At 35.5% G+C, this 40,445-nt stretch carries 50 protein-coding genes, 2 tRNA genes and 6 pseudogenes (2 of these 58 running past the window's edge); 8 read left to right on the top strand and 50 right to left on the bottom strand.

Going from position 1 to position 40,445, the window contains the following annotated elements; translation table 11 throughout:
• The 3 genes and pseudogenes from OTJ99_RS05095 to OTJ99_RS05085 all read right to left on the bottom strand — a co-directional run.
• Nucleotides 1-784 (bottom strand): annotated as a pseudogene (locus OTJ99_RS05095) (thiamine pyrophosphate-dependent enzyme) (it extends 1,424 nt beyond the left edge of the window).
• Entirely contained in the window at nt 781-1,800 is a 1,020-nt protein-coding gene (locus OTJ99_RS05090) for a 2-oxoacid:acceptor oxidoreductase family protein (protein WP_045164981.1), read from the bottom strand. The pseudogene OTJ99_RS05095 and the gene OTJ99_RS05090 overlap by 4 nt, the downstream one beginning before the upstream one ends.
• Nucleotides 1,801-1,830: 30 nt before the next feature.
• Nucleotides 1,831-3,015, bottom strand: a complete 1,185-nt coding sequence (locus tag OTJ99_RS05085) for a CCA tRNA nucleotidyltransferase (RefSeq protein WP_045164982.1) — start codon at nt 3,013-3,015, stop codon at nt 1,831-1,833.
• 132 nt (nt 3,016-3,147) lie between these two features.
• Between OTJ99_RS05085 and OTJ99_RS05080 the strand changes: the two genes are divergently transcribed.
• Entirely contained in the window at nt 3,148-3,948 is an 801-nt protein-coding gene (locus tag OTJ99_RS05080; protein WP_045164983.1) for a histidinol-phosphatase HisJ family protein, read from the top strand.
• A gap of 4 nt (nt 3,949-3,952) precedes the next feature.
• On the opposite strand, the gene mnmA is transcribed toward OTJ99_RS05080, so the two are convergent.
• The 9 genes and pseudogenes from mnmA to OTJ99_RS05035 form a co-directional block, all read right to left on the bottom strand.
• Nucleotides 3,953-5,038 (bottom strand): tRNA 2-thiouridine(34) synthase MnmA, encoded by a 1,086-nt coding sequence (mnmA, locus tag OTJ99_RS05075; RefSeq protein WP_045164984.1) that lies wholly within the window; start codon nt 5,036-5,038, stop codon nt 3,953-3,955.
• A gap of 24 nt (nt 5,039-5,062) precedes the next feature.
• Entirely contained in the window at nt 5,063-5,446 is a 384-nt protein-coding gene (gene nifU / locus OTJ99_RS05070) for a Fe-S cluster assembly scaffold protein NifU (protein WP_045164985.1), read from the bottom strand.
• Entirely contained in the window at nt 5,439-6,632 is a 1,194-nt protein-coding gene (nifS, locus tag OTJ99_RS05065) for a cysteine desulfurase NifS (protein ID WP_045164986.1), read from the bottom strand. Before nifS ends, nifU begins: the two co-directional genes overlap by 8 nt.
• Nucleotides 6,633-6,696: 64 nt before the next feature.
• A pseudogene (locus OTJ99_RS05060) lies at nt 6,697-7,139 on the bottom strand (RrF2 family transcriptional regulator).
• A 156-nt stretch (nt 7,140-7,295) separates the two neighbouring features.
• Nucleotides 7,296-7,778: pseudogene (locus OTJ99_RS05055) on the bottom strand (class I SAM-dependent methyltransferase); the annotation flags it as partial.
• 88 nt (nt 7,779-7,866) lie between these two features.
• Entirely contained in the window at nt 7,867-9,570 is a 1,704-nt protein-coding gene (locus OTJ99_RS05050) for an IS1634-like element ISCsa8 family transposase (protein ID WP_045164601.1), read from the bottom strand.
• Nucleotides 9,571-9,737: 167 nt separating this feature from the next.
• Nucleotides 9,738-9,917, bottom strand: a complete 180-nt coding sequence (locus OTJ99_RS05045; RefSeq protein ID WP_045164987.1) for a class I SAM-dependent methyltransferase — start codon at nt 9,915-9,917, stop codon at nt 9,738-9,740.
• Between the two features lie 38 nt (nt 9,918-9,955).
• Complete coding sequence (locus OTJ99_RS05040; RefSeq protein ID WP_269015429.1) at nt 9,956-10,114, bottom strand: hypothetical protein; 159 nt, start codon at nt 10,112-10,114, stop codon at nt 9,956-9,958.
• Nucleotides 10,115-10,792: 678 nt separating this feature from the next.
• On the bottom strand, nt 10,793-11,884 hold the full coding sequence (locus tag OTJ99_RS05035) for a thermonuclease family protein (protein WP_052671473.1): 1,092 nt from the start codon (nt 11,882-11,884) through the stop codon (nt 10,793-10,795).
• Between the two features lie 1,079 nt (nt 11,885-12,963).
• Between OTJ99_RS05035 and OTJ99_RS05030 the strand changes: the two genes are divergently transcribed.
• The 4 genes and pseudogenes from OTJ99_RS05030 (at nt 12,964) to OTJ99_RS13020 (ending at nt 17,960) form a co-directional block, all read left to right on the top strand.
• A complete protein-coding gene (locus tag OTJ99_RS05030) occupies nt 12,964-14,667 on the top strand; it encodes an IS1634 family transposase (protein ID WP_045164929.1) in 1,704 nt (567 codons plus the stop codon).
• Nucleotides 14,668-15,271: 604 nt separating this feature from the next.
• A pseudogene (locus tag OTJ99_RS05025) lies at nt 15,272-17,002 on the top strand (EAL domain-containing protein).
• 47 nt (nt 17,003-17,049) lie between these two features.
• On the top strand, nt 17,050-17,775 hold the full coding sequence (locus OTJ99_RS05020) for a GGDEF domain-containing protein (RefSeq protein WP_052671474.1): 726 nt from the start codon (nt 17,050-17,052) through the stop codon (nt 17,773-17,775).
• A complete protein-coding gene (locus tag OTJ99_RS13020; protein WP_108720938.1) occupies nt 17,775-17,960 on the top strand; it encodes a GGDEF domain-containing protein in 186 nt (61 codons plus the stop codon). Before OTJ99_RS05020 ends, OTJ99_RS13020 begins: the two co-directional genes overlap by 1 nt.
• Nucleotides 17,961-18,198: 238 nt before the next feature.
• On the opposite strand, the gene OTJ99_RS05015 is transcribed toward OTJ99_RS13020, so the two are convergent.
• On the bottom strand, nt 18,199-18,894 hold the full coding sequence (locus tag OTJ99_RS05015; protein ID WP_045164988.1) for an alkaline phosphatase family protein: 696 nt from the start codon (nt 18,892-18,894) through the stop codon (nt 18,199-18,201).
• A gap of 78 nt (nt 18,895-18,972) precedes the next feature.
• Between OTJ99_RS05015 and OTJ99_RS05005 the strand changes: the two are divergent.
• A pseudogene (locus OTJ99_RS05005) lies at nt 18,973-20,165 on the top strand (ISL3 family transposase).
• Nucleotides 20,166-20,400: 235 nt separating this feature from the next.
• Here the strand turns inward: OTJ99_RS05005 and OTJ99_RS05000 are convergent.
• The 35 genes from OTJ99_RS05000 to OTJ99_RS04830 all read right to left on the bottom strand — a co-directional run bounded on the left by OTJ99_RS05000 (nt 20,401) and on the right by OTJ99_RS04830 (nt 37,063).
• Nucleotides 20,401-20,476: transfer RNA gene (locus OTJ99_RS05000), tRNA-Glu, on the bottom strand.
• Between the two features lie 5 nt (nt 20,477-20,481).
• A tRNA-Gln gene (locus OTJ99_RS04995) sits at nt 20,482-20,555 on the bottom strand.
• Between the two features lie 135 nt (nt 20,556-20,690).
• The gene (gene rplQ / locus OTJ99_RS04990; protein WP_013429987.1) at nt 20,691-21,032 is read right to left on the bottom strand and encodes a 50S ribosomal protein L17; all 342 of its coding nucleotides are present in this window, start codon (nt 21,030-21,032) and stop codon (nt 20,691-20,693) included.
• A complete protein-coding gene (locus OTJ99_RS04985) occupies nt 21,029-22,003 on the bottom strand; it encodes a DNA-directed RNA polymerase subunit alpha (RefSeq protein WP_045164989.1) in 975 nt (324 codons plus the stop codon). Before OTJ99_RS04985 ends, rplQ begins: the two co-directional genes overlap by 4 nt.
• 55 nt (nt 22,004-22,058) lie before the next feature.
• Nucleotides 22,059-22,685: a 30S ribosomal protein S4 gene (rpsD, locus tag OTJ99_RS04980; protein WP_045164990.1), complete on the bottom strand. Its 627-nt coding sequence runs from the start codon at nt 22,683-22,685 to the stop codon at nt 22,059-22,061.
• Between the two features lie 26 nt (nt 22,686-22,711).
• Entirely contained in the window at nt 22,712-23,104 is a 393-nt protein-coding gene (gene rpsK / locus OTJ99_RS04975) for a 30S ribosomal protein S11 (protein ID WP_045164991.1), read from the bottom strand.
• Nucleotides 23,105-23,123: 19 nt separating this feature from the next.
• Nucleotides 23,124-23,498 (bottom strand): 30S ribosomal protein S13, encoded by a 375-nt coding sequence (rpsM, locus tag OTJ99_RS04970; RefSeq protein WP_045164992.1) that lies wholly within the window; start codon nt 23,496-23,498, stop codon nt 23,124-23,126.
• 23 nt (nt 23,499-23,521) lie between these two features.
• Nucleotides 23,522-23,635, bottom strand: coding sequence for a 50S ribosomal protein L36 (rpmJ, locus tag OTJ99_RS04965; RefSeq protein ID WP_011917767.1), 114 nt, complete (start codon nt 23,633-23,635; stop codon nt 23,522-23,524).
• Between the two features lie 29 nt (nt 23,636-23,664).
• Entirely contained in the window at nt 23,665-23,883 is a 219-nt protein-coding gene (gene infA / locus OTJ99_RS04960; protein WP_045164993.1) for a translation initiation factor IF-1, read from the bottom strand.
• 14 nt (nt 23,884-23,897) lie between these two features.
• Nucleotides 23,898-24,167, bottom strand: coding sequence for a KOW domain-containing RNA-binding protein (locus OTJ99_RS04955; protein WP_045164994.1), 270 nt, complete (start codon nt 24,165-24,167; stop codon nt 23,898-23,900).
• 12 nt (nt 24,168-24,179) lie between these two features.
• Nucleotides 24,180-24,923, bottom strand: coding sequence for a type I methionyl aminopeptidase (map, locus tag OTJ99_RS04950; protein ID WP_045164995.1), 744 nt, complete (start codon nt 24,921-24,923; stop codon nt 24,180-24,182).
• A 17-nt stretch (nt 24,924-24,940) separates the two neighbouring features.
• Entirely contained in the window at nt 24,941-25,588 is a 648-nt protein-coding gene (locus tag OTJ99_RS04945) for an adenylate kinase (RefSeq protein ID WP_045164996.1), read from the bottom strand.
• 33 nt (nt 25,589-25,621) lie between these two features.
• On the bottom strand, nt 25,622-26,929 hold the full coding sequence (gene secY / locus OTJ99_RS04940) for a preprotein translocase subunit SecY (RefSeq protein ID WP_045164997.1): 1,308 nt from the start codon (nt 26,927-26,929) through the stop codon (nt 25,622-25,624).
• A gap of 1 nt (nt 26,930) precedes the next feature.
• A complete protein-coding gene (gene rplO / locus OTJ99_RS04935) occupies nt 26,931-27,374 on the bottom strand; it encodes a 50S ribosomal protein L15 (RefSeq protein WP_045164998.1) in 444 nt (147 codons plus the stop codon).
• An 18-nt stretch (nt 27,375-27,392) separates the two neighbouring features.
• Nucleotides 27,393-27,899: a 30S ribosomal protein S5 gene (rpsE, locus tag OTJ99_RS04930; protein WP_045164999.1), complete on the bottom strand. Its 507-nt coding sequence runs from the start codon at nt 27,897-27,899 to the stop codon at nt 27,393-27,395.
• A gap of 20 nt (nt 27,900-27,919) precedes the next feature.
• Nucleotides 27,920-28,288, bottom strand: a complete 369-nt coding sequence (gene rplR / locus OTJ99_RS04925) for a 50S ribosomal protein L18 (RefSeq protein WP_045165000.1) — start codon at nt 28,286-28,288, stop codon at nt 27,920-27,922.
• 16 nt (nt 28,289-28,304) lie between these two features.
• Entirely contained in the window at nt 28,305-28,853 is a 549-nt protein-coding gene (rplF, locus tag OTJ99_RS04920) for a 50S ribosomal protein L6 (RefSeq protein WP_045165001.1), read from the bottom strand.
• Nucleotides 28,854-28,883: 30 nt separating this feature from the next.
• Nucleotides 28,884-29,282, bottom strand: coding sequence for a 30S ribosomal protein S8 (gene rpsH / locus OTJ99_RS04915; protein WP_045165002.1), 399 nt, complete (start codon nt 29,280-29,282; stop codon nt 28,884-28,886).
• 26 nt (nt 29,283-29,308) lie between these two features.
• Complete coding sequence (locus OTJ99_RS04910) at nt 29,309-29,494, bottom strand: type Z 30S ribosomal protein S14 (RefSeq protein ID WP_045165003.1); 186 nt, start codon at nt 29,492-29,494, stop codon at nt 29,309-29,311.
• A gap of 24 nt (nt 29,495-29,518) precedes the next feature.
• Complete coding sequence (rplE, locus tag OTJ99_RS04905) at nt 29,519-30,061, bottom strand: 50S ribosomal protein L5 (RefSeq protein ID WP_045165004.1); 543 nt, start codon at nt 30,059-30,061, stop codon at nt 29,519-29,521.
• A gap of 28 nt (nt 30,062-30,089) precedes the next feature.
• Nucleotides 30,090-30,422 (bottom strand): 50S ribosomal protein L24, encoded by a 333-nt coding sequence (gene rplX, locus OTJ99_RS04900; RefSeq protein WP_045165005.1) that lies wholly within the window; start codon nt 30,420-30,422, stop codon nt 30,090-30,092.
• 25 nt (nt 30,423-30,447) lie between these two features.
• The gene (rplN, locus tag OTJ99_RS04895; RefSeq protein WP_045165006.1) at nt 30,448-30,816 is read right to left on the bottom strand and encodes a 50S ribosomal protein L14; all 369 of its coding nucleotides are present in this window, start codon (nt 30,814-30,816) and stop codon (nt 30,448-30,450) included.
• A 40-nt stretch (nt 30,817-30,856) separates the two neighbouring features.
• The gene (gene rpsQ, locus OTJ99_RS04890) at nt 30,857-31,117 is read right to left on the bottom strand and encodes a 30S ribosomal protein S17 (RefSeq protein WP_045165007.1); all 261 of its coding nucleotides are present in this window, start codon (nt 31,115-31,117) and stop codon (nt 30,857-30,859) included.
• A 25-nt stretch (nt 31,118-31,142) separates the two neighbouring features.
• Nucleotides 31,143-31,361 carry a 50S ribosomal protein L29 gene (gene rpmC, locus OTJ99_RS04885; RefSeq protein ID WP_045165008.1) on the bottom strand — a complete coding sequence of 73 codons (219 nt, stop codon included), beginning with the start codon at nt 31,359-31,361 and terminating at the stop codon, nt 31,143-31,145.
• On the bottom strand, nt 31,348-31,791 hold the full coding sequence (rplP, locus tag OTJ99_RS04880) for a 50S ribosomal protein L16 (RefSeq protein WP_045165009.1): 444 nt from the start codon (nt 31,789-31,791) through the stop codon (nt 31,348-31,350). The genes rpmC and rplP overlap by 14 nt, the downstream gene beginning before the upstream one ends.
• Nucleotides 31,791-32,459 (bottom strand): 30S ribosomal protein S3, encoded by a 669-nt coding sequence (rpsC, locus tag OTJ99_RS04875; protein WP_045165010.1) that lies wholly within the window; start codon nt 32,457-32,459, stop codon nt 31,791-31,793. Before rpsC ends, rplP begins: the two co-directional genes overlap by 1 nt.
• 22 nt (nt 32,460-32,481) lie before the next feature.
• On the bottom strand, nt 32,482-32,850 hold the full coding sequence (rplV, locus tag OTJ99_RS04870) for a 50S ribosomal protein L22 (protein WP_045165011.1): 369 nt from the start codon (nt 32,848-32,850) through the stop codon (nt 32,482-32,484).
• 52 nt (nt 32,851-32,902) lie between these two features.
• Complete coding sequence (rpsS, locus tag OTJ99_RS04865) at nt 32,903-33,187, bottom strand: 30S ribosomal protein S19 (RefSeq protein WP_045165012.1); 285 nt, start codon at nt 33,185-33,187, stop codon at nt 32,903-32,905.
• 45 nt (nt 33,188-33,232) lie between these two features.
• Nucleotides 33,233-34,063, bottom strand: coding sequence for a 50S ribosomal protein L2 (rplB, locus tag OTJ99_RS04860; RefSeq protein WP_045165013.1), 831 nt, complete (start codon nt 34,061-34,063; stop codon nt 33,233-33,235).
• A 34-nt stretch (nt 34,064-34,097) separates the two neighbouring features.
• Nucleotides 34,098-34,388, bottom strand: a complete 291-nt coding sequence (gene rplW / locus OTJ99_RS04855) for a 50S ribosomal protein L23 (RefSeq protein ID WP_045165014.1) — start codon at nt 34,386-34,388, stop codon at nt 34,098-34,100.
• 1 nt (nt 34,389) lies between these two features.
• Complete coding sequence (gene rplD, locus OTJ99_RS04850) at nt 34,390-35,016, bottom strand: 50S ribosomal protein L4 (RefSeq protein ID WP_045165015.1); 627 nt, start codon at nt 35,014-35,016, stop codon at nt 34,390-34,392.
• A gap of 30 nt (nt 35,017-35,046) precedes the next feature.
• On the bottom strand, nt 35,047-35,679 hold the full coding sequence (gene rplC / locus OTJ99_RS04845; protein WP_045165016.1) for a 50S ribosomal protein L3: 633 nt from the start codon (nt 35,677-35,679) through the stop codon (nt 35,047-35,049).
• A 4-nt stretch (nt 35,680-35,683) separates the two neighbouring features.
• Complete coding sequence (gene rpsJ / locus OTJ99_RS04840; RefSeq protein WP_045165017.1) at nt 35,684-36,004, bottom strand: 30S ribosomal protein S10; 321 nt, start codon at nt 36,002-36,004, stop codon at nt 35,684-35,686.
• A gap of 331 nt (nt 36,005-36,335) precedes the next feature.
• The gene (locus OTJ99_RS04835) at nt 36,336-36,497 is read right to left on the bottom strand and encodes a hypothetical protein (RefSeq protein ID WP_200889464.1); all 162 of its coding nucleotides are present in this window, start codon (nt 36,495-36,497) and stop codon (nt 36,336-36,338) included.
• A gap of 59 nt (nt 36,498-36,556) precedes the next feature.
• Entirely contained in the window at nt 36,557-37,063 is a 507-nt protein-coding gene (locus OTJ99_RS04830) for a ferritin-like domain-containing protein (RefSeq protein ID WP_045165018.1), read from the bottom strand.
• 201 nt (nt 37,064-37,264) lie between these two features.
• Here OTJ99_RS04830 and OTJ99_RS04825 point away from each other — a divergent pair, with 201 nt between their 5' ends.
• Nucleotides 37,265-37,822, top strand: a complete 558-nt coding sequence (locus tag OTJ99_RS04825; RefSeq protein ID WP_235374616.1) for an HD-GYP domain-containing protein — start codon at nt 37,265-37,267, stop codon at nt 37,820-37,822.
• Between the two features lie 99 nt (nt 37,823-37,921).
• Nucleotides 37,922-38,443 (top strand): HD-GYP domain-containing protein, encoded by a 522-nt coding sequence (locus OTJ99_RS04820; protein ID WP_235374617.1) that lies wholly within the window; start codon nt 37,922-37,924, stop codon nt 38,441-38,443.
• 13 nt (nt 38,444-38,456) lie between these two features.
• On the opposite strand, the gene OTJ99_RS04815 is transcribed toward OTJ99_RS04820, so the two are convergent.
• Together OTJ99_RS04815 and OTJ99_RS12485 are read right to left on the bottom strand one after the other, a co-directional pair.
• Entirely contained in the window at nt 38,457-39,824 is a 1,368-nt protein-coding gene (locus OTJ99_RS04815; RefSeq protein ID WP_045165019.1) for a sensor histidine kinase, read from the bottom strand.
• A pseudogene (locus OTJ99_RS12485) lies at nt 39,808-40,445 on the bottom strand (response regulator transcription factor); it runs 69 nt beyond the window's last position. Before OTJ99_RS12485 ends, OTJ99_RS04815 begins: the two are co-directional and overlap by 17 nt.

Raw genomic sequence — 40,445 nt, 5'->3', positions numbered from 1 at the left:
AACCTTCAACCAAAGTATATTTTCTACCACTTATTTCATAAAATTCATCAAATACTTTAGGGATGACCTCATAAGCTTTGTCCATCGCCTTGCTAAGTTGATATTTGTTATTTATAAGGTCAGGTTCATTCATGTATGGACCAATTGTCACAGGATTTTCAGGGTCTGTTGCAACAATCCTGGGTGGTGGAGTTTTCCCTACAAACTCTTGAACATCTTCTTTGTTCTTAAAATAACTTACAACTCTTTTTTGATGATTTGTGAAAAATCCATCATACGCAACAATCACAGGCAAATTAACCTCAGGGTGTTCGCTAATCTTTACTGCCATGATATTCATGTCATAAACTCTTTGAGGGTCTTTTGCCAGCAAGATTATCCACCCGGTATTTAATGTAAACATCAAGTCGCTATGATCACCTTTTATATCTAAAGGTCCGGAAATTGACCTTGTGACTAAATTCAAAACCATTGGAAATCTTGTACCAGATTGAACAGGCAGCTGCTCTAATGCATACATAAGACCATTGGCACTTGTTGCATTAAAAACTCTTCCACCACCTAAACTTGCACCGTAGCAAATTCCTGCTGCCCCATGCTCGCCATCTGCTGCAATAAGCAAGATATCATGCTGACCATCTGCTCTCATCTGGTCAAGTTCTTCTGCAATTTGGGTTGATGGCGTTATAGGGTAATATCCCATGATATGATAATTTATTTGCGATGCGGCCAAAGCCGCCATTTCATTTCTGCTTTCAAAAATTGTTTCTTGAGGTTTTATCATGAATTTTCACCATCCTTATACCATCTCTCATATATATCAAAATCATGTTTGGCAGAGATTTTCTCAATGTCATGTTCTCTTTCAATTCCCTCAACAAGTGCTCCACTTGGACAGACATCCACACATCTCAAACATCCTTTGCAATATCTATAGTCTGGTCCTAAGTTGAACATTTTAGTTTTACCGTTTTCTGGAAATCTATCCCACACAAAGACATAATCAGGACATGTTGTTTCACAAAGACCACAATGGATACACTTTTCTTTTATAAAGATAGGAATTTTGCCTACTCTACTTGTAATGTTGTTTTTTGTAATGGTATTTGCATATTCAATAATAGTTCCACCAATTGGAGCGTTTTTATAGCCTATTGGACGTCTCTCTTCTTGATATTCCACATAAGGATATTTTCCATCATATTCAAAATATTTAGATTTTACTTCATTATAACCTGCTTCAAGTCCAGCAAGATTTGATGGTATTGTTTGAGGATATTTTTTCTCAAAAGCCTCTTTGACCAACTCCTTTACGCTGTCTAAACTTATAAATCCAAGCATTTTTACTATTGCACCCAGCATTACCATATTAATTCTTGTCTTTTGTTCAAGAGCTATTTTAATGGCATCAATAACTGCAACAGTGCCGCTTGCAAGTTTTAAAAAGTCACGAGCTGCATACACATCTTTACTTGTATTCAGAATGACTATACCGTCTTTTTGAAGCCCTTGAGTGACAGGATTTGTATTTACCATATTTTCATGAAATATAGCCACCAAATGAGGTTTTACAACTGGCGAATTGATTCTTATTTGCTTTTCCTTTGGCGCAAATCTAATATATGATTTTACAGGTGTGCCTTTTTTCTCAGAACCATAGCTCGCAAAATTTAGAGCATTAAGACCACTTCCAACAACTCCTGCCTCAGCTAAGATTTTACCCGCAACATTAGCCCCAAGTCCGCCGATACTTTCAAGTCGAATTTCGTAGTATCCAAGTTCGTTTGTGGTTGGTAGCATTGTTCATCTCCTCAATTAAATATTTGTTTATTAATTTTTACTCTGTTTAAAATATGAATTAACATGTTTTAAAATTTCATCTCTATTATTTTTCTCAGGATTGCGAAGAATATATTCATATATTATCTGTAATACGTTTCCTAATTCTTTGCCTTTTAACCCGAGCTTCAATAAATCATCGCCTTTTATCTTAACATCTTTTTTGCTAACAAGCTTATTTTGAGCCTTTAAAGTACTAAACAGTTCCATCATTGCTTTATCTTTCTTTAAAATTGAAAGTGTAGAAATTATTCCTTCTGGCATCTTCTCTTCCTCAAAATATACTTTTTTTACGAGGTACTCTGTTGCATATTCAAAATTTAGATAGTTACATAGCTTTGTTGCAAGAGTGATATTTTTTTTATCAAATCTGAGATCTCTCATTATATCTTCCACCTTTTTTGAATCTCGGAAACAAGCAAAAAATGCTGGAATTTTGAACTCAGAAGGAATCAAATCAAACTCTGTTGAATGCAGAAAGCTGTATATTTTTATATATTCTGGAATCACAGTCTCTCCAACACCACTTTCATAAAGCAGTTTTATACCATATAAAGAGTTTTTGCTGCTGAGAATCTTAGAAAGTTCAGCATTTATTCTCTCCTTAGAGATCTTTTTCAAAAGGTCTTTTAAGAGCACAACACCCTCAAATGTCTTCTTATCTACGCTAAAATTAAGCTGAGTTGCAAACCTTATACACCTCAGAATTCGAAGAGCATCTTCAAAAAATCTCTCGTGAGGATTTCCAACACAGCGAACAATTTTATTTTTCAAATCATCAAGTCCGTTGAAATAATCAATAAGGCCCTCATCTGGGTGATATGCCAGGGCGTTTATCGTAAAATCCCTTCTCTTTAGATCCTCATAAAGACTGTTTGTAAACTCCACTGTAGGCCATCTGTGATTTTGATATTCTTTTTCTATTCTAAAAGTTGTAACCTCAATCTTCACATTGTTTATTATGACTGTTACTGTTCCATGTTTTATCCCAGTTGGAATTGTCTTTTCAAAAAGTCTCATCACATCTTCTGGCTTTGCATCTGTTGCAATATCAAAATCCTGTGGAGTGATACCAAGCAAATAGTCTCTTAGGCATCCTCCCACTAAGTATGCTTTGAAATTGTGCTGATTTAGCCTTTTTATCACTTGCATTGGTTCATCCTTTAGCTTTATCATAAAATCACCCTTTTTTTTCGTTATTGTCATTGTCAATAAAATATCATACAATTTGATTATATGCAAAAACTATAGCCTGTTTCCAAATTTAATTGAAAGCCAAAAACTCTATCAAAAAGGAGATGACATAAAATGTTTGACTATCATATTCATTCAAACTTCTCATCCGACTCAAATATGAGCATGGAAGTTGCTATCAATAAAGCTTTAGAGCTTGGCCTCGATGAGATAGCTTTTACTGACCACATGGACCTTTTATATCCACCAGTTTCATATCCTATTTGGGATATAGATTACGAAGAATACATGAGAGAATTTTATTCTGTTAAGGAAAAATACAAAGGAAAAATTAAGATCAAATTAGGTGCTGAAGTTGGTTTGCAACCACATTCTATAGAAAAAAGTTTGGAGATCTTAAATAGCTATCAGTTTGATTTCATTATTGCATCAACCCATGTTGTAGATTTTCAAGACTTGGCAGATAGCGTTTTTTATATAGGCAAAACCAAAGAACAGGCTTTTTTGAGATATTTTGAAGAAACATTAAACCTCATAAAAATGTTCGATAAGTTTTGTGTCTATGGTCATCTTGACATTGTAAAGCGATATGGAAATTATGAAAATAAAGAATTGGACAGAAAAGAATATTGGGATCTTATAGACGAGATTTTAAAATTACTCATACAAAAGGGAAAAGGAATTGAAGTAAACACTTCAGGTTATAGATATGGCCTTCAGACGCCTCATCCTGAACCCAAGATCTTGAAAAGGTATTATGAGCTGGGTGGAGAAATTGTCACAATTGGGTCTGATGCTCATTCTCCAGATTTTATCGCTTACATGTTTAAACCAACCATTGAAATGCTAAAAGACATTGGCTTCAAATATTTGGCAAAATTTGAAAACTTAGAACCAGTATTTATAAAAATATAGGCCCTCATATGAGGGCTTTTTCTATTATACCACCGCCAACCACAATATCATTATTATAGAACACAACAGACTGGCCAGGTGTTATTGCACGCTGTTTTTCATAAAACTTAACAAGTACTTTATCATCTTCTATAGGTATAATTCTTGCTTTTGCCTCTTTAGCAGTATATCTTATCTTTGCTGTAACTTCTATTTCAGATTCTAATTTGTCAAATGGGATAAAATTCAAATCAGTTGCAATAAGTGCATCTGCAAATATCTTATCTTCATCCCCCAAAACAACCTTGTTTTCTTCTGGCTTTATAGCAACTACATACATTCTCTTGCCAGTTGAAATACCAAGTCCCTTTCTTTGTCCAATAGTGTAATTGTAATAAGCCTTGCTTTTTCCAAGGATGTTTCCTTCTGTGTCTACGTACACACCCTCTTCTTTAATCCCTGTTTCTTTTTCAATAAACTTGCCATAGTTATTGTCAGGAATAAAGCAAATTTCCTGGGAGTCAGGTTTTTTTGCAACAGGGAGCTTAAATTTTTCTGCAAGTTTGCGAACCTCATCCTTTGAAAATTTTCCCAAAGGGAAAAGAGTTTTAGATAATATCTCTTGCGTCATGTTATATAACACATATGTCTGGTCTTTTTCTTTTGCTTTAGACCTCTTCAAAAGGTATCTGTTTAAACTGCCGTCATATTCTATAACTGCATAATGACCAGTGGCAATATAGTCCATACCAATAGCAATCGCTTTTTTTAAAAAAAGTTCAAATTTAATCTTTCTATTACACATTATACAAGGGTTTGGAGTTCTACCTTTTATATATTCATCAATGAAATAATCAATTACTGTTTTCTTAAAATCATCTTTCATATTGAACACATAGTATGGAATATCAAGTATATTAGCGACTCTGCGAGCATCCTCCACTGCATAGAGCGAACAACAACTCTTTCCTGTAATTAGTTCCTCTCCACACTCGTTTTGCCAAATCTGCATAGTAGCACCGTATACCTCATATCCTTCTTCCTTTAAGATTGCGGCAGCAACAGAAGAGTCAACACCTCCACTCATTGCAACAAGGACTTTTTTCTTCAAAAAATCTCACCCTTTTATTTCAATTTAGTTTTGTGTTTGCTGCTTCTGCTTGCTCAAATAATCCTCTATTGCAGCCTTTATTGCCTCTTCAGCCAAAACAGAACAGTGAAGTTTATTTGGCGGAAGACCATCTAACGCTTCTGCTACAGCCTTGTTTGTAATTTGCAATGCTTCTTCAATAGTCTTTCCTTTTACCATTTCTGTTGCCATTGAACTTGTTGCAACAGCAGCACCACACCCAAATGTTTTAAACTTTGCATCAACTATAATACCATTTTCTATCTTAAGATACATCTTCATTATATCCCCACATTTTGGATTACCTACTTGAGCAACACCATTCGCATCCTCAATCTCACCAACATTTCGAGGATTCATAAAATGATCCAAAACCTTCTCACTATACATCTTTAATTACCCCCTTTTTTACCTTTTCATAAAGTGGACTCATTTCTCTGAGCCTCGACACAATTTCTGGCAGGACTTCTAAAAGATAATCTATATCTTCTTCTGTATTATCCTCACCTAAGGTTATTCTCAACGAACCATGCGCTACCTCATGCTCAAGCCCTATTGCCAACAGCACATGTGATGGGTCTAAAGACCCTGATGTGCAAGCAGAACCGCTTGATGCTGCAATCCCTTTCATGTCAAGCATCAAAAGCAAACTCTCTCCTTCAATAAACTCAAATGAGAAATTAGCATTGCTCGGAAGCCTGTTATATCTATCACCATTTAAACGAACATAATCAATCTTGCTCAGAACCCCGTCAATGAGCTTATCCCTCAGCTTTTGAAGCCTGCTTGCATACTCTGTAAGATTTGCAGTTGCAAGCTCAATCGCCTTGCCAAGCCCAACAATTCCAGCAACATTCTCTGTTCCTGCACGTCTGTTTCTTTCCTGTGCTCCTCCATGCGAAAATGGGTGAATTTTTGTCCCTTTTTTGATATAAAGAGCTCCAACTCCTTTTGGTCCATAGAATTTGTGAGCAGAAAGTGATAGTAAATCAACATCTAAATCTTTAACATCAACAGGAATTTGACCAATTGCTTGAACAGCATCTGTATGAACAATTATTCCTCTTTCTTTTGCTATTCTTGCTATCTCTTTAACTGGCTGAATTGTACCAATTTCATTGTTTGCGAGCATTACAGAAATCAATATAGTATCATCTCTTATTGCTTCTTTGACTTTTTGAGGATCCACAATACCATTTGGCTCAACAGGAACATATGTCACTTCAAACCCTAAACCCTCAAGATATTTTAGTGGGTGCAAAACTGCATGGTGCTCAATGGTTGTTGTTATAATATGCTTACCTTTATCTCTATTTGCAAAGGCTACACCCTTTAATGCCCAGTTATCTGACTCTGTTCCTCCAGAGGTGAAAAATATCTCTTGCACCTCTGCATTTAAAGCCTTAGCAACCCTTTCTCTTGCAAGCTCAATTACCTTCTTTGCTTCTCTGCCAAGTTTGTAGATGGTTGATGGATTGCCATATTGTTCTGTGAGATATGGCATCATCTCCTCTAAGACTTCTTTTTTTAGCGGGGTTGTTGCCGCATGGTCAAAATAGATAATTTTTTCCTGCATTTATATCATCTCCTATTATTTTTATCTTTATAGTGGGTTTTCTATGTCTATTATACCCTCTTTTTTAAATATAAAACATATAAGACTCATTTGCTGTCATCTTTTTATAATCATCAACCAAGTCTTGCAACGTTATTGAGTCTACAACATTTTCAATTGCTTCTTTTACCTTCTCCCAAACCTTTTTAGTAACACAAAAGTCTTTTCGTGGACAATCAACCTTCTGAGTATCATCAATGCATTCAGAAGGAGCGAGTGAACCTTCCAATGCCCTTAAAATATCTCCAATTGTGATTTTAGAAGGCTCCTGAGATAACATTGAGCACCTCTTATACTTTTCACAAGCCCGGCTTTTTTTAAAGTTGCAATTAGCTGCTCTAAATAATGTTCCGAGATTTCTTGACGTTCGGCAATGCTCTTGAGTGAAACAAGTCCTTCATCATAATGTAGTGCTAAATCAAACATTGCCCTTACTCCATATCTTCCTTTTGTCGACAACCTAAACATTTTTATCTCTCCAATTCCGACTTGTATACTCGGTTTTATATTATAATAACACTCTCAAGTTAGTTTTGTCAAGAATATAAAAAGTTGTCCCTTGTATAGTTGCAAAGACGTTTGTCATACCAAAATGACGTACAAACAAGTATTTCATTCATATGCCTATTTGCTTTTTTGTGCTATTACTAAAAACATAACCTCATTGTCAATCCAATATTTAGGCTTTAAGCTTGCTTCTTCTATCCATTTGATGATAACAAACAACTCGGGAAGAAAGTGTCTCTTTACTGGTTCAGGTAGGTTTTTGTGGAGATTGTTAATTTCTTGTCGTGATTGTGAGTGGCATATGACAAGTTTACCGTTTTCCTTCAACATTGTAGAAAGTTTTTGCACAGTTTTCTTTTTATCCTCAAAATGAGGAAAGACCGAGTAGCATATTATAGCGTCGAAGTATTCTTCAAACTCAAGATCCATAACATCACAGTGTAGAAATCTAACGTTCTTTTTGCCTTTGTACTTTTCCCTTGCTTTTTCAATCATCCTTTCAGAAATATCAACTCCAATAACTTCTCCTTCCTCTCCCACAAAGTTCAAGATATACTCAACCAAGACACCTGTGCCAGTACCAACATCCAAAACCTTCTCACCTTTTTCTTGACTTTGTCAGTTTGAAACTCAAAAAGCTTGGGGGGACTGGGATTGACAAAATATGGACCTCAATTTTGTCACTACATCATTTCCTTATACCAATAAATTCTAAGCCTTCCTCATATGTAATGAAATTTTTTGGCCCCTTTATCTTCATCACATTCAGTATATCTCCAGCTCCTCCTTCTGTCCTTTGCTTTATCAAATATCTCTTCCCTTTTATCTCTATTTCAATAAAATTCATTGAATCTATTGCTTTCATTATCCCTTCACTACTTATTCCTTTACCTTTTTTCCTCAAAATATATTCCAATGTCCTCTGTAATAAAAATGCCAAAAAACATATCACAAAATGTCCTTTTATTCTGCTTTCTGTAAAGTGATATATCGGTCGTACTTCTAAACAGCTTTTCATTACTCTGAAAGACTGTTCTATCTTCCATAAATCGTGATATGCTCCTAAAACTTCTTCTACATCCATATCCTTTTTGCTCGTTTGTATTGCATAGTAACCGTCAAACTTCTCATCTCGTTTTATCGCTTCCTCATCCAATACATATTCTTCTGACTTTGATTTCTTCTTCAAATATTTCCTCGCACCTTTTTTCTCTGAGGCTGTTATACTTCCTTTGTTCTCTAAAAGCTCTTTGGCTTTTGATACCAATCTCTCTCTGTCTTCTTTGTCTTTCTTAGCTCTCTTGCTTGAATAGGTTATTATCAGTCTCTCTTCTATTTTAAACTCTTTACACTCTTCATCCTTGATAACATTTGTTCTTTCCAATACCTTATATTTGAATTCATCTCCATAAATTTCTTCAGCATTCAAACAACTTTTTCCATCAAGCCTTTTATATCCTTCTTGCTTAAATACTTCATCTAAAATTTCTTTACTTGCATTCTTTAATCTGCTTGCTACTATATAATCGTATCCCGCTTCTTTTATCATCTTTAAATTTAATCTGCTGTTGAGCCCTTTGTCTGCTACTATCACTATCTTATCTATACTAAATTTTTCTTTCAGTTTCCTCAGTATCTTTACCATTGTTTTGCTATCTATTGTATTGCCAGGAAAAAGTTCATAACCTATCGGCCTGCCTTCTTTGTCTACCAAAAGCCCTAACACAACCTGTACTTCATTTATCTTGTTGTCTTTGCTAAAACCAAAATTTTTAAGTTCATCGGCTCTACAACTCTCAAAGTATATTGTCGTCACGTCATAAAAAACTACATCAACTACCATCTTAAATAAATCCCTATTTTTCTGATACAGATACGTCTCTAAATCTTCTTTTATACTGTCAAGAAAATCTAAACACCTGTACAACTGATTTAAATCTATATCCTCTTCAAATCCAAAATATTTATTTCTCTGATGATAAGTTCTTAGTTTGCTCATAGGTTCTATCAATCTCTGTATGGTCATTAAAAAACTTACTTTGTCTACATCAAATTTTATCTTTCTCCCTTTTGTTGCTCTCTCTTTTAAAAACTTATCTATTTCAAGTTCTTCCCATAACTTTCTGAATACAATGTATCCCCAATTTTTTATAACTGCATCCGATACATCCTCTTCAGATTCAATAGTAACAGCTTTTGTATTTCCAGTAGTTGTTTTTTCAACAATGTCGGATAGTTTTCTTACAATGTTTTTAAAAGCAGGATCACTTTTGAGAAGATCAAGTCTACCAAAATTAAATAACACTCTTTGTTTTACCTTGCCATTTTCACGATAGTTTTCGACTAATCTAACATACTGGTAACCGCCAGCATTAGTTATTTTGACAAACATATGGTAACTCCTCAAAGGTATTTTGAGTAATTGTACCACAAAATATTCAAAATGTCAAGTATTTATAGCATATTTCAGACTATAATTTGCCACTACAATTTTTAAAATTTTTTATTTTTCTATTCTCAAAACCCGCATAAATTAAGACTTTGTTATTTTTTGTTAGCTCAAAAACTCCTCCTAACTGACAAAGTCAAGAAGACACCTGTGCCAGTACCAACATCCAAAACCTTCTCACCTTTTTTAAGTGAGATTAATTGCATAATCTGGTTAATCTTTTGAGGGTCATGCCACACAATTTCATCCCATTTGTCTGCCAACAAGTTGAAATACTCTCTTGTGTCCATAAAAAGTGCACTCCTTTTTAAGATCTTATCCTGCTTTTTTATTTTTCAGCCCTTTTAGCTATTCCATAACGCTCAAGTGCCAACATTAAAAGTGGAATCACAATCAACTGAATTGCAATCCCTGGCAGACCTTTCGTAATACTCCCAGCAATAAATATAATAGGACCTGGCAGTTTTGCGGCAAAGAATGTTACCAAAAACCATACAACTATTCCTGCTACAACCCGCCCGAAAATCATACTTAAAATCAAAGTTACATATATGTTTAGTTTAAGCTTTCTGGAATATCATTGGAATTATAATCCCTAATGCGATAAAAAATCCACTTAAAGCAACTTGCCTTGTTTTAGTTGCCATTTTTATATTCCTTACTAAACTGAGTTTTTAAGTTTACAATAAAAATAAAAACCCACGAAGGGAATACTTCCCTTCGTGGGTTTGTTGCTTTATTTAGCTATATTTTTGATTATGCCTACTTCTAAATTTTTCCTTCCACCTTCGTGGTGGAATTAATTTTTTGATTATGATTTTAACACAAACTTGCTGCTTTGTAAATGACAATGCAAAAATTTAACTCGAATAGACATAAAGATATTTTCCACAGTTAAAATATATTTGAAGACAACGCAAAAGAATAAGTTATAGAAAGGAAAAGAAACCGTCTGCTTATTTTTTAACATAATGGAAAATAGTAAAAAGTTTTACAGCAGCAGTTCAAGAAAACTGAAAGAATGGAATGTTATGTTACCGTTGTAAAATATCTAAGTGGGTATGAAGTTTGCTATCTTTTGCTTTTCTAAAAGTACCAATCAACTGCCATTTGTAACTAATTTGCCTCGGCAGTATAAAGTTTTGATAACCTTTGTTACCGTTCTTTAAGGCTTACATACTTTACATGGTATATAACCAGCTTTTATAGCTTCTTTACGTGATTGGAAGTACACCCGATTGTAAGGTGAGATCTTCTGAGCCCATTTACACCATGGGTAATGAAATTTCTTTGAATTTGTGTTGCCTACATACTGTTGTGATTTAGTAGTGGTTGTTTGAAATAACTCTTGATAATACCAAAGTCCCTTACCTTTTTGTTGTGCCTCACGTTGAAATTTCAGGAAGTACTCAGTATATTTCACATCAGGTGGATAAGTAGCAACCTGAGCATACCCCTCAAGTACAAGAATGGCATTAAAAAGTTTTTGCCGGATTTCACTTTCATTTATTTGTGCGGGAGGACTTAACCAAATGTATCGCAATAATCTACCGTACTTATCTCTTTCGCTTATATCTTTTTCAAGATAAACGTACTTATTAGACAGACTTTCTTCAGTAAAGAGTGAAGCTTGAACACCGTAGGGTTCAAGCCTATCAGTACTTTCAGGAGCATTGACACCTATAAATCTTACTTTTTCTTCTTTGCCGCTTGGTAACCTAACCACTATTGTATCTCCGTCTATCACTTTTGTTACAAAAACTTTTGTAAAGTTTATAGGAAAAGGTTGAACGGGTTTACCACTTTCTTTTTTATATGTAGCCGTTGGAACAGTAGTATTGGCCAGTTGCTTGGTTCGATGAGATTCTGAGAAGGTATTTTCATTATAGACTGCTTTTGTAACTGGAGATTGAAGGCTAGAAAATAAGGCGCTTGTTTTTACGTTTGTATTTGGACTATTTACAGTTTGAGGCTGAGAATTAATTAACACCGACAAACTAACGAATAGAGCAAGAAAAGAGACAACAAATGTCTTTATTGTCTTAGCAAGATACTTGTTTATACGTGCATATTCTGAAAACTCAGACAACGATTGAATAACATAACCTAAAGCAAGAAGGAATATTCCAAAGGGTAAGTATCCAAACAAGAAGAAGAAACAAAGAAGGTAATAAATAGTTAATAAAACCTTTTTAACAGGAGTTAATTGTTTGGGATGAGGTAACAAATTATAAACCAGCCGAAGAACTTTCCGCATTTCATATCACCAAGAAACATAACTTTCCCAAGTTAATATCTCTTTTGCACTTAATTGTTTAATCGAAGTTCGACAGTATTTAATATACTACCAGATTCTACAAGTTTTGCTTATCAATCTGGGTAAAAACAATTGCATTTCATATATGGTGTTTTCAATAGATAATTATATAATGATTTTTTTTTATCCTCCACTGGAGTCACACCTCTTTATTTGAGAAAATACGCTAATATGTTTGTCTTATTTTAGTCTCTTGGGTTCTCCAGAAAATATTTTAAAACGCTTTTATCTATTAAGACATAATTTTGGAGTGTTAATCCTCTACTTTCGATATCTTGCCTCTCGCTTGCATGAGTCACATCATCCTTATACCCATATGCAAGAATATCTGTAATTTTGATAGCGTCGAGATATGCTTATCAGGGTGTGAAAAGTTTATCACGATAAAAATCCCAATGATAAAGTTAATAGTTTTTATATGGGATAAGTTGTAGCACCATGAGGGAATTTCAAAAATTTTTATTTTAACAACAAAGAAATGGTAATTTCCGTTTTCATAATATCGCTCGAACTTTATAAAAGAACTTATCAAACAAAGATAACTGAAAGGCTTTATGATAAAATATTGAGCCATTCCACAAAGATGTTAGTAAAAAGCCAATTTGTCACGTGATAAAGGTATTCTAATTGACAGAACTTTAAAATAGTGCTTATTGCTGAGTGCACAAATAAACATAGGTATATAACTTTCGTCTTTATACCCAGGTCCATCGCTTAAACCTTTTTCACATATGTTCTTTACATCACTGTATTTCAGCAAGCTAAAAACCAAAGAAAATATAAAAAGGTCTTTTTAGATTCTCATATACTATCAGACTTCTCTTGACTTTGTCAGTTAAGAGGTGTTTTTGAGCTAACAAAAAATAACAAAGTCTTAATTTATGCGGGTTTCAAGAAGAGAAAAATAAAAAATTTTAAAAAATGTAGGGACAAATTTTAGCTTAATATATACTGAATTTGCTTGACTTTTTAAATATTTTGTGGTACAATATAACAAACTATCTTCAAGGAGTTGCCATATGTTTGTCAAAATTACTAATGCTGGCGGTTATCAGTATGTTAGGTTAGTCGAAAATTACCGTGAAAATGGTAAAGTAAAGCAAAGAGTACTATTTAACTTTGGTAGACTTGATATTCTCAAAGATGACCCCGCTTTTAAAAACATTGTAAAAAAACTATCTGATATTGTCGCTGAAACAACTACTGAGAATGCAAAAGCTGTTACTATTGAATCTGAAGAAGATATTTCGGATGCAGTTGTAAAAAACTGGGGATACATTGTATACAGAAAGTTATGGCAGGAGCTTGAAATTGATAAGTTTTTAAAAGGGAAAGCAGCAAAAGAGAGAAAGATAAAATTTGATGTAGACAAAGTAAGTTTTTTAATGACCATACAGAGATTGATAGAGCCAATGAGCAAACTAAGAACTTATCATCAGAGAAGCAAATATTTTGGATTTGAAGAGGATATAGATTTGAATCAATTGTACAGGTGTTTAGATTTTCTTGACAGTGTAAAAGAAGATTTAGAGACATACCTGTATCAGAGAAATAAAGACTTATTTAAGATGGTAGTTGATGTAGTGTTTTATGATGTGACGACAATATACTTTGAGAGTTGTAGAGCGGATGAACTTAAAAATTTTGGGTTTAGCAAAGACAACAAGGTAAATGAAGTGCAAGTTGTATTAGGGCTTTTGGTGGACAAAGAAGGCAGACCGATAGGGTATGAACTTTTTCCTGGTAATACGATAGATAGCAAGACGATGGTAAAGATACTGAGGAAGCTGAAGGAAAAATTTAGTATAGATAAGATAATAATAGTAGCAGACAAAGGGCTTAACAGCAGAATAAATTTAAAGATGATAAAAGAAGCTGGGTACGACTATATAGTAGCAAGCAGATTAAAGAATGCAAGTAAAGAAATTTTAGATGAAGTTTTTAATGAAGAAGGATATAAAAGACTTGATGGCAAAAGATGTTTGAATGCTGAAGAAATTTATGGTGATGAATTCAAATATAAGGTATTGGAAAGAACAAATATTGTCAAGGATGAAGAGGGTAAAGAGTTCAAAATAGAAGAGAATTTGATAATAACGTATTCAAGCAAGAGAGCCAAGAAAGACAAAGAAGACAGAGAGAGATTGGTAAGAAAAGCCAAAGAGCTTTTAGAGAACAAAGGAAGCATAACAGCCTTAGAAAAGAAAGGTGCAAGGAAATATTTGAAGAAGAAATCAAAATCAGAAGAATATGTATTGGATGAGGAAACGATAAAACGAGATGAGAAATTTGACGGTTATTATGCAATTCAAACGAGCAAAAAGGATATGGATGTAGAAGAGGTTTTAGGAGCATATCACGATTTATGGAAGATAGAACAGTCATTCAGAGTAATGAAAAGCTGTTTAGAAGTGCGACCGATATATCACTTTACAGAAAGCAGAATAAAAGGACATTTTGTGATATGTTTTTTGGCATTTTTACTGCAAAGGACATTGGAATATATTTTGAGGAGAAAAGGTAAAGGAATAAGTAGTGAAAGGATAATGGAAGCAATATATTCAATGAACTTTTTTGAAATAGAGATAAAAGGGAAGAAATATTTGATAAAGCAAAGAATTGAGGGAGGAGCTGGAGATATACTGAATGTAATGAAGATAAAGGGTCCAAAAAACTTCATGACATATGAGGAAGGCTTAGAATTTATTGGTATTAGCAAATGATGTAGTGACAAAATTGAGGTCCATATTTTGTCAATCCCAGTCCTCCCAAGCTTTTTGAGCTTCAAACTGACAAAGTCAAGAAAATAGTGCTTATTGCTGAGTGCACAAATAAACATAGGTATATAACTTTCGTCTTTATACCCAGGTCCATCGCTTAAACCTTTTTCACATATGTTCTTTACATCACTGTATTTCAGCAAGCTAAAAACCAAAGAAAATATAAAAAGGTCTTTTTAGATTCTCATATACTATCAGACTTCTCTATTGAAAAGGATCTTAAAAAATGGGATAATATGTTATGTAATGAAAAAAGAAAAAAGGGAGGAAATTACAGGAATATAGCAAAAGAAGCAAGCTTGAGATATAACAAAAAAGAAAAATTTAGCGAAAGATGACAATACAAAATAAGGAATTCGTTAAAAGGAATACTGAAAGTAGATAGAAAAGCGTTAACGTTGGTTGATGAAACTGGTAGACAACGATGGGATGTTTCTAACCTTGAATAGAAGGTGTATTTGTTCTTATTGCCAGACACCTAGGAAATGTAAAACCTAATCCTGTTTAGTTCTTATACATATATTTTTTCGAAAGGAGAATGTGATCTATGCAAGATCGTTGTAACTACCTTGTACCATTACATATAGGTGATTTTAGAATTTTAGACCATTCACAAAATATTTTTAACAAAATTGTTCTGACTTCAAAAAGAGGTTTTTGGATATACGATTTAAAGAATTCTCAGCTTTACATTTCAAATGGCGAAGAAGCTTTTGTCATAAGAGATAGCCGTAATATTTCTAAGCAAAGTAAAAAAGTTTTAAATCAAGAAGATTATGATTATTTGGTTGAGACAATTAAAAAAACTATTAAAGCTAAAGATAAAGGATTCTCGCTAAAGGTAAACCTAAGAAATGGCAAATGGATTTTGATATCAACTGTGGTAATTTACGACAATGATATACCAAACAAGATCATAGGATTTTTTGAAGATGTGACTACTACAGTGGTGAGGAATATAGACGCTAATAGGTATATTGAATTTTTGGCTTATTACGTTGATGTCACAAAGCTGCCAAATAAATATCATATAAGCGAAATAATAGAAGAGAGAATTAGCAGGGCCAAAACGGTCAACTCAAATTTCTGGATAATGTTTATTGAGATAAGCGAATTAGGAATAATAAACGAACTATTTGGTCACACAGTTGGAGACAAATTTTTAGAAGCAGTTTCATTGGAAATAAAAAAGAAAATTCCTCATGAATGGATATTAGGACGATTTGGTGGTGACGAGTTTGTAATTGTTACAACATGTGCTAAAACAGAGTTTATAGTAAACAAGTCTTTAGAGCTGATAGATAGGTTTACAAAAGCTTGGAATGTAATGGGTAAAACATTTTTTGCAACTATCAATATAGGAATAGCAGGTTATCCTGAAGATAGACAAAATTCTTCAGAACTTTTGAAAAATGCTGAAGCTGCTTTGACCCAAGCTAAGAGAAATGCAAGAGAATCTGGAAAAGAACAGTATGAATTTTACAGTACTGAAATTACTGAAAGTATTTTACAGAGAGTTGAATTAGAAACTGAGATTTTAAAAGGTATTCAAAAAAGGCAATTCTTTTTAGTTTATCAGCCAAAGTTTTCTACAGATACTCATAAGGTTATGGGTTTGGAAGTCCTCCTTAGATGGAATTCTAACAGAGGTATTTTGACTCCCGATAAATTTTTAAGTGTTGCTGAAGAAAGTGGTTTGATTTACGAACTCAATAAGCTTATTATAGACACACTATGCAATGACCTACGCTTTCTTAAAGAAGAAGGATTGGATACAAAACCTATTGCAATAAATCTTTCTGGGAAAGAATTTGCGTTCTATAATATGGTTGCAAATTTAAAAGAGGCTCTTTAAAAATATAATTTAAGCCCAAGTGATATTGAAATTGAGATAACTGAAAAGATAATTCTTAATGATATTGAACTTTCTAAGTCAATATTTAGAAAATTAAATGATTTAGGTATAAAGATTTCTATCGATGATTTCGGAACAGGTTTTTCATTCCTTGAACTCCTGCTTAGTCTTCCAATAAATGCTTTAAAGATTGATAAAAAATTTATTGACAGGATTGATTTTTGGGGGAGTGAGTATGTAATTGTCAAAAACATTATACACATGGCGAAAGAACTCAACCTAAAAACAGTTGCAGAAGGAGTGGAAAGAAAAGAACAGTATGAGATATTAAAAGACTTGGGTTGTGACGAAGTGCAGGGATATTTATTTGCAAAACCTATGAAAATAGAAGAAATTGTGGCTTTTCTAAAAGGAATGCATTAGAACCTTTGGATCAAATACTAAACTCGTCCCTTAAAAGGGTGACTAAAATGCTTGAGGAAGAGTTATTGAAAATAGTTAACAGCCTGCCAAAATTCAAAAACTTATACGATATCATAAGAGTAGTTGACTCAGTAAGAAAAGTTTCTCTTGCAACTCTACATAATGAAAATTTCGATCTGAAAGAAGAAATGTGCTATGTTTTTTGTAAACAGCCTAAGCCATGTACACGATGTATTGCAATAAAAGCATATACTCAAAACGATAGCTTATTTGAAATAGTAAATTGGAAAGGCAAGCTATATCTTGTTATCGCATCTCCCTTTAAAGAAGTGAATTCAGATACTATCATCGTTGAGATAATAAAAGACATTACTCAGAAAGGATACATACTCAACGAAGGAAGCAATACCTCACCAACCATCAAAGCATATCTCGACGAAATAAGCACTCAAGTAATTGTTGATGAACTCACAGGTTTGTACAATAGAAGGTACATTGCAAAGATGTTGTTCTCTGATATAACTCGAAGTATAATGTTTGGCTATCCAATTTGCATTATCATGACTGACATTGATGGTTTTAAAGAAATAAATAACACGTATGGTCACTTGATAGGAGATAAAGTCCTAAAAGACTTTGCAAGTATTCTGAAGGGCTCCGTAAGAAAAGGAAGTGATTGGGTTGCAAGATACAGTGAAGATGAGTCTCTAATTGTAGCTAATAATACTAATGAAGAAGGCGGATACAAATTAGCTGAAAAACTGGACAATTAATTGAGAAAAAAGTTTTCAAATACGATGATATCAACATAAAGATAACAGCAAGCTTTGGAGTATATTGTGTAAAAAACACTGAAACTGACCCAAAAAAGCTTAACATCGAAACATTTATAAAACTTGTTGATAGTAAGCTGTATGAGGCTAAAAAGAATGGTAAGAATAATGTTGTTGTTTATTGAAGAATTGAAAGAAACTTAAAGTAAAATTTCAAAATGAGGTTAATTATATTGAAAAAAATACTTTCTGTAGAACTATACATTCTTTTACTACCTCTTATATTAACTGACTACTTACGTGGGTATTAATTTTTTGCTTTCCTGCACACTGGCCGGGGGCTACATCTTGCATGCCCCCGTAAACCAATGCTCAGGTAACAAAAATTTTGTTAGAACAATAATGAGTAAAAGAACTTCAAACTTACCAAGATCTTTCTGGTTCTGTTAGAAGCCTGCCTGGAAGTGGAGGGTTAAATCTGGAAACATCAACTTCCATTCGTACAAGAATTGTGGGCACTATATCTCTCTGGTCGCCTCTACGCTTAATCTCAGCATCGTTGGTAGCAAAAAATACATCGGAAGCCATAGAATGAGTAGTCTTGCCTTCATCAAAGCCATGGTCTGAAGTCACGTAAATACGTGTCTCATTATATATACCTAACGCTTTAAGCTTTTCTACTATGCGACCCAGCCACTTATCTACTTCTATTATAGCGTTTGAGTACTCCTGAGAATTTTCTCCGTACTTGTGACCTGCTGTATCAGGATCACCGAAATGGAAAAAGGCGAAGAAACGTCCTTTGCCATATTTGTCTATGCTGTCCAGTGCAAGTTTTCCTACCTCACTGGCAGGTCTTGCTTTGTCCCCATAGAAGACGTCAATTGATGACTTTGCATTGTAAAAAGGTTCACCTTTTCGCGGCTGCGAGGAAGGCTTTGTTATAGCAGAAACTATTGCACGCCCTACTTTGTCATCTCCGAATACCTTCTTAAGTTTCTCCAATACTTGATTTCGAGACACACTCTTCTTTTCTAATTGCTTCCAAAACTCAGCAATTAAAGATTTTTTCGGCTCTATAATAAAATTGGGGTGGTAAGAAAAGAAAAAATATAGCACTTATTCTGAATGCCTGCTATAATTAAAATTGTTTTTAGGTATAAAAAAAACACAAAAGAAAGAAGGCATCCAGAATATGTGCTTAATCATAATTATATCACAGAACTTTTGAAATCAAAAGATATCATTCTCCACCAACCAAGTAGTAGAAAGCGAAAATGAAGTAGAACTCCATATAAGTCAGGCGCAAAAACCTCACAAGTGTCCTAAATGTGGCAGTATCACAAGCAAGATACATGATTATCGTGTCCAAAGAGTAAAGGACATACCAATAATGGGTAAGAGAACATATTTAGTTTTAAGGAAGCGAAGATATGTTTGCAAAGAATGTGGAAAGAAATTTTTTGAACACATAAATTTTTTGGGCAAGCGTCAAAGAATGACAAATAGATTAGCAGCATACATTATAAGTCAGCTTAAGTAGCTTGAGCAGTATGAAAGAAATAGCAAGAAAGACAAATGTATCAGTAACAACAGTTATGAGGTTATTTGACAATGTAAATCCTACCAGGAAGATAGAGGATTTTTCTTCTGAGGCGATATGCATAGATGAATTCAAAGGAAATGCAGGTGGAGCTAAATATCAGTGTATAATTGTAGACCCCGTGAAAAAACAGATAGTAGAAATTTTAAGAGACAGAAGACAAGATGTATTGATTGAATATTTTAAGAGATTGAAGGATAGGGATAAAGTAAAGTATTTTGTATGTGATATGTGGAGACAATTTGTGGAGACAGCAAAAATATATTTTAAAAACGCGAAAATAGTAATAGACAAATTTCATTTTACAAGATATGTTTATTGGGCATTAGAAAATGTAAGGAAAAGAGTACAAAAGGAATTAGAAGATAATTTAAGGAAGTATTTTAAGAGGAGCAGGAAATTATTGTTAAAGTCTTATGAAGAACTTACAGCAGAGCAAAGAGAAGAGTTAGAAGTGATGTTTTGGTACAGTAGAGATTTAAGGAAAGCGCATAGACTGAAGGAAGAATTCAGGAAAGTTTTAGAAAGCAGTAATTCAGCAGAAGCAAAAGTTGAATTAAAAAAGTGGATAGAGGCGGCAGAGAGAAGTGGTCTTTGTGAATTTTGCAGATGCATAAAGGTTTTTAGGAACTGGTTTTCAGAGATAGTAAATTCTTTTGATGTTCCATATACAAATAGTGTAACAGAAGGTTTTAACAACAAGATAAAAGTTTTAAAGAGAAATGCATATGGGTATAGAAATTTTGAGAGATTTAGAAAGAGGATATTATATAGTTGTGGTAGTTAGGATAAAGTAAAGAGAATAATTAAAACTCGCAAAAGTAGCGGGTAAAGGTAGGATTGAGTTTTTAAAATTGCTTACCTGTAATAGGCATATATTACAATTAATGCTTGGTTGATAAAACTAAAAAAGGTGGGCATTCAGAATACCCACCCCATCTCTTGACAAAGAGCCATAACAAAATAGTCTGTCCTTTTTCGAATTATAGGACAGACTAAACATCTTCTTTTGTGAGTATTAATGGTAGCCCTAAGGGGATTCGAACCCCTGTCTCCGCCGTGAGAGGGCGGTGTCCTAGGCCTCTAGACGATAGGGCCACTTTTGGCTGCGGGACTAGGACTCGAACCTAGACAAGGTGATCCAGAGTCACCTGTGCTACCATTACACCATCCCGCAGCGATTTTGCAAAAATCAAAAAGCGTTTATTATATTAGCATACTCTTTTGATTTTGTAAATAACAAAACTTTGTTTGCTAATTAAATTATGAATTTAAAAACCAAAAGGTCAAAGAGGTAAAGCCCCCTTTGACCTTACACAAGCTCTATATAAACCATCATAGCACCGTCGCCTTTTCTTGGACCAACCTTAATTATCCTTGTATAACCACCATTTCTTCCTTGATACCTTGGCGCAATTTTCTGGAAAAGGTCATATGCAACGTCTTCTTCGTAAAGGTAACTCAGCACTCTTCTATATGATGCAAGGTCGCCTTTTTTAGCTATGGTGATGAGCTTTTCTGCTATTCTTCTCAAATCCTTTGCTTTTGCCTCTGTTGTCATAATTCTCCCGTGTTTGAACAGCGATGTTGCTAAGTTTCTCATAAGCGCCTGTCTGTGGTCAGTATCTCTTTTGAGTTTTCTCAGTTTATTCATTTTTCTTCTTCCTCCTCCTTCGGCGTGCTATCGCTCTTTTTGAGGCTCAGACCTAAGCTGTGAAGCTTTTGAATGACTTCTTCTAAGGATTTCTTACCAAGGTTTCTTACCTTCATCATCTCTTCTTCTGTCTTGTTGACTAAATCCTCAACAGTGTTAATACCTGCCCTCTTGAGACAGTTGTATGACCTGACAGAAAGCTCAAGCTCTTCTATAGTCATATCCAAAAGTTTATTTCTCTTTGGCGGCTCTTGTTTTACAACTGTCTCAATTTTAGTTGGAATATTTGAAAGGTCAGTAAACAAGTTAAAGTGCTCGATTAAAATCTTTGCAGCCACTGTTAAGGCTTCGTCTGGCCTGATAGTGCCATTTGTCCAAATTTCCATCGTAAGCTTGTCATAATCTGTTACTTGACCAACTCTTGTATTTTCAACTCTGTAATTTACCTTGGTAACAGGTGTGTAAATAGAATCAACAGGAATCACACCTATTGGCTGGTTTGGTTGTTTGTTTTTCTCTGCAGGAACATAGCCTTTCCCTTGATTTACTGTTATTTCCATAAAAAGTCTCGCGTCAGAGTTAAGTGTCGCAATGTGATGCTCAGGGTTACAAATCTCTATATCGGCATCTGCTTTTATATCCTTTGCCTTTACCTCACACTCACCCTGTGCTTCAATATACATTACCTTTGGTCCAGGAGAGGACATTTTGATTGCTAAGCCTTTTAGGTTAAGAATAATCTCAGGGACATCTTCTAATACCCCAGGAATAGTGGAAAACTCATGCAAAACTCCATCTATCTTAACTGCCGTAACAGCAGCACCTGGTATTGATGACAAAAGAACCCTCCTCAGAGCATTTCCAATTGTAATTCCATATCCCCTTTCCAGGGGTTCAATCACATATCGCCCATATTTTTGATTAGGGCTTAATTCTTCACACCTAATTGTTGGTTTTTGAATTTCAATCAACTTAATATACCCTCCTTAAAAATAATACACAAAAACCATTTTTGTGAGGGCATTATTACTTGGAGTAGAGCTCTACTATCAAGTGCTCTTTGATTGGCATATCAATATCTTCTCTTGCTGGTAGAGCAATTACTTTACCTACAAGATTCTCAGCATCTTTTGCAAGCCATTTTGGTGATGGTTTCTTTGCATATTTTTCTTTTATCTCAATAAATCTTGGTTTTGACTTGCTTTTTTCTTTTACTTCAATCACATCTCCAACTTCAACAAGATAAGATGGAATATTTACAGTCTTCCCATTTACCTTAAAGTGCGCATGTGAAACAAGTAGTCGTGCCTCACCACGTGATGATGCAAAGCCAAGTCTGTATACAACATTGTCAAGTCTTCTTTCCAGCAAAGACAAAAGGTTTTCACCTACAATACCTTTCATTTTCTCAGCCATTTCAAAGTATCTTCTAAATTGAGTTTCTAAAACTCCATAAATTCTCTTTACCTTTTGCTTTTCTCTAAGCTGCATACCATACTCAGAAAGTTTTTTCCTCTCTTGCCCATGTTGACCAGGTGGATATGGTCTTTTTGCAAAAGAACACTTTTCAGTGTAACATCTATCACCTTTCAAAAATAGTTTCATTCCCTCTCTTCTGCACAATCTGCAGTCAGGTCCGATATACTTTGACAAGTCAAAGCACCTCCTAACAAAATTTTTTATACTCTTCTTCTTTTTGGTGGTCTGCAACCATTGTGTGGAATTGGAGTAACATCCTTTATAAGTGTTACTTCAAGCCCTGCCGCCTGAAGTGCTCTTATTGCAGCCTCTCTTCCTGCTCCTGGCCCTTTTACATATACTTCAACTGTTCTCATACCATGTTCCATTGCCATCTTCGCAGCTTTTTCTGCTGCAAGCTGAGCAGCAAAAGGTGTTCCTTTTTTAGTCCCTGTAAAACCGCATGTTCCACCGCTTGCCCATGCTATTGCATTCCCAGACGGGTCAGTAATTGTCACAATAGTGTTATTAAATGTTGAATGTATATGAGCGATACCTTTTTCTACATTTTTTCTCTCAGAACGTCTTACTGTTTTTCTTGCTGGTTTTGCCATTCTTATTTACTCCTCCTTCTTATGATTTCTTTCTCATGACACCAACAGTTTTTCTTGGACCTTTTCTGGTTCTTGCATTTGTCCTTGTTCGCTGACCACGAACAGGAAGGCCTCTTAAGTGTCTCAAGCCCCTGTAGCATCTGATGTCAATTAGTCTTTTTATATTCCTTGCAATCTCTGCACGAAGCTCGCCCTCGACCTTGAAATTTTTATCAATATACTCTCTTATCTTTGCAACCTCATCATCAGTCAAATCTTTTACTCTCTTGTTTGGGTCAATACCAGTATCTCTTAAGATCTGTTTTGATCTCGAAAGCCCTATACCAAATATATATGTCAGCGCAATTTCAACTCTTTTTTCTCTTGGTAAGTCAACACCTGCAATTCTTGCCATTCTAAAAATTCACCTCCAAAAAATTAACCTTGTCTTTGTTTGTGCTTAGGATTTTCGCAAATTATTCTTATCTTTCCTTTTCTTCTTATAACCTTGCACTTTTCGCAAATAGGTTTTACAGATGGTCGTACCTTCATTCTATTCTTCCTCCTTTTTTAAAAAGAGTTTATTTTGACCTCCAGACTATCCTGCCACGTGTCAAGTCATAAGGTGAGAGTTGTACGACAACTCTATCACCAGGTAGTATTCTAATAAAATTCATTCTCAATTTACCAGACACATGTGCAAGAACTTTATGTCCATTGTCAAGCTGAACATGAAACATAGCATTTGGCAACGCTTCAATAACAGTCCCCTCTACTTCAATGACATCCTCCTTGGGCAAGGCTTATCAACCCCCTATTCCTTTCTATTCTCAAATTCCTCTATTACTTTTGCAACCTCTGCATCAGTAAGTTTTTTCTTAAGTATCTTCTCTTTTATCTCTTCAGAAACAAACTTTGTAGGCGCAATGTGTTTGATCTTTTTCTTCTTGGGTTTTTTAATCTTCCTCAACTTTCCATCTACAAGATATACATAACCATCCTCGGTTATGTCAAATATGATAAAGAACCTATTTTTATCCCTACCCATTTTGGACAGAACTATCTGCCCTATCTGAAGATCCATTTGAAAAACACCTCATAATGTAATTATCTCTGGCAAACCCTCCGTAATTACAATAGTATTTTCATAATGAGCAGAGAGCTTGCCATCAAGAGTCTTGACTGTCCAACCATCCTCTGCTGTGTAAACCCTAAAAGTTCCCTCATTTACCATTGGTTCAATAGCCAATGTCATGTTCTTGATAAGCCTTATCCCAACTCCAGCTTTCCCAAAGTTAGGGACTTGAGGTGATTCATGAAATTTTCTTCCAATCCCATGTCCCACCAAATCCCTCACTACACTGAAGCCACGGCTTTCTACATATCTTTGAATACTATTTGAGATATCGCCAACTCTTTTGCCAGCAACCGCGTTTTTGATACCTTCAAAAAAACTTTCTTCAGTAGTTTTTATAAGTAGCTTTGCTGTTTCGGAAATTTCTCCAACAGCAAAGGTCCTTGCTGCATCAGCATGGAGCCCGTCTACACAGACTCCTACATCTATACTGATAATATCTCCACTTTCCAGTCTTCTCATACTCGGAATCCCATGAACTACCTCGTCATTGACTGAAGTACATATGGAGGCAGGATACCCATATAATCCTTTAAATGATGGTATCCCGCCATTTTTAATTATATATTCTTCAGCAAATTCATCAAGTTCCTTTGTGGTAATACCAGGCCTTATTATCTTCTCTAACTCTTTTAAAACATTTGCAACAATTTTACCTGCACATCTCATGCTATCAAGTTCAGCTTCAGATTTAATGGTAATCATTTCCTATTCCCTGCTCCTTATTCAATCCCAAGGGCTTTTAGCACTTCTTTGGTAGTATCAGCAATTTCTTCTTGACCTACAGCTGTTACAAGCAGACCCTTATTTTTATAGTATTCTATTAAAGGCTGAGTTTGTGCATGGTAAACCTCTAAACGCTTTCTTACAGTCTCCTCTTTGTCGTCCTCTCTCTGATAGAGTTCACCACCACATACATCACAAATGCCTTCTTTCTGAGGCGGTCTGTAGATTATATGGAAGCTTGCACTACAACTTTTACAGATTCTTCTTCCTGACATTCTCTCTAAGATCTTTTCATCAGGTACCTCAATATTTAAAACCTTGTCAATCTTTTGCCCAAGTTCAGCTAAAACCTTTTCTAAGGCTTCAGCTTGAGCAATTGTCCTCGGAAATCCATCAAGCAAAAACCCATTTTTGCAATCATCCTGCATAAGTCTATCTTTGACAATTTCAATTACTATTTCATCTGGCACTAAAAGTCCTTTGTCCATGTATTCTTTTGCTTTCTTACCAAGTTCTGTTTGGTTTTTTACATTCTCTCTTAAAATATCCCCTGTCGATATATGAGGAATACCAAATCTGTTACTAAGATATTCTGCTTGTGTGCCCTTCCCAGCACCTGGCGCTCCCAAAATAATGAGTCTCATCTTTATACCTCCACGTTTCAATTTGATCATCTCTTAGCTCAAAAAACCTTTGTAATGTCTCATAAGCATTTGAGCTTCCATTTGCCTTATTGTCTCCAGCGCAACCCCTACAACAATCAGCAAGCTTGTTCCACCAAAGTAGATGTTAAGCTGATGTCTAAACATAAGTCCAACTAAGGTTGGCAAGATAGCTATGAATGCTAAGAACAGTGCTCCTGCAAAAGTGACTTTAGAAAGCACACGTGTAATAAAATCAACTGTGGGCTTTCCTGGTCTAATACCAGGAATAAATCCTCCGTAATTTTTCAAGTTATTTGCTATCTCAACAGGGTTAAAAACTATTGCTGTATAGAAGTAAGTAAAACCTATTATGAACAAAGCATAGAAAAACGTATACCAAAACGACCCAGAAGAAAAATACGTTTTTACAAACTTGTAAAATCCAGAGTTCGGGAAAAACTGAGCTATTGTGGTTGGTAACATAACAAGTGATATCGCAAAGATAATAGGAATAACTCCTGCAATGTTTACTTTAATAGGAATATGTGTACTCTGACCGCCATATACTCTTCTTCCAACTATTCTCTTTGCATATTGAACAGGAATTCTTCTCTCGCCTTCTTGGATGACAATTATGAAAACTATTATTGCCAACGCCATTATCAAGAATAAAATTACACCCACAATACTTGTTAATGAAAATTCGTTTAATTTTGCTACATAGTTCCACAGAGAAACTGCACCGTCTGGAATTCTTGAAATAATTCCAGCAAAAATCAAAAGTGAAATACCATTACCAATACCATTTTCTGTTATCTGCTCACCGATCCACATCAAAAACACTGTACCTGCTGTCAAGGCAAAGGTGATTGTTATAAATCCTAAAAATCCTTGACCTTGTGTTGTTATAACAGGCACACCACCTGTTAAACCTGTTGCATTCTTTAGTCCAAAATAGATACCAACTGCTTGTAAAAATGCCAAAATCGCTGTACCATATCTGGTCCATTCAGCAAGTTTTTTCCTACCCTCTTCGCCTTGTTTTGCAAGCTCTTCTAAAGCCGGTATAGCAATTGTCAAAAGCTGCATTATAATTGAAGAGTTAATATATGGTGTTACGCTCATTGCAAATATACTCATATTTTTAAATGTTCCACCAGCAACAACGTCAAAAAATCCAAGCATTGTAAGGTCGTTTATAACTTTTGCCAAAGCATCCCTATCTATATAGGGGACTGGGATGAAAGCCCCCAGTCTGAAAATGAGTATCATAAAGAGTGTAAAGAAGATTTTCCTTCTCAGGTCAGGTAATCTCCATGCGTTCTTTACTGTTTCAAACACTTTAAATCACCTCAACCTTTCCTCCAGCTGCTTCTATCTTCTTCCTCGCACCCTCTGATACCTTCTGCACCCTTACAATCAACCTCTTTGTAAGCTCTCCTCTACCCAGTACCTTCACTCCGTCCTTCTCTATCTTGCTAATAACTCCTTCTTTGAGTAGAAGCTCAGGAGTAATCACTGTGTCGTTATCAAATCTTTCAAGTTTTTCTACATTAACTTCAGTATACACTTTTTTATTTCTATTTTTAAAGCCCCTTTTCGGAATTCTTCTGGTAAGTGGCATCTGACCGCCTTCAAACCCTGGTCTTACACCACCACCAGAACGAGCCCATTGACCTTTATGACCTCTTGTCGATGTCTTACCATGACCAGAACTTTCGCCTCTTCCAACTCTCTTTGGCTTTTTCTTAGAACCTGGAGCAGGTCTTAACTCATAAAGTTTCATTCATACTTGCCCTCCTTTTTATTTGAGTATCTCTTCCAGGGTCTTTCCTCTAAGTCTTGCAACCTCTTCAGGTCTTTTGAGCTGCTTTAAAGCCTCTATTGTAGCATGTACAACATTTACTGGATTGTTAGAACCAAGGCTTTTTGTTCTTATATCTTTAATACCTGCAAGCTCACAAACAGCTCTCACAGCGCCACCTGCAATAACTCCAGTACCTTCCGGAGCAGGTTTAATCAATACTTTCGATGCACCAAAATCGCCAATTGCCTCATGTGGTATTGTTGTGCCAACAATTGGCACTTCAATAAGATGTTTTTTCGCATCTTCAATAGCCTTTCTTATGGCATCAGGTATTTCAGCTGCCTTGCCATGTCCTGCACCAACATGACCGTTCTCGTCTCCAACAACAACAATAGCAGAAAATTTAAGTCTCTTTCCTCCCTTTACAACCTTCGCAACCCTGTTTATATTAACAACTCTTTCTTTTAAGTTTAACCCTGTTGGATCAATTCTTTTTTGCGCCAAGCTCTACCCCTCCTTTAAAATTAAAACTCAAGACCGGCTTCTCTTGCAGCGTCAGCCAATGCTTTTACTCTGCCATGATATGGATATCCGCCTCTGTCAAATACAACTTTTGTTATTCCCTTCTCTTTTGCCCTTTCAGCAATAACTTTTCCCACATACTGAGCAGCCTCAATAGATTTTGTAGAGGAAAGTCTTGACTTAATTTCGGGCTCAAGTGATGAAGCTGCAACCAATGTATGACCTTTTTCGTCATCAATTATCTGGGCATATATATATTTCAAACTTTTGTAGACACAAAGACGTGGTCTTTCAGCCGTGCCAAACACTTTTTTTCTAATTCTCTTGTGACGTATCAATCTTTTTTCATTACGATTCACTTTTTTATACAAGCCCAATCACTCCCCTCTATTTCTTACCGCCTTTACCGGCTTTTCCTTCTTTGAGTCTCAAAACTTCATCTGCGTATTTGATACCTTTACCAAGGTATGGATCAGGTTCGCGAACTTTTCTTATGGTTGCAGCGAAGTTGCCTACCTGTTGTTTATCAATTCCTTTTACAATTATTCTGTTTTGATCGGGTACTTCAATAGTAATTCCTGGCGGCTCTTCGATTTCTACAGGATGAGAATATCCTACGTTTAAAATAAGTTTCTTGCCTTGTTTTTGTGCCCTATATCCTATTCCGACAATTTCTAATTCCTTTTCATACCCTTTTGTAACGCCTTCAACCATGTTCGCGATAAGTGTCCTTGTAAGACCATGAAGTGCCTTATGAAATCTTTCATCAGAAGGCCTTTGTACCAAAATCTGATTATTTTCTATCTTAACTATCATCTCAGGATGAATCTCTTTTGTCAAGCTACCTTTTGGTCCTTTTACTGTGATGACATTGCCATCTATTTTAACTTCTACACCGTTTGGTATATCAATAGGTTTTTTGCCTATTCTTGACATCATTTCACCTCCAACAAAAATAAATCTTATTTACCAGACATAGCAGAGTACTTCTCCGCCAACTCCTTCTTTTCTTGCTTTCTTATCTGTCATTATACCCTTAGATGTTGAGATAATAGCTATTCCAAGTCCACCTAAAACTCTTGGAAGTTCATCTTTACCTGCATAAACTCTTCGTCCTGGTTTTGAAATTCTCTTAAGACCTGTAATTGCTCTTTCTTTATTTGGACCATATTTTAGTTTTATTCTTATAATCCCATTCTTGCCATCATCAATAATCTCGTATTCTTTTATAAAACCTTCTTCCAGTAAGATTTGTGCAATAGCCTTCTTCATCTTTGAAGCTGGAATGTCTACATATTCGTGGCGAGCATTATTTGCATTTCTGATACGTGTGAGCATATCTGCAATCGGATCTATTACATACATTTTATTACCTCCTTTCGAATTAAAAATTACCAGCTCGCTTTCTTAACACCCGGTATCTCTCCATTATGCGCAAGCTTTCTAAAACAAAGTCTGCAAACCCCAAACTTTCTTAAATACGCTCTCGGTCTTCCGCAAATTTTGCATCTATTGTAGTATCTTGTTGAAAATTTTTGCGGTTTCTGCTGCTTTACAATCAAAGCTTTCCTTGCCATCAATTACCCTCCTTACTTTTTAAATTAGCTTGCAAATGGCATACCTAAAAGTCTCAAGAGCTCTTTTGCTTCTTCATCAGTCTTTGCAGAAGTGACAATCGTAACTTCAAGACCTCTAATCTTATCTACTTTGTCATAATCAATCTCTGGAAATACAACCTGTTCTTTGAAACCAATTGTATAATTTCCTCTTCCATCAAAAGATTTGTCAGAAACACCCCTGAAGTCTCTTACCCTTGGCAGCGCAAGGTTTATCATTTTATCCAAAAACTCATACATTCTATCTCCTCGCAATGTCACCATGCAACCTATTGGCATTCCTTTTCTGAGTTTAAAGTTTGCAATGGACTTCTTTGCTTTTGTGACAACTGGTTTTTGACCTGTAATCGCCATCAAGTCGTTCATTGCTGCTTCTAATGCCTTTGGATTGTCTTTAGCTTCGCCAAGTCCAATGTTTATTACAATCTTGCCAAGCCTTGGTACTTGCATAACGTTTTTATAACCAAACTTCTGCATCATTGCAGGAATAACTTCCTTGAAGTACTTCTCTTTCAGCCTTGGTGCCATAAAATTTTACCTCCCCTCACTTTGGCAATTAATCTATAATCTCACCGCATTTTTTGCAGGTCCTTACTTTCTTCTCCTCATCTCCCTCTTGGATAAACCTGTGACCTATTCGTGTTGGCCTGTTACACTTTGGACATACAAGCATTACCTTACATGCCCAAATTGGTGCTTCTTTAGTGATTATACCTCCTTGCGGCATCTTAGAATTTGGCTTTACGTGTTTCTTTACAATATTAACACCTTCAACAACTACTTTCCTATCTTTTGGCAAGACAGTTAAGACCTTGCCTTGCTTCCCTTTGTACTTACCAGAGATTACCACTACTGTATCTCCTTTTTTTACATGAACTTTATTTGGCATAGTTTCCCCTCCTTCAATCAAAAGCTTATAGAACTTCGGGTGCAAGAGACACAATTTTCATAAAATCTTTGTCTCTGAGTTCTCTTGCAACAGGTCCAAATATACGTGTACCTCTTGGTGTTTTGTCTTCTCTTATCAAAACTGCTGCGTTATCATCAAATCTGATATATGTCCCATCTTCTCTTCTGATTCCTTTTCTTGTTCTGACAATTACTGCTTTTACAACATCACCTTTTTTAACAACGCCACCTGGTGTTGCATCTTTAACAGAACAAACTATTATATCGCCAATGTTAGCAAATTTCTTATTTGAACCACCAAGGACTCTTATACACATAACCTCTTTTGCTCCAGTGTTATCTGCAACTTTTAACCTTGATTGCGGTTGAATCATCTTTTCCGTCCCCCTCCTTTTAAAACCTTAGGTTTTTTCATTATTTTGCTCTTTCTAATATCTGTACAACTCTCCATCTCTTTTCTTTAGAAAGTGGCCTTGTTTCCATTATCAAAACTTTATCACCAACTCTGCACTCATTGTTCTCATCATGAGCTTTAAATTTGGTTGTCCTCTTTATGGTCTTTTTGTAAAGAGGGTGCTGAACTAAGGTTTCTACTGCAACTACAACAGTTTTATCCATTTTATCGCTTACAACAACACCAATTCTTGTTTTTCTTGTACCTCTTTTTTGCTCCACTTAAATTCCCTCCTTAAAATCTGCTTTATTTTGCATTTTTATTTGCTCTTTCTTGTTCAAGCTCTCTTTCTCTTAAGATAGTTTTTATTCTTGCGATGGTTCTCTTAACCTCTCTAATTCTCATTGGATTTTCAAGTTGGTTTGTTGCCAGCTGAAATCTCAAGTTAAAAAGTTCACTTTTTAACTTCTTCAATTCATTATGAAGCTCTGGAGTTGTCATTTCACGAAGTTTAGACGCCTTCATTTGCCTCACCACCCATTTCTACATCTTGTCTTGAAACTATCTTACACTTTATTGGTAGCTTGTGAATAGCAAGCCTCAAAGCCTCTTTTGCAACCTCTTCATCAACACCGCCAACTTCAAACATAACTCTTCCTGGTTTTACTACTGCAACCCAGTATTCAGGTGAACCTTTACCAGAACCCATACGTGTCTCAGCAGGTTTTCTCGTAACAGGCTTGTCAGGGAATATCTTTATCCAAACCTTGCCGCCTCTTTTTATATGCCTTGCAATAGCCACTCTGGCTGCTTCAATTTGGTTGCTTGTAATCCAACCTGGCTCAAGTGCCATAATACCGTAATCGCCATATGCAACAAAGTTACCTCTTGTTGCTTTTCCTTTCATTCTACCTCTTTGGTGTTTTCTCCATTTAACTCGTTTTGGCATAAGCATTATTTATCTCCTCCTTTTTCAACACCTGCTCCTTTTTGTGGCAATACATCGCCTTTGTATATCCAAGTCTTCACACCAATTCTTCCATAAGTGGTGTGAGCTTCTGCAAATCCATAGTCAATGTCTGCTCTTATGGTCTGAAGAGGAATTCTTCCTTCTTTGTACCACTCAGTCCTTGCAATCTCAGCGCCGCCAAGTCGTCCAGATACCATTGTTTTGATGCCTTTTGCACCGCTTTTCAGTGCTCTTGCTATTGCCTGTTTCATAGCTTTTCTAAATGAAACTCTCTTTTCAAGCTGAGCAGCAATATTTTCTGCAACAAGCTGTGCATCAAGCTCTGGTACCTTTATCTCTTTTATATCAAGTGAGATTGTTTTCCCACCTGTAATCTTTTCAAGCTCTTTTCTCAAAGCCTCAACACCAGAACCTGCTCTTCCTATTACAATACCTGGTTTTGCTGTGTGAATTATAACCTTTACTCTCTTCGCAGCTCTTTCTATCTCAATTCTTGAAATCCCGGCACTATAAAGCTTTTCTTTAATATGACGTCTGATTTTATAGTCTTCGATTACATATTTGTCAAAATCTTTATCAGTAGCAAACCATCTTGAATCCCAATCCTTGATAATCCCAAGCCTAAACCCCTTTGGATGAACCTTTTGACCCATTTATTTCCCTCCTTATTAAAAGTTACTCTCTTTCTTTGAGTACAACTGTAATATGGCTTGTTCTCTTTCTAATTAAGAATGCTCTTCCTTGCGCTCTTGGTCTTATTCTCTTGAGCATTGGTCCGCCATTTGCGTAAATCTCTGCTATATAAAGTTTCTCAACATTCATATTGTGATTGTTTTCTGCATTGGCAATTGCCGATTTCAAGAGCTTTTCTACAAATCTTGCACCTCTTTTTGGTATGAATTTTAATATATTCAAAGCCTCTTGAACGGGTTTATTTCTGATAAGGTCAATTACTATTCTAACTTTCCTTGGAGATATCCTTGCATAGCGCAAGGTAGCAGTTGCCTTCTTTACTTCAGTATTTGTGTTTACTGCCTTCTCCACACACTTCTCCTCCCTTCTAACAATTGAACCCAATTTTCCGCATTTTACATGTTTACTTCAATGCAGTTGATCTTTCCGTGTGATGACCGTGCCCTCTGAAGGTTCTTGTAGGAGCAAACTCACCAAGTTTATGCCCAACCATCTCTTCTGTTATATACACTGGTACATGCTTTCTACCGTCGTACACAGCAATTGTATGACCTACCATCTGAGGCAAAATTGTTGACCTTCGAGACCATGTCTTGATAACCTTCTTCTCATTGTTCTGATTCAGTTTCTCGATCTTCTTTAATAGTTTGGGGTCACAATAAGGACCTTTCTTTAAAGATCTACCCACGCTTTATCCCTCCCCTAAGTTTCAAAATGATGCTTTATATTAAAACTACTTTCTTCTCTTGACAATAAACTTGTCTGATGGTTTGTTTTTCTTTCTTGTCTTGTAACCAAGTGTAGGCTTGCCCCATGGTGTTAGCGGTCCTGGACGTCCAATTGGTGCTTTACCTTCACCACCACCATGTGGATGGTCAACAGGGTTCATTGCAGAACCTCTAACTGTCGGTCTGATACCCATCCATCTTTTACGTCCAGCTTTTCCTAATCTGACATTCTCATGGTCTAAGTTTCCAACCTGACCTATGGTAGCTCTACACTCTTGGCTTACATACCTCAGCTCACCAGATGGAAGTCTAATAAGAGCATATTTCCCTTCCTTTGCCATGAGTTGAGCAACTGCTCCAGCACTTTTTGCAAGCTGACCGCCTCTTCCTGGATATAGCTCAATATTGTGTATCATTGTACCAACAGGGATATATTTGAGCGGCAATGCATTACCAACCTTGATATCAGCATTAGGACCTGACATTACAGTATCTCCTACTTTTAAACCCTCTGGTGCTAAGATATATCTTCTTTCACCATCTGCATAGCACAAAAGTGCCAAAAATGCTGTTCTGTTCGGGTCGTACTCGATAGCCTCAACCTTTGCAGGGATTCCATCCTTGTCTCTCTTAAAGTCCACAATTCTTATTTTCTTTTTATGTCCGCCACCTCTATGTCGAACAGTGATTTTTCCTTGATTGTTTCTACCTGCCCATTTCTTTTCTGTGAACACCAACGACTTTTCAGGTTCAGTTTTTGTAATAACTTCTTTGTAATTCAAAACCGATGCATTTCTGCGGCCTGGTGATGTAGGCTTGTAGACTATTATACCCACCTTTTTCCCCTCCTTATTAGCTTTCATGCTTCTGTTATATCAAGCTATCAAAGAACTCTATTGTCTTGCTATTCTCTTTAAGCTTTACAATGGCTTTTTTCCAAGCCTTTGTCCTTCCTTCAAATCTTCCTACTCTCTTTCTCTTTGGTTTTACGTTCATTGTCCACACCTTTTCTACCTCAACACCAAATAGTTGTTCCACAGCTTTCTTTATCTCAATTTTATTTGCTCTTCTGTCAACTTCAAATGTGTATTTTTTCTGTGGAATCATCTTTATGCTCTTTTCGGTAATGATTGGCCTTTTGATTATTTCTTCTGGTAGCATATTATGCGTACACCTCCTCTACTTTCTTTACGGCGTCTTGGAGGATTATGAACTTGTCATATTTTAGTATATCAAACACGTTCAAGTTTCCTACTTGCAGTGTTTTGACTTCTGGAATATTCTTTGTTGACTTTTGTAAATACTCATTCTTTTCAGGAATGACTATCAATGCTTTCTGATTCTCAAGTCCTAAATTTTTCAAAACTCTTATCACTTCTTTTGTCCTGTACTGATTCATATCCCACTTGTCAAGTACAATGAGATTGTTCTCTTTTACCTTGGAAGACAATGCGCATTTTAAAGCAAGTCTTCTTACTTTCTTTGGAAGGTCTATTGAAAAATCTCTTGGTTTTTTCGCAAATACAACGCCACCTTTTCTCCATGTTGGAGCTCTTATAGAACCCTGTCTTGCTCTACCTGTTCCTTTTTGTCTCCATGGTTTTCTGCCACCACCACGTACCTCTCCTCTTGTTTTTGCAGCAAATGTTCCTTGACGTCTGTTTGCAAGGTGTGCAACAACAGCTTGGTGCAATACATGGGTGTTTATTGGAACATTAAAAACTGAGTCACTCAGCTCAATCTCACCAATCTGCTGTCCCTCTATATTATAAACCGGAACCTTTGGCATTCTTTTTCCTCCTTCCTAAAACTTTAAAGCTTATTTGCTTTTTACTGAGTCTCTGATTATTAAAAGTGAATTCTTGTTTCCTGGAACACTTCCTTTAACAAGAAGCAAGTTTCTCTCCGGATCAACCTTTACAACCTGCAAGTTCAAAACTGTCACTCTTTTACCGCCCATTCTACCAGGCATCTTTTTCCCTGGGAATGTTCTTGCAGGGAATGTGTTAGAACCCATTGAACCAACTCTCCTGTGATACATAGAACCATGGCTCATAGGACCTCTTTGCTGACCATGTCTTTTGATAACACCTTGGAATCCTTTTGCTTTTGAAATACCAGTTACATCTACTCTTTCGCCAGGTGAAAAGATATCAACTCTTATCTCTTGTCCAACTTCATATTTATCTGCATCTTTGAGTCTTAATTCTCTTAAATATCTTTTTGGTTTTACTCCATGTTTTGCAAAGTGACCTCTAAGAGGCTTGTTCAGTTTGCTTCCCTTTATATCCTCAAAACCTACTTGAATAGCAGAGTAGCCGTCTTTTTCAACGGTCTTTTTCTGAACAACCACACATGGCCCTGCTTCAATTACTGTAACAGGTATTACCTTTCCTGTCTCATCGAAAACCTGTGTCATACCTATTTTTTTGCCAAGTATACCCTTTGTCATGCACCTACACCTCCTTTAGCTTAATTTCAATGTCAACACCTGCAGGGAGTTCAACTCTCATGAGTGCATCTACTGTTTTTTGTGTGGGTCTGATAATGTCAATTAGTCTCTTGTGAGTTTTGATCTCAAACTGTTCTCGTGAATCCTTGTATTTGTGCGGAGCCCTGATGATTGTAATTACCTCTCTGTCTGTTGGCAGTGGTACTGGTCCTGACACCTCTGCCCCTGTGTTTTTAGCTGTCTCTACAATCTTCTTTGCTGATTGTTCTAAAAGCTTGTAATCAAATGATTTTAGCTTGATTCGCATTCTCTGTGCTTTTGACATATATTCCCCTCCTCAAAAATAGTATTATTTTATTCTCCTTGCGACAGGGGAACTTGGCAACTTAGCCGTGTGTGTCGAAGCCTTTTATATAAAAATACCCGGAGTTTTTACTTTTTCTTTCGGGCATAAAAACACCGGGTATGAAATATTCTCTCATACCTTCCCCGTGTCGCCCGTCTCAAAGGACAAGACATACTCAGCAAAAATTCCCTGCAAAGGCTCCTACCTTTGCAGCAACCTTTTGCCTCATCGCAGCATATGAACATTATTTTTCACCCACACAACGACTTTATAATTTTATAATAAAAAAAGGCGGTTTGCAAGAGAAATTTTAATAAGTTGCTCCGCCTTCTTGATAGATCTTTTTAATTAGCTCAACGTCAATCTCATCCGCCCTAACAAAGTGATTTGGTTCAGCACCACAATAGGGACACGGGGAATTTAAATCGATAATTTCATAACCGCAAATTCCGCATACATATTTTTCTTGCATATTTGATTTACCTCCTCAGTATATTTTACTTCCTTTGTTACTTATTTAATACCCACAAATTAAAATTTTCTATCAAGATAATCTTTTAACAATTTGATGTGTTTTTCCTCATCAAGTATTATCTTCTCAAGAAGCTTTTTGATGTACCTATCATCTATCATTTCAATATGTCTCTTGTAATTTTTGATTGCTTCCTTTTCAGACTGTATATCAATTTTTATCATGTCCTTTAAGTCCCTGTCATAGATGACAAAATACCCGTTCCAATACTGGCCATATGTGGTGTATGAACCTCTGTATTTTGGTAGTGCACCAAGTAAGTAAATTGTAGTACCAAGAAGGTCCAAGTGTTTCATTTCAACTTGAGCAATTCCAATAATCAGTTCTGCAAAATCTTTATGCTTTACATCGCTTATAAAATGTTGGTAAGAATAGAGCGCAATCGCTGTAAACTCACTTGCGTATCCAGCATAGTCATCAAGTAAAATCTCTGCATAGTGTCTGTTTGGCTCTTCTACTTTTGGCTCTGGGTATGGTGCATCATATGCAAATTTAGTCCAATCCATTTTTAACCTATTACCTCACAAAAGTTTTATTAGACCTTTAATACATTATATTTTCGAAAGCAATTTTTGCTACTTTTCAAACTTAGCTCTGAAAACATTTCCAAAAATAAAACAACAACTTGTCAGAATTTTTGGTAAAAATTTATCTGCATTGTGGTGGATAATTATTTTCAAAATGTTCTAAGGTGGTTAACCTCGCCCATGAAAATTGGAGTAGGAAATCTTCTTTCGGCAATCTCACACTTGATAGATATTTCACAAGGCAGAAAAGAACATGCACCAAAGGTTACATATATATCTTTGCAAATTGCAAAACAACTACAAGTCGAAAAAGGTGAGATAAAAAAGATTTATTACGCATCATTTCTGCATGATATTGGTATCACTGTTTCTGATAATAATTTTTATGCTTCACATGTGAACATTCAACTTGCAAAAAACCATTGTCTGTTAGGATATGAGTTTGTTAGAAAACTCCCACTAGATGAAGAAATTTCAGAAATAATTAAATACCATCATGACTTTTACAATGGCTTAGGTGCATTCGGATACGACCATACAGTTTTGCCATTGGCATCTCAGATTATAAATCTGGCTGACCAGATAGACATAAACATGAACTGGTCAAAGCCTTACTATCTACAGGTTGATGATTTAAAAGAGTGGGTTTGGAAAAATAAAGGTATTTTGTTTAATCCATCTATAGTTGATGCATTTTTAGATATTGCTGATAAGGATAAATTTTGGTTAGACCTTTAAAACCCTCAACTGAGGCAGATCATCTTAGATCTTTTACCAGATGAAGAGGTTTACTTTGCCATACAAACTATGCTTAAATTCTCTGAAGCAATCGCTCTTTTGATTGATAATAAAAGTAAATTTACACATCTTCACTCGCAAGGTTTGTCAGAAATAGTATTTGAAATTGCCAAAATAATGGGATTAGATGATGAAACTTCTAATAAATTAAAAATTGCTGGTTATTTACATGATTTAGGAAAGATGGTGGTACCAAATGAAATACTAAATAAAGAGGGAAAGCTTACAAAAGAGGAATTTTATATAATAAAGTCTCATCCGTACTACACAAAGCTAATTTTGGACCAAATTCCGGTATTCAAAGGCGAAATCTCAAACTGGGCAGGAAATCACCATGAAAGAGTTGATAGAAGCGGATATCCAGAAAAACTTGGAAAGGATGAACTTTCTCTTTTAGATAGAGTAGTGGGAATATGCGATGTATATCAATCCCTCATTGAAGATAGACCATATCGAAAAGGATTGGGACAAAAAGAAGCATTAAATATTATTTCTGATATGGTAAAAAACGGCTTGTTTTTAAAAGAAGAATTTGAACTTCTCAAAAGAGCAGTAGTATGAAACAAATATCTAACTACTGCTCTTTGTAAAGTTTCCCTTTAATTATGAATTTTGCACCAGTTGGCGTCCCACTCTTAGCTTCTACTGAAAACCCATGCTTTTCGAAGATTGCTTTGGCAATCGAAAGCCCTAAACCGCTTTCTCCTCTTTTCCCCTTGTAAAATCTTTCAAAGATTTTGTCAACTTCATCACTTTTAAAACCTTCTCCATCGTCTTCTATTATAACTTCAAACTCATCTTTTTGGGTCTCTATTTTAATCATCACTTTGTTCTTGGCATACCTTACACAATTAGAAATTATATTAGAAAAAGCTTCTTTTAGTTTTTCTCTGTCACACAGAACTGGAATTTGGGTAGTAGGTTCAAATATTATTTCAATCTTTTTAGAAAGAGCATAACCTTCATTGTTTAAGATTGCGTCAAAGACTACATCTTCAATAATTGCTTTTTCAAACATAAAATAGTTCTCAACCAATTCTATTTTTGTAAGGTCTATAATCTGGTTTATTAATAGCTTTAATCTATCCACATGCTCTATTACTTTGTCGGCTGCATATTCTGCCTTTTTTGTATCTAAAAGTCCCATTTTCAGCACTTCGGCATACCCCCGAATAGAAGTAAGCGGCGTTTTCAATTCATGAGAAATGTTTTGCAGAAATCTAATCTGTGCCTGATTGTACTCTGAAATCTTTTCTATGAGCTTATTGAATTCACGTGCAATCATTCCAATTTCATCTTTAGAAGTTACTTCGACCTTTTTATTGAATCTCATCTTTGAAGCTTCTATTATCCCTTCTTTTAGTTTTAAAAGCCCCTGAGTTATCTGTTTAGAAACAAATATGCTAACTGCAGCTGCTAAAATTGCTGTAAAGATTGCAATTTGCAAAATAAGGCTAAAGAATCTTTTTTGAAATATCGAAATTCTCTCTAAATCACTGATAAGAAGGACAATAAACTCTGTATTTAATTTACTTCTGTAAAATGTAAACAAAAAAGGTTTTTCATGTAACCACCCAATTTCGAAACTATAAGAAGATTCTTTATTTTCATCAAATAAACTCATTATTTTAACCCGTGCCTCAACACTCAGATTTTTATTTGAATACTCAATAGCACCATCGCTGCTAATTATTACGATATAGTCCTGAAGAAATTTATAACTAAACGGTTCAAAATAAGCTTCAAAATTTCTCAGTTCTTTAACGTCTTTGCTTTGGTTTATGAAAAAGTACTCAACAAGTTTTGCAAATCTTAAATTATCAGTTTTCACCTGTTCTATTAAGTTGTTTCTAAAAGAAATATAGAATACAATGGAAAAGATAACAAATATGAACACTATAATCCCTAAATATGAAAGATAGATTTTAGTCCTGATTTTCATCTTTCTTCTCCTCGAGTTTATATCCAAGTCCCCACATTGTCTTTATTTCAATTGGAAGATTGTATTGCAAAATTTTCTTTCTCAGTCTCTTTATCACGTCATCCACCATTCTTTCATCATATAAAGCAGGGTCTCCCCACACCTGTTCTAATATATAGCTTCTTTTAAGTACCTTGGAGTGTTCTTTAAAAAGGAGTGTGAAAGTTTCAAATTCTTTTGGAGACAGTTCTACTTTCAAATCATTGTAAAATACACTCTTCTGATTTAAATTAACCTTTATTCCGCAAAACTCAATAATATTGTCAGGTCTAATAAGAGTATCTTTGTCTACTCTTCGCAAAATTTTTTTATTCTTGCCTCAAGTTCAAGAAGTGAAAACGGCTTTGATATGTAATCATCACTTCCAAGCTCAAGTCCCAAAACCTTGTCTAATTCTTCTCCTTTAGCAGACAGCATTATAATTGGTACGTTGCTCCTTTTCCTTATTTCTTTACAAACCTCATATCCATCTATATCAGGCAGCATAATATCTAATACAACTATATCAGGCTCATTTTTCTCAAACTCTTTTAAAAAACTTACTGCATCTTCAAAGGTTTTAACCAAATAACCTTTGCTTGA

Origin of the sequence: Caldicellulosiruptor naganoensis (assembly GCF_026914285.1) — a bacterium.
GTDB lineage: Bacteria > Bacillota > Thermoanaerobacteria > Caldicellulosiruptorales > Caldicellulosiruptoraceae > Caldicellulosiruptor > Caldicellulosiruptor naganoensis.
The sequence above is the reverse complement of the archived record's forward strand: the minus strand, read 5'-3'. Positions and strand labels throughout refer to the sequence as shown.

Excerpts from the sequence above, each read along its gene's own strand:
- nifS (WP_045164986.1), bottom strand. The coding sequence starts at position 6,632 with ATGCAGGAAAAAATTATCTATTTTGACCATGCGGCAACAACCCCGCTA.
- rpmJ (WP_011917767.1), bottom strand. The coding sequence starts at position 23,635 with ATGAAGGTACGACCATCTGTAAAACCTATTTGCGAAAAGTGCAAGGTT.
- rplW (WP_045165014.1), bottom strand. The coding sequence starts at position 34,388 with ATGCTACCAGAAGAAATAATCAAAAGGCCAATCATTACCGAAAAGAGC.
- rplF (WP_045165001.1), bottom strand. The coding sequence starts at position 28,853 with ATGTCAAGAATAGGCAAAAAACCTATTGATATACCAAACGGTGTAGAA.
- OTJ99_RS04910 (WP_045165003.1), bottom strand. The coding sequence starts at position 29,494 with ATGGCAAGGAAAGCTTTGATTGTAAAGCAGCAGAAACCGCAAAAATTT.
- OTJ99_RS05090 (WP_045164981.1), bottom strand. The coding sequence starts at position 1,800 with ATGCTACCAACCACAAACGAACTTGGATACTACGAAATTCGACTTGAA.
- rpsH (WP_045165002.1), bottom strand. The coding sequence starts at position 29,282 with ATGTATGTAATAGATCCGATTGCAGATATGCTCACACGTATCAGAAAT.
- OTJ99_RS04835 (WP_200889464.1), bottom strand. The coding sequence starts at position 36,497 with ATGCAAGAAAAATATGTATGCGGAATTTGCGGTTATGAAATTATCGAT.
- OTJ99_RS04825 (WP_235374616.1), top strand. The coding sequence starts at position 37,265 with ATGAAAATTGGAGTAGGAAATCTTCTTTCGGCAATCTCACACTTGATA.
- rplC (WP_045165016.1), bottom strand. The coding sequence starts at position 35,679 with ATGACAAAGGGTATACTTGGCAAAAAAATAGGTATGACACAGGTTTTC.
- nifU (WP_045164985.1), bottom strand. The coding sequence starts at position 5,446 with ATGTATAGTGAGAAGGTTTTGGATCATTTTATGAATCCTCGAAATGTT.
- OTJ99_RS05035 (WP_052671473.1), bottom strand. The coding sequence starts at position 11,884 with ATGCGGAAAGTTCTTCGGCTGGTTTATAATTTGTTACCTCATCCCAAA.
- rpsM (WP_045164992.1), bottom strand. The coding sequence starts at position 23,498 with ATGGCAAGAATTGCAGGTGTTGACTTACCAAGAGAAAAAAGAGTTGAA.
- rplO (WP_045164998.1), bottom strand. The coding sequence starts at position 27,374 with ATGAAACTTTATGAGTTAAGACCTGCTCCAGGTTCTAAGAAAAAGCCA.
- rplX (WP_045165005.1), bottom strand. The coding sequence starts at position 30,422 with ATGCCAAATAAAGTTCATGTAAAAAAAGGAGATACAGTAGTGGTAATC.
- OTJ99_RS05050 (WP_045164601.1), bottom strand. The coding sequence starts at position 9,570 with ATGTTTGTCAAAATAACTAATGCTGGCGGTTACCAGTATGTTAGATTA.
- rplQ (WP_013429987.1), bottom strand. The coding sequence starts at position 21,032 with ATGAATAAACTGAGAAAACTCAAAAGAGATACTGACCACAGACAGGCG.
- OTJ99_RS04830 (WP_045165018.1), bottom strand. The coding sequence starts at position 37,063 with ATGGATTGGACTAAATTTGCATATGATGCACCATACCCAGAGCCAAAA.
- rplD (WP_045165015.1), bottom strand. The coding sequence starts at position 35,016 with ATGCCAAAGGTTCCGGTTTATAATATAGAGGGACAGCAGATTGGTGAG.
- OTJ99_RS05045 (WP_045164987.1), bottom strand. The coding sequence starts at position 9,917 with ATGGACACAAGAGAGTATTTCAACTTGTTGGCAGACAAATGGGATGAA.
- OTJ99_RS05030 (WP_045164929.1), top strand. The coding sequence starts at position 12,964 with ATGTTTGTCAAAATTACTAATGCTGGCGGTTATCAGTATGTTAGGTTA.
- OTJ99_RS04955 (WP_045164994.1), bottom strand. The coding sequence starts at position 24,167 with ATGGATCTTCAGATAGGGCAGATAGTTCTGTCCAAAATGGGTAGGGAT.
- OTJ99_RS05085 (WP_045164982.1), bottom strand. The coding sequence starts at position 3,015 with ATGATAAAGCTAAAGGATGAACCAATGCAAGTGATAAAAAGGCTAAAT.
- rpmC (WP_045165008.1), bottom strand. The coding sequence starts at position 31,361 with ATGAAGGCGTCTAAACTTCGTGAAATGACAACTCCAGAGCTTCATAAT.
- OTJ99_RS05080 (WP_045164983.1), top strand. The coding sequence starts at position 3,148 with ATGTTTGACTATCATATTCATTCAAACTTCTCATCCGACTCAAATATG.
- rplP (WP_045165009.1), bottom strand. The coding sequence starts at position 31,791 with ATGCTTATGCCAAAACGAGTTAAATGGAGAAAACACCAAAGAGGTAGA.
- rplN (WP_045165006.1), bottom strand. The coding sequence starts at position 30,816 with ATGATTCAACCGCAATCAAGGTTAAAAGTTGCAGATAACACTGGAGCA.
- OTJ99_RS04945 (WP_045164996.1), bottom strand. The coding sequence starts at position 25,588 with ATGAGACTCATTATTTTGGGAGCGCCAGGTGCTGGGAAGGGCACACAA.
- rplE (WP_045165004.1), bottom strand. The coding sequence starts at position 30,061 with ATGGCACCAAGGCTGAAAGAGAAGTACTTCAAGGAAGTTATTCCTGCA.
- map (WP_045164995.1), bottom strand. The coding sequence starts at position 24,923 with ATGATTACCATTAAATCTGAAGCTGAACTTGATAGCATGAGATGTGCA.
- OTJ99_RS05020 (WP_052671474.1), top strand. The coding sequence starts at position 17,050 with ATGCTTGAGGAAGAGTTATTGAAAATAGTTAACAGCCTGCCAAAATTC.
- rpsK (WP_045164991.1), bottom strand. The coding sequence starts at position 23,104 with ATGGCAAAACCAGCAAGAAAAACAGTAAGACGTTCTGAGAGAAAAAAT.
- OTJ99_RS04815 (WP_045165019.1), bottom strand. The coding sequence starts at position 39,824 with ATGAAAATCAGGACTAAAATCTATCTTTCATATTTAGGGATTATAGTG.
- rpsJ (WP_045165017.1), bottom strand. The coding sequence starts at position 36,004 with ATGTCAAAAGCACAGAGAATGCGAATCAAGCTAAAATCATTTGATTAC.
- rpsC (WP_045165010.1), bottom strand. The coding sequence starts at position 32,459 with ATGGGTCAAAAGGTTCATCCAAAGGGGTTTAGGCTTGGGATTATCAAG.